The sequence below is a fragment of the Pseudomonas sp. 20-5 genome, from assembly GCF_056782835.1.
The window spans coordinates 6,072,365-6,128,258 of the sequence record NZ_CM165584.1 but is presented as its reverse complement, the minus strand read 5'-3'; the positions used below and the strand labels follow the sequence as shown (position 1 = coordinate 6,128,258).

47 protein-coding genes, 2 tRNA genes and 3 rRNA genes (1 of these 52 only partly in view) are annotated in these 55,894 nt (G+C 65.5%); 38 read left to right on the top strand and 14 right to left on the bottom strand.

The features are described from left to right. Window positions 1–18: 18 nt before the first annotated feature. Genes cdhC through AC1RB9_RS28235 form a run of 4 tightly spaced genes read left to right on the top strand, consistent with a single transcriptional unit; the run spans window position 19 to window position 3,420 of the window. Window positions 19–903 (top strand): 3-dehydrocarnitine:acetyl-CoA trimethylamine transferase CdhC, encoded by an 885-nt coding sequence (cdhC, locus tag AC1RB9_RS28250; RefSeq protein ID WP_003096716.1) that lies wholly within the window; start codon window positions 19–21, stop codon window positions 901–903. Between the two features lie 50 nt (window positions 904–953). Then, window positions 954–1,919, top strand: a complete 966-nt coding sequence (locus AC1RB9_RS28245; RefSeq protein WP_003096713.1) for an L-carnitine dehydrogenase — start codon at window positions 954–956, stop codon at window positions 1,917–1,919. Window positions 1,920–1,969: 50 nt separating this feature from the next. Beyond that, window positions 1,970–2,449 (top strand): thioesterase family protein, encoded by a 480-nt coding sequence (locus tag AC1RB9_RS28240; protein WP_003458005.1) that lies wholly within the window; start codon window positions 1,970–1,972, stop codon window positions 2,447–2,449. Between the two features lie 5 nt (window positions 2,450–2,454). Continuing rightward, entirely contained in the window at window positions 2,455–3,420 is a 966-nt protein-coding gene (locus AC1RB9_RS28235) for an acylcarnitine hydrolase (protein ID WP_004364692.1), read from the top strand. Here the strand turns inward: AC1RB9_RS28235 and AC1RB9_RS28230 are convergent. Then, window positions 3,394–4,461, bottom strand: a complete 1,068-nt coding sequence (locus AC1RB9_RS28230; protein WP_003457999.1) for a YeiH family protein — start codon at window positions 4,459–4,461, stop codon at window positions 3,394–3,396. The two genes, AC1RB9_RS28235 and AC1RB9_RS28230, sit on opposite strands and share 27 nt — an antisense overlap. Before the next feature lie 107 nt (window positions 4,462–4,568). On the opposite strand from AC1RB9_RS28230, the gene AC1RB9_RS28225 reads away from it, so the two are divergent. After that, on the top strand, window positions 4,569–5,462 hold the full coding sequence (locus AC1RB9_RS28225) for a LysR family transcriptional regulator (protein ID WP_003104838.1): 894 nt from the start codon (window positions 4,569–4,571) through the stop codon (window positions 5,460–5,462). A gap of 268 nt (window positions 5,463–5,730) precedes the next feature. Further along, window positions 5,731–5,979: a hypothetical protein gene (locus AC1RB9_RS28220; RefSeq protein ID WP_003096701.1), complete on the top strand. Its 249-nt coding sequence runs from the start codon at window positions 5,731–5,733 to the stop codon at window positions 5,977–5,979. A gap of 46 nt (window positions 5,980–6,025) precedes the next feature. On the opposite strand, the gene gbdR is transcribed toward AC1RB9_RS28220, so the two are convergent. Together gbdR and AC1RB9_RS28210 are read right to left on the bottom strand one after the other, a co-directional pair. Beyond that, window positions 6,026–7,129, bottom strand: a complete 1,104-nt coding sequence (gene gbdR / locus AC1RB9_RS28215; RefSeq protein ID WP_003096699.1) for a choline metabolism transcriptional regulator GbdR — start codon at window positions 7,127–7,129, stop codon at window positions 6,026–6,028. 419 nt (window positions 7,130–7,548) lie between these two features. Continuing rightward, window positions 7,549–8,925 carry an L-serine ammonia-lyase gene (locus AC1RB9_RS28210; RefSeq protein ID WP_003111339.1) on the bottom strand — a complete coding sequence of 459 codons (1,377 nt, stop codon included), beginning with the start codon at window positions 8,923–8,925 and terminating at the stop codon, window positions 7,549–7,551. Between the two features lie 463 nt (window positions 8,926–9,388). On the opposite strand from AC1RB9_RS28210, the gene AC1RB9_RS28205 reads away from it, so the two are divergent. The 3 genes from AC1RB9_RS28205 to choV are packed head-to-tail and all read left to right on the top strand — an operon-like array spanning window position 9,389 to window position 12,390. Beyond that, entirely contained in the window at window positions 9,389–10,327 is a 939-nt protein-coding gene (locus AC1RB9_RS28205; protein WP_003104841.1) for a choline ABC transporter substrate-binding protein, read from the top strand. A gap of 41 nt (window positions 10,328–10,368) precedes the next feature. Then, entirely contained in the window at window positions 10,369–11,208 is an 840-nt protein-coding gene (gene choW, locus AC1RB9_RS28200) for a choline ABC transporter permease subunit (RefSeq protein ID WP_003096692.1), read from the top strand. Window positions 11,209–11,211: 3 nt separating this feature from the next. Continuing rightward, a complete protein-coding gene (choV, locus tag AC1RB9_RS28195; protein ID WP_003096690.1) occupies window positions 11,212–12,390 on the top strand; it encodes a choline ABC transporter ATP-binding protein in 1,179 nt (392 codons plus the stop codon). Window positions 12,391–12,607: 217 nt separating this feature from the next. Here choV and AC1RB9_RS28190 read toward each other — a convergent pair whose 3' ends face one another. Further along, the gene (locus AC1RB9_RS28190) at window positions 12,608–14,158 is read right to left on the bottom strand and encodes a BCCT family transporter (RefSeq protein WP_003104844.1); all 1,551 of its coding nucleotides are present in this window, start codon (window positions 14,156–14,158) and stop codon (window positions 12,608–12,610) included. A gap of 332 nt (window positions 14,159–14,490) precedes the next feature. Between AC1RB9_RS28190 and betI the strand changes: the two genes are divergently transcribed. The 3 genes from betI to betA all read left to right on the top strand — a co-directional run bounded on the left by betI (window position 14,491) and on the right by betA (window position 18,438). Next, the gene (gene betI / locus AC1RB9_RS28185; RefSeq protein ID WP_003096684.1) at window positions 14,491–15,084 is read left to right on the top strand and encodes a transcriptional regulator BetI; all 594 of its coding nucleotides are present in this window, start codon (window positions 14,491–14,493) and stop codon (window positions 15,082–15,084) included. 60 nt (window positions 15,085–15,144) lie between these two features. Continuing rightward, window positions 15,145–16,617: a betaine-aldehyde dehydrogenase gene (gene betB, locus AC1RB9_RS28180; protein WP_003111336.1), complete on the top strand. Its 1,473-nt coding sequence runs from the start codon at window positions 15,145–15,147 to the stop codon at window positions 16,615–16,617. A 135-nt stretch (window positions 16,618–16,752) separates the two neighbouring features. Further along, window positions 16,753–18,438, top strand: a complete 1,686-nt coding sequence (betA, locus tag AC1RB9_RS28175; RefSeq protein WP_003104848.1) for a choline dehydrogenase — start codon at window positions 16,753–16,755, stop codon at window positions 18,436–18,438. A 45-nt stretch (window positions 18,439–18,483) separates the two neighbouring features. Here the strand turns inward: betA and AC1RB9_RS28170 are convergent, their stop codons facing one another. Then, entirely contained in the window at window positions 18,484–18,888 is a 405-nt protein-coding gene (locus AC1RB9_RS28170) for an acyl-CoA thioesterase (RefSeq protein ID WP_003096677.1), read from the bottom strand. Between the two features lie 287 nt (window positions 18,889–19,175). On the opposite strand from AC1RB9_RS28170, the gene AC1RB9_RS28165 reads away from it, so the two are divergent. The 13 genes from AC1RB9_RS28165 (at window position 19,176) to AC1RB9_RS28105 (ending at window position 35,450) form a co-directional block, all read left to right on the top strand. Next, entirely contained in the window at window positions 19,176–20,492 is a 1,317-nt protein-coding gene (locus tag AC1RB9_RS28165) for an MFS transporter (RefSeq protein WP_003104851.1), read from the top strand. 564 nt (window positions 20,493–21,056) lie between these two features. Then, window positions 21,057–22,592, top strand: a 16S ribosomal RNA gene (locus tag AC1RB9_RS28160). Between the two features lie 64 nt (window positions 22,593–22,656). Further along, window positions 22,657–22,733, top strand: a tRNA-Ile gene (locus tag AC1RB9_RS28155). A gap of 28 nt (window positions 22,734–22,761) precedes the next feature. After that, window positions 22,762–22,837: transfer RNA gene (locus tag AC1RB9_RS28150), tRNA-Ala, on the top strand. Window positions 22,838–23,063: 226 nt separating this feature from the next. Then, window positions 23,064–25,954: ribosomal RNA gene (locus tag AC1RB9_RS28145) — 23S ribosomal RNA — on the top strand. Window positions 25,955–26,098: 144 nt separating this feature from the next. Further along, a 5S ribosomal RNA gene (rrf, locus tag AC1RB9_RS28140) occupies window positions 26,099–26,214 on the top strand. Together the 16S, 23S and 5S rRNA genes with 2 tRNA genes alongside form the textbook arrangement of a ribosomal RNA operon. 403 nt (window positions 26,215–26,617) lie before the next feature. Next, the gene (gene pstS / locus AC1RB9_RS28135; protein WP_003096673.1) at window positions 26,618–27,589 is read left to right on the top strand and encodes a phosphate ABC transporter substrate-binding protein PstS; all 972 of its coding nucleotides are present in this window, start codon (window positions 26,618–26,620) and stop codon (window positions 27,587–27,589) included. 422 nt (window positions 27,590–28,011) lie between these two features. Next, window positions 28,012–30,045 (top strand): ABC transporter permease subunit, encoded by a 2,034-nt coding sequence (locus tag AC1RB9_RS28130; RefSeq protein ID WP_003121319.1) that lies wholly within the window; start codon window positions 28,012–28,014, stop codon window positions 30,043–30,045. A gap of 19 nt (window positions 30,046–30,064) precedes the next feature. Further along, window positions 30,065–31,741, top strand: coding sequence for a phosphate ABC transporter permease PstA (pstA, locus tag AC1RB9_RS28125; RefSeq protein ID WP_003096667.1), 1,677 nt, complete (start codon window positions 30,065–30,067; stop codon window positions 31,739–31,741). Between the two features lie 15 nt (window positions 31,742–31,756). Beyond that, window positions 31,757–32,590: a phosphate ABC transporter ATP-binding protein PstB gene (gene pstB / locus AC1RB9_RS28120; protein ID WP_003096663.1), complete on the top strand. Its 834-nt coding sequence runs from the start codon at window positions 31,757–31,759 to the stop codon at window positions 32,588–32,590. Between the two features lie 95 nt (window positions 32,591–32,685). Next, window positions 32,686–33,414 carry a phosphate signaling complex protein PhoU gene (gene phoU / locus AC1RB9_RS28115; protein ID WP_003096661.1) on the top strand — a complete coding sequence of 243 codons (729 nt, stop codon included), beginning with the start codon at window positions 32,686–32,688 and terminating at the stop codon, window positions 33,412–33,414. 118 nt (window positions 33,415–33,532) lie between these two features. Next, a complete protein-coding gene (locus AC1RB9_RS28110; RefSeq protein ID WP_003096657.1) occupies window positions 33,533–34,435 on the top strand; it encodes a response regulator in 903 nt (300 codons plus the stop codon). A gap of 115 nt (window positions 34,436–34,550) precedes the next feature. Beyond that, window positions 34,551–35,450, top strand: coding sequence for a peptidoglycan DD-metalloendopeptidase family protein (locus AC1RB9_RS28105; protein WP_003096656.1), 900 nt, complete (start codon window positions 34,551–34,553; stop codon window positions 35,448–35,450). Window positions 35,451–35,484: 34 nt separating this feature from the next. Here AC1RB9_RS28105 and AC1RB9_RS28100 read toward each other — a convergent pair whose 3' ends face one another. The 3 genes from AC1RB9_RS28100 to phoB form a co-directional block, all read right to left on the bottom strand. Beyond that, entirely contained in the window at window positions 35,485–36,825 is a 1,341-nt protein-coding gene (locus AC1RB9_RS28100) for a hemolysin family protein (RefSeq protein ID WP_003096655.1), read from the bottom strand. 102 nt (window positions 36,826–36,927) lie between these two features. After that, window positions 36,928–38,259, bottom strand: coding sequence for a phosphate regulon sensor histidine kinase PhoR (phoR, locus tag AC1RB9_RS28095; protein ID WP_003121316.1), 1,332 nt, complete (start codon window positions 38,257–38,259; stop codon window positions 36,928–36,930). 72 nt (window positions 38,260–38,331) lie between these two features. Continuing rightward, window positions 38,332–39,021 carry a phosphate regulon transcriptional regulator PhoB gene (phoB, locus tag AC1RB9_RS28090; protein ID WP_003096653.1) on the bottom strand — a complete coding sequence of 230 codons (690 nt, stop codon included), beginning with the start codon at window positions 39,019–39,021 and terminating at the stop codon, window positions 38,332–38,334. 176 nt (window positions 39,022–39,197) lie between these two features. Between phoB and AC1RB9_RS28085 the strand changes: the two genes are divergently transcribed. After that, complete coding sequence (locus AC1RB9_RS28085) at window positions 39,198–39,581, top strand: COG4315 family predicted lipoprotein (protein WP_003096652.1); 384 nt, start codon at window positions 39,198–39,200, stop codon at window positions 39,579–39,581. Between the two features lie 23 nt (window positions 39,582–39,604). On the opposite strand, the gene ubiA is transcribed toward AC1RB9_RS28085, so the two are convergent. The 3 genes from ubiA to glcC all read right to left on the bottom strand — a co-directional run bounded on the left by ubiA (window position 39,605) and on the right by glcC (window position 41,893). Further along, window positions 39,605–40,495 (bottom strand): 4-hydroxybenzoate octaprenyltransferase, encoded by an 891-nt coding sequence (gene ubiA / locus AC1RB9_RS28080; protein WP_003096650.1) that lies wholly within the window; start codon window positions 40,493–40,495, stop codon window positions 39,605–39,607. 26 nt (window positions 40,496–40,521) lie between these two features. After that, window positions 40,522–41,058, bottom strand: a complete 537-nt coding sequence (locus AC1RB9_RS28075) for a chorismate lyase (RefSeq protein ID WP_003114374.1) — start codon at window positions 41,056–41,058, stop codon at window positions 40,522–40,524. Window positions 41,059–41,137: 79 nt separating this feature from the next. Beyond that, window positions 41,138–41,893 (bottom strand): transcriptional regulator GlcC, encoded by a 756-nt coding sequence (glcC, locus tag AC1RB9_RS28070; protein ID WP_003457902.1) that lies wholly within the window; start codon window positions 41,891–41,893, stop codon window positions 41,138–41,140. 205 nt (window positions 41,894–42,098) lie between these two features. On the opposite strand from glcC, the gene glcD reads away from it, so the two are divergent. The 9 genes from glcD (at window position 42,099) to AC1RB9_RS28025 (ending at window position 49,179) form a co-directional block, all read left to right on the top strand. After that, entirely contained in the window at window positions 42,099–43,598 is a 1,500-nt protein-coding gene (glcD, locus tag AC1RB9_RS28065) for a glycolate oxidase subunit GlcD (protein WP_003104603.1), read from the top strand. Further along, window positions 43,598–44,677: a glycolate oxidase subunit GlcE gene (gene glcE / locus AC1RB9_RS28060; protein WP_003136272.1), complete on the top strand. Its 1,080-nt coding sequence runs from the start codon at window positions 43,598–43,600 to the stop codon at window positions 44,675–44,677. The genes glcD and glcE overlap by 1 nt, the downstream gene beginning before the upstream one ends. Before the next feature lie 9 nt (window positions 44,678–44,686). After that, window positions 44,687–45,913, top strand: coding sequence for a glycolate oxidase subunit GlcF (gene glcF, locus AC1RB9_RS28055; RefSeq protein WP_003457898.1), 1,227 nt, complete (start codon window positions 44,687–44,689; stop codon window positions 45,911–45,913). 4 nt (window positions 45,914–45,917) lie between these two features. Further along, window positions 45,918–46,319, top strand: a complete 402-nt coding sequence (locus tag AC1RB9_RS28050) for a heme-binding protein (protein WP_003098332.1) — start codon at window positions 45,918–45,920, stop codon at window positions 46,317–46,319. Window positions 46,320–46,452: 133 nt separating this feature from the next. Then, on the top strand, window positions 46,453–46,620 hold the full coding sequence (locus AC1RB9_RS28045; RefSeq protein ID WP_003098330.1) for a rubredoxin: 168 nt from the start codon (window positions 46,453–46,455) through the stop codon (window positions 46,618–46,620). A 183-nt stretch (window positions 46,621–46,803) separates the two neighbouring features. Then, window positions 46,804–46,971, top strand: a complete 168-nt coding sequence (locus AC1RB9_RS28040; RefSeq protein ID WP_003098329.1) for a rubredoxin — start codon at window positions 46,804–46,806, stop codon at window positions 46,969–46,971. A gap of 51 nt (window positions 46,972–47,022) precedes the next feature. Further along, a complete protein-coding gene (gene alkT, locus AC1RB9_RS28035) occupies window positions 47,023–48,177 on the top strand; it encodes a rubredoxin-NAD(+) reductase AlkT (RefSeq protein WP_003098326.1) in 1,155 nt (384 codons plus the stop codon). A gap of 201 nt (window positions 48,178–48,378) precedes the next feature. Continuing rightward, a complete protein-coding gene (locus AC1RB9_RS28030; RefSeq protein ID WP_003096630.1) occupies window positions 48,379–48,651 on the top strand; it encodes an HU family DNA-binding protein in 273 nt (90 codons plus the stop codon). Window positions 48,652–48,786: 135 nt separating this feature from the next. Next, the gene (locus AC1RB9_RS28025; protein ID WP_003096629.1) at window positions 48,787–49,179 is read left to right on the top strand and encodes a hypothetical protein; all 393 of its coding nucleotides are present in this window, start codon (window positions 48,787–48,789) and stop codon (window positions 49,177–49,179) included. A gap of 71 nt (window positions 49,180–49,250) precedes the next feature. On the opposite strand, the gene AC1RB9_RS28020 is transcribed toward AC1RB9_RS28025, so the two are convergent. The 3 genes from AC1RB9_RS28020 to oxyR all read right to left on the bottom strand — a co-directional run bounded on the left by AC1RB9_RS28020 (window position 49,251) and on the right by oxyR (window position 53,754). Next, entirely contained in the window at window positions 49,251–50,660 is a 1,410-nt protein-coding gene (locus AC1RB9_RS28020) for an HDOD domain-containing protein (protein ID WP_003098324.1), read from the bottom strand. Between the two features lie 89 nt (window positions 50,661–50,749). Further along, the gene (recG, locus tag AC1RB9_RS28015; protein WP_003096624.1) at window positions 50,750–52,825 is read right to left on the bottom strand and encodes an ATP-dependent DNA helicase RecG; all 2,076 of its coding nucleotides are present in this window, start codon (window positions 52,823–52,825) and stop codon (window positions 50,750–50,752) included. Next, entirely contained in the window at window positions 52,822–53,754 is a 933-nt protein-coding gene (gene oxyR / locus AC1RB9_RS28010; RefSeq protein ID WP_003096622.1) for an oxidative stress transcriptional regulator OxyR, read from the bottom strand. The genes recG and oxyR overlap by 4 nt, the downstream gene beginning before the upstream one ends. A gap of 137 nt (window positions 53,755–53,891) precedes the next feature. On the opposite strand from oxyR, the gene AC1RB9_RS28005 reads away from it, so the two are divergent. The 3 genes from AC1RB9_RS28005 to AC1RB9_RS27995 form a co-directional block, all read left to right on the top strand. After that, window positions 53,892–54,743, top strand: a complete 852-nt coding sequence (locus tag AC1RB9_RS28005; protein WP_003457896.1) for an SDR family oxidoreductase — start codon at window positions 53,892–53,894, stop codon at window positions 54,741–54,743. Beyond that, window positions 54,743–55,543: an AraC family transcriptional regulator gene (locus AC1RB9_RS28000; RefSeq protein WP_003457893.1), complete on the top strand. Its 801-nt coding sequence runs from the start codon at window positions 54,743–54,745 to the stop codon at window positions 55,541–55,543. Before AC1RB9_RS28005 ends, AC1RB9_RS28000 begins: the two co-directional genes overlap by 1 nt. A gap of 66 nt (window positions 55,544–55,609) precedes the next feature. Beyond that, window positions 55,610–55,894 carry the 5' end (the start) of a LysE family translocator gene (locus AC1RB9_RS27995; protein ID WP_003457889.1) on the top strand. Its footprint extends 336 nt past the window's final position, so 285 of the gene's 621 nt are visible here — the first part of the coding sequence; it begins with the start codon at window positions 55,610–55,612; the stop codon falls past the right edge of the window.

Below are 55,894 nucleotides of genomic sequence, written 5' to 3'. Positions count from 1 at the left end.
ATACAGGAAGCTACCACCGTGAACCATGAAGTCATCGTCACCTGCGCGGTGACCGGCGCCGGCGATACCGTCGGCCGGCATCCGGCGATCCCGGTCACTCCGAAACAGATTGCCGAGGCCGCCATCGAGGCGGCCAGGGCCGGCGCCACCGTCGCCCACTGCCATGTCCGCGACCCCGCCACCGGCAAGCCCAGCCGCGACGTGGCGCTGTACCGCGAAGTGGTCGAGCGTATCCGCGAAAGCGACACCGATGTGATCATCAACCTCACCGCCGGCATGGGCGGCGACCTGGAGATCGGCAAGGGCGAGCAGCCCCTGGAGTTCGGTGCCGGCACCGACCTGGTCGGCCCGCTGGAGCGGCTCAGGCATGTCGAGGAGCTGCTGCCGGAAATCTGCACCCTGGACTGCGGCACCCTCAATTTCGGCGACGGCGACTACATCTACGTCTCCACCCCTGCGCAACTGCGCGCCGGCGCCCGGCGCATCACCGAGCTGGGGGTCAAGGCCGAGCTGGAAATCTTCGATACCGGCCACCTCTGGTTCGCCAAGCAGATGCTCAAGGAAGGGCTGCTGGAGGATCCGCTGTTCCAGATCTGCCTGGGCATTCCCTGGGGCGCGCCGGCCGATACCACGACCATGAAGGCGATGGCCGACAACCTGCCGCCGGGGGCGACCTGGGCCGGCTTCGGCATCGGCCGCACGCAGATGCCGATGGTCGCCCAGGCCATGTTGCTGGGCGGCAACGTGCGGGTCGGCCTGGAGGACAACATCTGGCTGGACAAGGGCGTGCCGGCGAGCAACGGCAGCCTGGTGGAGCGCGCCATCGAGATCATCGAGCGCCTCGGCGGGCGCGCCCTGAGCCCGGCGGAAGGGCGCCGCAGGATGAACCTGAAGCCGCGCTGATTTCTTCCTCCCCGCCCCGTCGGGGGCGGGAACAACTTCTGGAGATGTCCATGTCCTTCGTCACCGAGATCAAGACCTTCGCCGCCCTCGGTAGCGGCGTCATCGGCAGCGGCTGGATCGCCCGCGCCCTGGCCCACGGCCTCGACGTCGTCGCCTGGGATCCGGCGCCGGGCGCCGAAGCGGCGTTGCGCGCGCGCGTCGCCAATGCCTGGCCGGCCTTGCGGAAACAGGGCCTGGCGCCCGGCGCGGCGCAGGAGCGCCTGCGCTTCGTCGCGAGCATCGAGGAATGCGTGGGCGACGCCGATTTCATCCAGGAGAGCGCCCCCGAGCGGCTCGACCTGAAGCTCGACCTGCACGCCAGGATCAGCGCCGCGGCGCGGCCCGACGTGCTGATCGGTTCGTCCACCTCGGGCCTGCTGCCCAGCGAGTTCTACGCCGAGGCGAGCCACCCCGAGCGCTGCCTGGTCGGCCACCCCTTCAATCCGGTCTACCTGCTGCCGCTGGTGGAGGTGGTCGGCGGCGAACGCACCGCTGCCGAGGCCGTGCGGGCGGCGATGCGGGTCTACGAGTCGCTGGGCATGCGTCCGCTGCACGTACGCAAGGAAGTGCCCGGCTTCATCGCCGACCGCTTGCTCGAGGCGCTCTGGCGCGAGGCGCTGCACCTGGTCAACGACGGCGTGGCCACGACCGGCGAGATCGACGATGCGATCCGCTTCGGCGCCGGCCTGCGCTGGTCGTTCATGGGCACCTTCCTGACCTACACCCTGGCCGGTGGCAACGCCGGCATGCGCCACTTCATGGCGCAGTTCGGCCCGGCGCTGCAATTGCCCTGGACCTACCTGCCGGCGCCGGAACTCACCGAAGCCCTGATCGACCGGGTGGTGGAGGGCACCGCCGAGCAGCAGGGCGCGCGCAGCATCGCCGAGCTCGAGCGCTACCGCGACGACTGCCTGCTGGCGGTGCTCGGGGCGATCAGGGAAACCAAGGCCCGGCACGGCTTCGCCTTCGCCGAGTGACATGACGCGCCTTCCGCCCCGCCGGGCGGAGCGCAACCACGGAGCCTGCCATGAGCCAAGCCCTGACGACCTACGAGACGCCGGTCCTGCCCGAGTGGGTGGACTACAACGGCCACTTGCGCGATGCCTTCTACCTACTGGTGTTCAGCTACGCCACCGATGCGCTGATGGCGCATATCGGCCTGGACAGCCAGAACCGCGACGCCAGCGGACACTCGCTGTTCACCCTGGAATGCCACCTGAACTTCCTCCACGAGGTGAAGGAGGGCGCCAGGGTCGAGGTGCGCACGCAACTGCTCGGTCACGATCGCAAGCGTCTGCATATCCACCATGCCCTGTACCTGCCTGGCAGCGGGCAGGCGCTGGCGCTGAGCGAGCAGATGCTGCTCCACGTCAGCCTCGACGGCCCGCGCTCGGTACCGTTCGCAGGCGAGGTGCTGGCGCGGGTCGAGGCGCTCGCCGAGGCACATCGCGCGCTCCCCGTGCCGGAAGGTGTCGGTCGGGTGATCGGCCTGCCGCCGGTGCGCTGAGCGCGATGGCTGCGAAGTATCCGCTGTCTCCGGCGATGTGGCGCTTCGTCGAGCACAGCCGGGCGTTCGCCAGCGACAGTCCGCGCCTGGATGCGCAACGTGCGGCCTACGCGCGGATGTGCCAGGCGTTCGCGCCGCCGCGCCCGGCCGGTTTGCGGGTGCTCGACTCCTGCTTGCCGGCCGCGCCGCCGGTGCGCGTGCGCCGCTATCGCCCCGACCGCCCGGCACCGCCCGGCGGTTGGCCGGCGCTGCTCTACCTGCACGGTGGTGGCTGGATGCTCGGCGGCCTCGATTCACACGATTTCATCTGCGCCGACCTGGCGGCGCGCCTGGGCCTGCTGGTGCTGGCGGTGGATTACCGACTGGCGCCGGAGCATCCGTTCCCGGCGGCATTGCAGGATTGCCTGCGTGCCTGGCAGGCGCTGAGCCTGGGCGAGCTGGACGAAGCGCTGGATGGGCGACGCCTGCTGGTGGCCGGCGACAGCGCCGGCGGCAACCTGGCGGCGGCGCTGTGCCTGGCCCTGCGCGATGGCGGCGCGCCGTCGCCGGCTGCGCAGATATTGCTCTATCCCTTGCTGTCCGCCGCGCCATCGCCCTCGCGGATCGACTGCGTCGACGCGCCGTTGCTCGGCCTCGGCGATGTGCAGGCGTGCCTGGACGCCTACCTGCCGCTGGCGGCGCTGCACCGACAGCCGCTGGCGCTGCCCCTGGAGGCCGCTGATTTCACTGGCCTGCCGCCGGCCTTCGTGGCGGTCGCCGAATTCGATCCGCTGCGCGACGACGGCGAGCGCTATGGCGCAGCGCTACGCGCGGCGGGTGGCGAGGCAGGGTTCTATCCGGGAAACGGGCTGGTCCATGGCTGCCTGCGCGGCCACGGCATCGACGAGGTGGAAGCCCTGCACGAGGCCTTGCGGCGGGCCGTGCAGGGCTTCCTGGCGGAGGACTCAGGCGAGCGCCAGGCGGGTGAGTAATCCACCGCCGAGCACCAGCCAGGCGAATAGCAGGGCGGCCAGCAGCAGCGGTTTGAGGCCGGCGCGGCGGATCGCCGAGAGGTGCGTGCCGAGGCCGAGGCCGGCCATCGCCATGGCCAGGAGGAAGGTGTCGAGGTCGTTGACGTGGCTGACCAGCGCCGGCGGCAGGCTGACCAGCGAGTTGAGCCCGGCGACCAGTACGAAGCCGACGGCGAACCAGGGAATGGTGATCTTGGTCGCGCCGCTGTGCTGCCGGCGGTGCGCCTTGTCGCGTGCCAGCCAGGCCGAGAGCAGGATCAGGAAGGGCGCCAACATCATTACCCGGACCATCTTGGCGATCACCGCGGTATCCGCTGCCTCGATGCCGATCGAACGACCCGCGGCGACCACCTGGGCCACCTCATGCACCGTGGCACCGATGTACACGCCCCAGGGGCCAGGGTCGCGCGGTAGCAGCCCCCAGTCCTGGTCGAGCTGGAACAGCGCCGGATAGAGGAAGATGCCCAGGGTGCCGAACACCACCACGGTGGAAACCGCCACCGCGACCTGTTCGGCGCGGCCACGCACCACCGGCTCGGTGGCCATCACCGCGGCGGCGCCGCAGATCGAACTGCCGGCGCCGATCAGCAGGGTGGTGGTGCGGTCCAGGCCGAACAGCCGGGTGCCGAGCAGGCACGCCAGGCCGAAGGTGCTGGCGAGCATCAGGGCGTCCAGCAGCACGCCGTGCAATCCGACGCCGGCGATGTCCTGGAAGGTCAGGCGCAGGCCGTAGAGGATGATCCCGGCGCGCAGCAGGATCTGCTTGGAGAAGCCGACGCCGGCGGCGCTGCCGGCGGCGATCCGAGGGTACAGGGTGTTGCCGACGACGATGCCGAGCACGATGGCCAGGGTCAGCGCGCTGATGCCGTTGTGCTGCAACCATTGCGAACGACCCAGGAGGATCGCCGCGCCGGCCAGGGCGGCGCTGAGCAGCAGGCCGGGGATGAGTTTCTGGACCTGGGCCAGGGGTCTGGTACCGGTCTTGACGGGGAGGGTGTGCATCCTTCGCTCCTCAGGTGAGGTCACGGGACGCAGGTTAGGTAGCGGGAATGAATTTGTGAAACGAATAGTTTCTGTATTAAATACCTGAAAAACAGGTAGGTGAGTCCATGGCCCTCAGTTTCCGTCAGCTCCAGATCTTCTGTGCGGTGGCTCGCTGCGGCAGTACCACGGCGGCGGCGGAATCCATCTCGCTGTCGCAGTCGGCCACCAGCGCCGCGCTCAACGAGCTGGAGTCGCAGCTTTCCACGCGCCTGTTCGACCGGGTCGGCAAGCGCCTGCAACTGAACGAGGTCGGCCGCCGCTTCCTGCCCCAGGCATTGCGCCTGCTCGACGGGGTGGCGCAACTGGAGCAGCAGTTCGCGGTTTCCGCCGCGCCCCAGGCGAGCCTGACGGTGGCGGCCAGCAGCACCATCGGCAACTACGTGCTGCCACGCCTGCTGGCCTCCTTCGAGCGGGAGCAGCCGGGCGTGAGGGTCAACGCCAGCATCGGCAACACCGGTTCGGCGGTGCAGGACGTGGTGACCTTCGCGGCGGACATCGGCCTCATCGAAGGCCCCTGCCACGAGCCGGGCCTGCGGGTGGAGCCCTGGCTCGAGGACAGCCTGATCGTGGTGGCGGCGCCCGGCCACCCGCTGGCCTCGCGCACCCAGGTCTCCCGCGAGGCCCTGCGCCGCGCGCGCTGGCTGCTGCGCGAGCCCGGCTCGGGCACGCGCGAGGAGGTCAGCCACGCCCTGCTGGGCCACCTGCATTACCTGGAAGACAGCCTGGACCTGGGCAGCTCCGAGGCGATCAAGCACAGCGTCGCCGCCGGGCTGGGCATCAGTTGCCTGTCGCGCTGGGTGGTCGAGGAACAGTTGGCCTCCGGCGCGCTGGTCGAACTGCGCAGCAGCCTGCCGCCGTTGCGCCGGCGCTTCTACATGCTGCGCCAGCGCGACAAGTTCCTCTCGCCGGGCTTCGAGCGTTTCTGGGAACACTGTCGGGCGGGACTCGGCGCCGGCTAGCTGGCTTCCGGCAAAAAAATCCCCCTGCCGCGCCCGACGCGCGGAGGGGGATGAAAAAGGAGCCAGGAACGGCCCTCAGTGTGAGTCTGGCGTTTTCCGGAAGCCGTCCGCTGCATTCCGCAAGCCGCTGGAGGCGATTGTGGCGGTGTCGCTGGCGGTCGAATTAGCCGAAAACGACCTGCCCATGTCCAGGCGGGACAGCCCCCTTGCCGGGAGCGACGTGGGCTCAGCAGAATCGATGGCAATCCCCATCGAAGGAGCTGCCGCGATGATGCACGCCGATCTGATCGACCAGGACGATTTCCGCGAACGCCTGCAGGCGCTGGGCTTCAGCGTGCCGCCGGACTCGACTCCGGAGCAGGCCTGCGAATACGCCGTGCGCGGCCTCAGCCCGGAGCGCGCCCAGGCGCTGCGGCGGCTGGTGGAGGACATGCTCGGCGGGCACGCCACGCTGCTCCCGGCGGTGCGCGAGGCGATTTCCCGGCAATTGCTGCCGGCGCTGGTGCCGCGGGGCTGACAAGGCCCTGCCCGCTCCCGTGGACGGGGCGGGCAGGGACGCGCCGTCAGATCCGCACGCTGGCGAAGGTCGACTCGCCCTGCGCCTGGCTCAGGGCCGACAGCGCCGAGGAGTTGGGCATCAACGCCAGGTCCTGCGGGATCGGCATCAGCACCACCGGCTGGCCCAGCGGCTGGCCCTGGCGCTCGTCGCGCGGCGGGATGCCGAAGTACTCGCGGTAGCACTTGGAGAAGTGCGGGGTGGAGACGAAGCCGCAGACCGAGGCCACCTCGATGATCGACATGGACGTCTGCTTGAGCAACTGGCGGGCGCGGATCAGGCGCAGCTTCAGGTAGTAGCGCGACGGCGAGCAGTGCAGGTACTTCTGGAACAGCCGCTCGAGCTGGCGACGCGAGACGTTGACGTAGACCGCCAGTTCGTCGAGGTCGATCGGTTCCTCCAGGTTGGCCTCCATCAGCGCGACGATCTCCTGCAACTTCGGCTGGTTGGTGCCGAGCATGTGCTTGAGCGGCACGCGCTGGTGGTCCTGCTCGTTGCGGATGCGCTCGTAGATGAACATCTCGGAGATCGCCGCCGACAGCTCGCGGCCATGCTCGCGGCCGATCAGGTGCAGCATCATGTCCATCGGCGCGGTGCCGCCGGAAGAGGTGAAGCGGTTGCGGTCGATGGAGAACAGGCGGGTGCTCATGGCCACCCGGGGGAAGGCTTCCTGCATCGCCGCCAGGCATTCCCAGTGCACGCTGCAATCGTAGCCGTCGAGCAGGCCGGCGCGGGCCAGCGCCCAACTGCCGGTGCACACCGCGCCGAGGCGCCGACCCTGGCGGGCCTGGGCCTGGAGGAAAGTGACGTGCTCGCGGGTGACGCTGCGCTGGATGCCGACGCCGCCGCAGACGATCACGCAATCCACCGCCGGGGCGTTGTCGGTACCGGCGTCGGGGGTGATCTGCAGGCCGTCGCTGGCCCAGACCTGGCGGCCGTCCAGGCTCAGCGTATGCCAGCGGTAGAGTTCGCGTCCCGAGAGCTGGTTGGCCATGCGCAACGGTTCCACCGCCGAGGCCAGGGAGATCAGGGTGAAGTTGTCCAGCAGCAGGAAGCCGATGGACTGCGGATTTCGGTTCTGTGGTGGGACTCCGGGCGCGTACGTGGTCATGGGTGTATCTCCTCACGCTGAGCAAGCAGGCCTCTCACGAGGCTTTTTTTATGATTGTTGGAATTTCCGGGTGGCTGCTTGGGCCACGCCGTCGGCGTTGCTTGTAACCAGAGCAAGGCAAATGCCATGCCTATATTGATTGGGCGTTCAATCAAAAAAGCCGGAAGGCTTTAGCCCGGTATTTCCCCTCGGACCTGGCACAACGACAGCATGGGCGACGGCTGGCGGCGCGCCGCGCGCCTGGGCATTTCGGTAGCACCAGGGCGGCCCCCGGCGAGAAGGCGGGGCAGCGGCCGTGGCGACAAAGGTAACGACGGGCGGCGAGCCGTTACTCCGCAGTGTGACGGATGACGACCGCCCGGTCACGCGTCATATGCGCCAAAAAGTGGCGTCTCGATCGTTTCGTGAGCAATTCCGGTTCAGCACTCGATGGCGTTCACCGCCAGGCCCCCGCGCGAGGTTTCCTTGTACTTGTCGTGCATGTCGGCACCGGTGTCGCGCATGGTGCGGATCACCTTGTCCAGCGAGATGAAATGCTGGCCGTCGCCGCGCAAGGCCATTTGCGCCGCGTTGATGGCCTTCACCGCGGCGATCGCGTTGCGCTCGATACAGGGCACCTGGACCAGCCCGCCGACCGGGTCGCAGGTCAGCCCGAGGTTGTGCTCCAGGCCGATCTCGGCGGCGTTCTCGACCTGCGCCGGGGTGGCGCCGAGGACTTCCGCCAGTCCGGCGGCGGCCATCGCGCAGGCCGAGCCGACCTCGCCCTGGCAGCCGACCTCGGCGCCGGAGATCGAGGCGTTCTTCTTGCACAGGATGCCCACCGCGGCGGCGGCCAGCAGGTAGTCGACGACGTCGCGGTCCTGGGCGTCGGGATTGAACTTCATATAGTAGTGCAGCACCGCCGGGATGATCCCCGCCGCGCCGTTGGTGGGCGCGGTGACCATGCGCCCGCCGGCGGCGTTCTCCTCGTTCACCGCCAGGGCGAACAGGTTGACCCATTCCATGGCGCTGAGGGTCGAGCCGATCACGTTGGGCTTGCCGATCTCCTGCAGGTTGCGGTGCAGGCGCGCGGCGCGGCGTTGCACGTTGAGCCCGCCGGGAAGGATGCCTTCGTTGCGCAACCCGTTGTCGACGCAATCGCGCATCGCCTGCCAGATGCGCCGCAGGCCTTCGCGGATGTCGGTCTCGCTGCGCCAGATGCGTTCGTTGGCCAGCATCAGCTCGGATACCCGCAGGTTGTGGCGCTTGCACAGCAGCAACAGTTCCTCGGCGCTGGAGAAGTCGTAGGGCAGCACCGTGTGGTCCTGGTCGAGCTGTCCCGAGGCGGCCTGTGCCGCATCGACCACGAAGCCGCCACCCACCGAGTAGTAGGTCTCCTGGTGCAGTTCGCCTTGCTCGCCGTAGGCGACCAGGGTCATGGCGTTGGGGTGGTAGGGCAGGTTCTCGTCGAGCAGGCGCATGTCGCGCACCCAGTCGAACGGTACCGCCACGCGGCCGTCCAGTTGCAGCAGGCCGCTATCGAGCAGCGCGGCCATGCGTGGGGCGATCTGGGTCGGGTCGATACGATCCGGCCATTCGCCCATCAGGCCCATGATCACCGCGCGATCGGTGCCGTGGCCGACGCCGGTGGCGGACAGCGAGCCATACAGGCGCACTTCGAGACGCCGCACCGCCGACAGCGCCTGGCGTTGGCGCAGGGCAGCGGTGAACAGCGCGGCGGCGCGCATGGGGCCGACGGTATGCGAACTGGACGGGCCGATACCGATCTTGAAAAGGTCGAACACACTGATAGCCATGCCGGCCTCCGGGATTGCCGCGGCATCCGTGCCTGCGTAGTGGGGGTGGCGGCTCCTCCGCCCGCGATTCCTGCGCATCATCGGGCTTTCCCCGGGGCGGGCCGCATCCGCCACCGACCCGGCCATGTCCAAAAGCGCCGCGTCCGCGCCCGGATCGGGGAACCTCTGCGGCCGAGGGGCGTCTGCACCTGCACGGCGTCGGAATGAGAACGGGCTCGCGCCGCTCCGAAAACGGCATCCGCTGGTCGCCGGCAAAGACCACTATGATTGAATGCGACACAGCGGGTACTGAATGCGACCCCGCCTGCACTGGTTGCGACCCACCCTGTAGGCGACGGATGCGTCCTGTTTCATGATCGTTCACGAATTGCCCGCTGAGGGCCGCTACCGGTCGGCCCGATACAGACAGACCGCCGCGCCCTTCGGGGTAGCGCCGGCGCCTTACCCTGCAGAGGAGTTCGCTATGAAAGGTTGCAAGTCTTGGCTGCTGGCCGTGTCTCTGTGCGCACCGCTGGCAGCCCAGGCCGCGGAGCCCGAATCCTGTGCGTCGGTGCGTTTCGCCGACGTCGGCTGGACCGACATCACAGTGACCACTGCGGTCACCCGCCAGGTCCTCGAGTCCCTCGGCTACAAGACCAAGGTCAATCTGCTCTCGGTGCCGGTGACCTACCGCTCCCTGGCCAACAACGACCTCGACGTATTCCTGGGCAACTGGATGCCCACCATGACCAACGACATCAAGCAGTACGCCGAGAAAGGTACGGTCGAGACACTGCGCGCCAACCTGGAGGGCGCCAAGTACACCCTGGCGGTTCCCCAGTACGTCTACGACGGCGGCCTGCGCAGCTTCGCCGATATCGCGAAGTTCTCCGACAAGCTGGGCAACAAGATCTACGGCATCGAGCCGGGCAACGACGGCAACCGCGTCGCCCAGAGCATGATCGACAAGAACGCCTTCGAACTGGGCAAGTTCAAGTTGGTGGAATCCAGCGAGGCGGGCATGCTCTCGCAGGTGCAGCGGGCCATCCGGCGCAACCAGTGGGTGGTGTTCCTCGGCTGGGAGCCGCACCCCATGAATACCCGCTTCCAGATGAAGTACCTGGAAGGCGGCGACGACTTCTTCGGCCCCAACTATGGCGGCGCGACCATCTACACCAACGTGCGCAAGGGCTACGCCCAGGAGTGCGCCAACGTCGGCCAACTGCTGAAGAACCTCAGCTTCACCCTCGAGATGGAGAACAAGCTGATGGACGCGGTACTCAACGAAAACAAGAAACCCGAGGAAGCCGCTAAGGCCTGGTTGAAGGATCACCCGGAACAGCTGGATGCCTGGCTGGCCGGTGTCACCACCCGCGACGGGCAGCCTGCCGCAGCCGCGGCCAAGCTGGCGTTCGCCAAGTAGGCGACCGGTCGTTCATTTCCCGCTCTTGATGGACCCTGATTATGTTCCTGACTGATCACAAGCTCCCGCTGGGAGAGCAGATCGCCGGTTTCGTCGACTGGCTGACCCTGCATGGCGCATCGTTCTTCGACAAGATCTCCGACACCCTTGAGTTCCTCATCCATGGCGTCACCAACGGCTTGCTCTGGTTCAACCCGCTGGTGCTGATCGCCTTGCTGGTAGGGCTGGTGCATTTCATCCAGCGCAGCTGGGGGCTGACCGTGTTCGCCCTGGCCTCGTTGCTGCTGATCCTCAACCTGGGCTACTGGCAGGAGACCATGGAAACCCTCGCCCAGGTGATATTCGCCACCCTGGTGTGCATCGCCGTAGGCGTGCCGCTGGGCATCGTCGCCGCGCACAAGCCGTGGTTCTACACCGCGCTGCGGCCGCTGCTGGACCTGATGCAGACGGTGCCGACCTTCGTCTACCTGATCCCGACCCTGACCCTGTTCGGTCTCGGCGTGGTGCCGGGCCTGATCTCCACGGTGATCTTCGCCGTCGCCGCGCCAATCCGCCTGACCTGCCTGGGTATCCAGGACGTTCCGGCGGAGCTGCTCGACGCCGGCAAGGCCTTCGGCTGCTCGCGCTGGCAACTGCTGACGCGCATCGAGCTGCCGCACGCGATGCCGAGCATCGCCGCCGGCATCACCCAATGCATCATGCTCTCCCTGTCGATGGTGGTGATCGCCGCGCTGGTCGGCGCCGATGGCCTCGGCAAGCCGGTGGTGAACGCGCTGAACACCGCCGACATCTCCCTCGGCTTCGAAGCCGGCCTGGCCATCGTCCTGCTCGCCATCCTGCTCGACCGGGTGTGCAAGCAGCGCGCCGTGAAGGGGAAATAAGCCATGACCGCGATCCGATTCGACCATGTGGACGTCATCTTCGGCACCCACACCAAGGAAGCCCTGAAGCTCCTCGACCAGGGCCTCGGCCGCGCCGAGATCCTCAAGCGCACCGGCCAGGTGCTCGGCGTCGAGGACGCCTGCCTGGACGTCAACCGCGGCGAGATCTGCGTGCTGATGGGACTTTCCGGCTCCGGCAAGTCGAGCCTGCTGCGCTGCATCAACGGCCTGAACAAGGTCAGCCGCGGCAAGCTGCTGATCGAGCACGAAGGTTCGCAGGTGGACATCGCCAACTGCTCGCCGGCGACCCTCAAGGCCATGCGTACCAAGCGCATCGCCATGGTGTTCCAGAAGTTCGCCCTGATGCCCTGGCTGACGGTGGCCGAGAACGTCGGCTTCGGCCTGGAGATGCAGGGCCGCCCGGCCGCCGAGCGGAAGAAGCTGATCGACGAGAAGCTCGAGCTGGTCGGTCTCTCGCAGTGGCGCGACAAGCGTCCCGACTCGCTCTCCGGCGGCATGCAGCAGCGCGTCGGCCTGGCTCGCGCGCTGGCGATGGATGGCGACATCCTGCTGATGGACGAACCGTTCTCGGCCCTCGACCCGCTGATCCGCCAGCAATTGCAGGACGAACTGCTGGTGCTGCAACGGCAACTGCACAAGACCATCGTGTTCGTCAGCCACGACCTCGACGAGGCGCTGAAGATCGGCACCCGCATCGCGATCATGAAGGACGGCCGGATCATCCAGCACGGCAAGCCGGAAGAGATCGTGCTGAGCCCCGCGGACGACTACGTGCGTACCTTCGTCGCCCATACCAACCCGCTCAACGTGCTGTGCGGCCAGAGCCTGATGCGTGGCCTCGACCAGTGCATCCGGCAGAACGACGAGATCTGCTTCGACCAGGGCCGCGACTGCTGGATCGGTCTCAGCGAAGGCGACGTGCTCAAGGGCGCGCGCCAGGGCAGCAACGTCATCGACCTGCAACGCTGGCGCCAGGGCGACCCGGTGGAGAAGCTGCGCCGCGAACCGACCCTGGTGGATGTCAGCATCCGTATGCGCGATGCCCTGCAGATTCGCTACCAGACCGGCCACAAGCTGGTCCTGCAGGAGCAGGACAGGGTGGTCGGGGTGCTCGGCGACAGCGAGCTGTACCACGCGTTGCTGGGCAAGAACCTCGGCTGATCCCCCTCGGCCCGCTCGGGGCCGCTGCGAATGCCCGGCGCTGCCGGGCATTCGCGTTTATCCTCCGCGCTTTTTCCGTCTGTTCTTCCTTTCGCACGCTCCTGCGCGCCGGTTCCTGCGGCATGCGCCGGGCGCCGGGTGGCAGAAAAGAAAGGCCCGGCGAAACGCCGGGCCAAGTACGCACCTGATTGGCGAGGGCGCCCTAGCGGCGCCGGGTTCAGGTCTGGGGCTGGGTTGGCGCCGGCACCGGCTGGTAGGTGCGGCGGTCGCCGACCTGGGCCTCGTAGTCGGCGCGCATGGCCTTGTGCAGGCCGAACATGAACAGGATCAGCACCGCCGAGAACGGCAGCCCGGCGAGCACCACGACGGTTTGCATTGCCGTGAAGTTGCCGGCGAACAGCAGGCCGATGGTGACTAGCGTGACGACGGCCGACCAGAGGATACGCAGCCAGTTCGGCGCGTCCTCGTCCAGCTCGCCGCCGCTGCGCGAGAGATTGGCCAGCATCACCGAGCCGGAATCCGCCGGGGTGAGGAACAGCACGAAGCCGACGAAGATCGACAGGCCGATGACGATCTTCGACAGCGGATAGTGTTCCAGCAGCAGGTAGATCGACATCGACGGCTGTTCCAGCGCGGCCTTGCCCAGGTCGGTCGCGCCGTGGTTCATCACCAGGTCCAGGGCGCTGTTGCCGAATACCGACAGCCAGGCCAGGGTGAAGCCCAGCGGGATCAGCAGCACCCCGCAGACCAGTTCGCGCACGCTGCGACCGCGGGAGATGCGGGCGATGAACATACCGACGAAGGGCGCCCAGGAAATCCACCAGGCCCAGTAGAACAGGGTCCACAGGCCCAGCCATTCCTCGCTCTTGCCGGCGCCGGCACCGGTGTAGACGTAGAGGTCGAAGGTCTTCAGCACCAGGCCGTCGAGATAGTCGCCGAGGTTCTGTACGAAGCCGTTGAGCAGTTCCAGGGTCGAACCGCAGACCAGCACGAACAGCAGCAGCGAGCTGAACAGCACGATATTCAGGTTGGACAGCCGGCGGATGCCTTTCTCGACACCGGAGACCGCCGCCAGGGTGGCGACCAGGCTCATCGCCAGGATCACCGCCAGCAGGGTGCCTTTGCTGTGCGGCATGCCGGTCAGGTACTCGAGACCGGACGACACCTGCAAGGCGCCGATGCCCAGGTTGGTCACCAGCCCGAGAAGGGTGACGAAGATGCCGAAGCAATCCACCGCGTGGCCCGCGGCGCCTTTCACCCAGCGCTCGCCGAGGATCGGATAGAGCGCCGAGCGCAACGCCAGCGGCTGGCGATGGCGGTAGGCGAAATAACCGACGGCGAGGCCGACCAGGGCATAGATCGCCCAACCGTGCAGGCCCCAGTGGAGGAAGGTCAGTTGCAGCGCCTGGCGCGCCGCCTGAGGACTGCCGGGAACGCCTTCGGGTGGATGGTAGAGGTGGTCGATCGGCTCGGATGCGGCGAAGTAGAGCAGCGAGATGCCGATCCCGGAGGAGAACAGCATGCCGGCCCAGGCGCCGTAGCTGAAGTCCGGCTTTTCATGCTCCTCGCCGAGCTTGAGGGTGCCGAAGCGCGAGAAGGCCACCCAGGCGACGAAGAACAGGTAGGCGCCGATGGCCAGCATGTAGTACCAGCCGAAGCTGTGCGACAGCCACGCCTGGATGCGGCCGAGCAAGGCTCCGGCGCTGTCGGGATAGAGGATGAGGGCGGCGGTCAGAACCAGGATCAGTGCGGTCGAGCCGAAGAACACGATCGGATTCAGACGTACCTGCTCGTTTGTTTTTATTGGCGAAGCAGTACTCATTGGAGGATGACCCCATGGCAGTGAAAGCATGGCGGCTTATGGCCGCGGACTACAGACACAGCATTGCCACCCCACTTGAAGCCCGGATTCTGCGATCCTTGGCGGACTTCGGCGACGAGGTGATGAACGGCGCGGGCCAGGTTGCACGCAGGCTGGGAGCCGCTCATGGACGCCGAGCTTATTCTTAGTTGATTGAACGTTCAATAAAAACAAAATAGACTGGCCACCAATGACGTCGGTCGGTGCCCGCACGCACCCATCGACGAGAGGAGATAGCAATGCCCAAGGTCGGTATGCAGCCCATCCGCCGCTCGCAACTGATTCACGCCACCCTGGAGGCGGTCGATCAGGTCGGCATGGGAGACGCCAGCATCGCCCTGATAGCCCGCCTGGCGGGTGTTTCCAACGGCATCATCAGCCACTACTTCCAGGACAAGAACGGCTTGCTGGAAGCGACCATGCGGCACCTGCTCAGCGCCTTGAGCAAGGCCGTACGCGAACGCCGCGCGGCGCTCTACGACGACAGTCCGAGGGCGCACCTGCGAGCGATCGTCGAAGGCAACTTCGACGACAGCCAGGTCAATGGTCCGGCGATGAAGACCTGGCTGGCGTTCTGGGCGACCAGCATGCACCAGCCGGCACTGCGTCGATTGCAGCGGGTCAACGACCATCGCCTGTATTCGAACCTGTGCTACCAGTTCCGCCGCCAGCTCTCGGCGGACGACGCCCGCGCCGCGGCACGCGGCCTGGCGGCCCTGATCGACGGCCTGTGGTTGCGTGGCGCGCTGACCGGCGACGCCTTCGATACCGACGAGGCCCTGAACATCGCTTACGACTACCTCGACCAGCAGTTGGCAAAACAGTCGGGGTAGGGACGAAAACCCCCGCGGCGCCGCCTTGCGCCTGCGATACCGATAAGAGAGGACTGCAACATGGCCCGATTCGAAGAACAGAAGCTCTACATTGGCGGTCGCTACGTGGAGGCCAGCAGTGGCGCCACCTTCGAGACCATCAACCCGGCCAACGGCGAAGTGCTCGCCAAGGTCCAGCGGGCTTCCAGGGAGGACGTCGAGCGGGCCGTGCAGAGCGCCGTCGAGGGGCAGAAGGTGTGGGCGGCGATGACCGCCATGCAGCGCTCGCGCATCCTCCGTCGCGCCGTCGACATCCTCCGCGAGCGCAACGACGAACTGGCCGCCCTGGAAACCCTGGATACCGGCAAGCCGCTGGCGGAAACCCGCTCGGTGGACATCGTCACCGGCGCCGACGTGCTCGAGTACTACGCCGGCCTGGTCCCGGCCATCGAAGGCGAGCAGATTCCCCTGCGCGAAACCAGTTTCGTCTACACCCGCCGCGAGCCGCTGGGCGTGGTCGCCGGCATTGGCGCCTGGAACTACCCGGTGCAGATCGCCCTGTGGAAATCCGCCCCGGCCCTCGCTGCCGGCAACGCGATGATCTTCAAGCCCAGCGAAGTCACCCCGCTGACCGCCCTCAAGCTGGCCGAGATCTACACCGAGGCCGGCGTGCCGGACGGCGTGTTCAACGTGCTCACCGGCAGCGGACGCGAAGTCGGCCAGTGGCTGACCGAGCACCCGCTGATCGAGAAGATCTCCTTCACCGGCGGCACCTCCACCGGCAAGAAAGTCATGGCCAGCGCTTCCAGCTCGTCGCTGAAGGAAGTGACCATGGAGCTGGGCGGCAAGTCCCCGCTGATCATCTTCCCCGACGCAGACCTCGACCGCGCCGCCGACATCGCCGTCATGGCCAACTTCTTCAGCTCCGGCCAGGTCTGCACCAACGGCACCCGGGTGTTCATCCACCGTTCCCAGCAGGCCCGCTTCGAAGCCAAGGTACTGGAGCGCGTGCAGCGCATCCGTCTCGGCGACCCGCAGGACGAGAACACCAACTTCGGCCCGCTGGTCAGCTTCCCGCACATGGAAAGCGTGCTCGGCTACATCGAGTCCGGCAAGGCGCAGAAGGCTCGCCTGCTGTGCGGCGGCGAGCGTGTGACCGATGGAGCGTTCGGCAATGGCGCCTACGTCGCGCCGACCGTGTTCACCGATTGCCGCGACGACATGACCATCGTCCGCGAGGAAATCTTCGGCCCGGTGATGAGCATCCTGGTCTATGACGACGAAGACGAGGCGATCCGCCGCGCCAACGATACCGAGTACGGCCTCGCCGCCGGCGTCGTGACCCAGGACCTGGCCCGCGCCCACCGCGCCATCCATCGCCTGGAAGCCGGCATCTGCTGGATCAATACCTGGGGCGAGTCGCCGGCGGAAATGCCGGTCGGCGGTTACAAGCAATCCGGTGTCGGTCGCGAGAACGGTCTCACCACCCTGGCTCATTACACTCGCATCAAGTCCGTGCAAGTGGAGCTGGGCGACTACGCCTCGGTGTTCTGAGCCTCGACGCAGCGCTCGAACCCCTAACCAGGCCGGTCCCAGGCAACGCTCCCTGACACCGGCCATTCCGAACTTCCAGACACCGGCGCGCCAGCGTCGCGGCCGGTGTCATGCCGATAAAAGAGGAAGGCCTGCATGTCCCAGGAATTCGACTACATCATCATCGGAGCCGGCTCTGCCGGTAACGTACTCGCTACCCGCCTCACCGAAGATGCCGACGTCAGCGTCCTGCTGCTCGAAGCCGGCGGTCCCGACTACCGCTTCGACTTCCGCACCCAGATGCCGGCGGCCCTTGCCTTCCCGCTGCAGGGGCGGCGCTACAACTGGGCCTACGAGACCGACCCCGAGCCCTACATGAACAACCGCCGCATGGAGTGCGGTCGCGGCAAGGGCCTGGGCGGCTCCTCGCTGATCAACGGCATGTGCTACATCCGCGGCAACGCCCTGGACTTCGACGGCTGGGCCAAGGAGCCGGGCCTCGAGGACTGGAGCTACCTCGACTGCCTGCCGTACTTCCGCAAGGCGGAAACCCGGGACATCGGCCCCAACGACTACCATGGCGGCGACGGCCCGGTCAGCGTGACCACGCCGAAGGCCGGCAACAACCCACTGTTCCATGCGATGGTCGAGGCCGGCGTGCAGGCCGGCTACCCGCGAACCGATGACCTCAACGGTTACCAGCAGGAAGGCTTCGGCCCCATGGACCGGACCGTCACCCCGGAGGGCCGTCGCGCCGCCACCGGGCGCGGCTACCTGGACCAGGCCCGCGGCCGGCCCAACCTGACCATCGTCACCCACGCCCTGAGCGACCGCATCCTGTTCAGCGGCAAGCGCGCCATCGGCGTCTCCTACCTGGTGGGCAACGGCGACAACCCGGTCACCGCCCACGCCCGCCGCGAAGTATTGGTGTGCAGCGGCGCGATCGCCTCGCCGCAATTGCTGCAACGCTCCGGCGTCGGCCCGGCGGCCCTGCTGCGCGACCTGGACATCCCGGTGGTGCATGACCTGCCGGGCGTTGGCGCCAACCTGCAGGATCACCTGGAACTCTACCTGCAGTACGCCTGCAAGCAGCCGGTGTCGATCTACCCGGCGACCAAATGGTGGAACCAGCCTGCCATCGGTGCCCAGTGGCTGTTCCTCGGCAAGGGCCTCGGCGCCAGCAACCAGTTCGAGGCCGGCGGCTTCATCCGAACCCGCGAAGCGTTCGAATGGCCGAACATCCAGTTCCATTTCCTCCCGGTGGCGATCAACTACAACGGCAGCAAGGGCGTGCAGGAGCACGGCTTCCAGGCGCACATGGGCTCGATGCGCTCGCCGAGCCGCGGGCGCATCCACCTGAAGTCCAGGGACCCGCGCCAGCATCCGAGCATCCTGTTCAACTACATGTCCCACGAGCAGGACTGGCAGGAGTTCCGCGACGGCATCCGGCTGACCCGCGAGATCATGAACCAGCCGGCGCTGGACCCCTATCGGGGCCGCGAGTTGAGCCCTGGGGTGAGCGTGCAGTCGGACGCCGAACTCGACGAGTTCATCCGCAACCATGCTGAGACCGCTTTCCACCCATCCTGCTCGTGCAAGATGGGCAGCGACGACATGGCGGTGGTCGATGGCCAGGGACGGGTCCATGGCATGGAAGGACTGCGAGTGGTGGATGCGTCGATCATGCCGCTGATCATCACCGGCAACCTCAATGCCACCACCATCATGATGGCCGAGAAGATCGCCGACAGGATCCGCGGTCGCCAGCCGCTGCCGCGCAGCACGGCGAAGTACTACGTGGCCGGGGATGCGCCGGTACGCGGCAACCCCGTGCGGGCCTGAGGAACGCGCAAACAAGAACGCCGGCGATAGCCGGCGTTCCTGCGTCTAGCCCCGGCGTGGCGGGACCGGGCGGGTGCGCCCGCTGCCATCGATGGCGACGAACACGAACACCGCCTCGGTGACTTTGCGCCATTCGCTGGACAGCGGGTCGTCGCTCCACACCTCGACCAGCATGCGGATCGAGCTGCGGCCGACTTCCAGGGTCTGGGTATAGAAGGAAAGCTGGGCACCTACCGCGACCGGCACCATGAAGGCCATGCGGTCGATGGCGACGGTGGCGATACGGCCGCCGGCGATCTTGCTGGCCATGGCGGTTCCCGCCAGGTCCATCTGGGATACCAGCCAACCGCCGTAGATATCGCCGAAACCGTTGGTTTCGCGCGGCAGCGCGGTAATCTGCAAGGCCAGGTCTCCCTGGGGAATGGGGTCTTCTTGTTCAAGCTCGATCATAGGTAAGGGCCTCGTGCCCCCCGGATTTCTTGTTCAAGCGCGGTTTAGGGGAAAACTCTCCCAAAACGCCTGCCGGTGCAAGGTCTTGGGACAGCTTTCAGAGGCGCCCGGGCATTATATAGAGGAGTAGGGCAGCCGACGACCGCCCGGTTCTCTCTTCGACCGACTGTGTGGACATTCGTCGATTTGCTATGGTTTCGCTCCTGCGTCCCCGGGTCGCAGGTCGACACGCCTGCCGGTCGAACCCCGCTCATGCTTGCTGAACGAATAAAGAGAACAATCCCGACATGCCATCCGCGAATGCTCCCGAGGCGCCGGCCCAGCGTCCATTGACCCGCAGCGACTACAAGACCCTGTCCCTCTCCGCCCTGGGTGGAGCGCTGGAGTTCTACGACTTCATCATCTTCGTGTTCTTCGCCACCGTGGTCGGCAAGCTGTTCTTCCCGGCGGACATGCCGGAATGGCTGCGTCAGCTGCAAACCTTCGGCCTGTTCGCCGCCGGCTACCTGGCGCGGCCGCTGGGCGGCGTGATCATGGCCCACTTCGGCGACCTGCTCGGGCGCAAGCGCATGTTCACCCTGAGCATCTTCATGATGGCGGTGCCGACCCTGATCATGGGCCTGCTTCCGACCTACGCGCAGATCGGCATCTGGGCGCCCCTGGCGCTGCTCCTGCTGAGGGTGATCCAGGGCGCCGCGATTGGCGGGGAGGTGCCGGGGGCTTGGGTCTTCGTCGCCGAGCATGTACCGGCACGGCATGTCGGTTATGCCTGCGGGACGCTGACTTCCGGCCTGACGGCGGGCATCCTGCTGGGCTCGCTGGTGGCTACTGCGATCAATAGCTTCTATAGCGCGACAGAGGTGCAGGACTACGCCTGGCGGATTCCCTTCCTGCTCGGCGGGGTGTTCGGCCTGTTCTCGGTCTACCTGCGCCGCTGGCTGCACGAGACGCCGGTATTCGCCGAGCTGCAGCAGCGCAAGGCGCTGGCAGAGGAAGTGCCGTTGAAAGCGGTGGTCCGCGATCATCGTGGCGCCGTCCTGGTGTCGATGCTGCTGACCTGGGTGCTGTCGGCCGCGATCGTGGTGGTCATCCTGATGACCCCTACCGTGCTGCAGAGCGTATACGGCTTCGATGCCGCCACGGCGCTCAAGGCCAACAGCCTGGCGATCGTCTGCCTGACCCTTGGCTGCATCGTCGCCGGGCGCATGGCGGATCGTTACGGCGCGGGGCTGACTTTCGTTGCCGGTAGCGTGCTGCTGGCGCTGGTGTCCTGGAGCTTCTACGGCAACCTCAAGGCCCACCCGGACTGGCTCTTTCCTTTATATGCACTGACCGGCTTCTTCGTCGGCATCGTCGGCGCCGTTCCCTACGTGATGGTCAATGCGTTCCCACCGGTTGTGCGTTTCTCCGGCCTGTCCTTTTCCTACAACCTGGCCTACGCCATCTTCGGTGGGCTGACGCCGATGGCGGTGGCCCTGCTGCTCAAGCAGAGCCCGATGGGGCCGGCTTACTACGTGGTCACTCTGTGCCTGGTCGGCTTCCTCGTCGGGCTCTACCTGCTGGCGCAGAAAAAGCCGGCTGGCGAGGCGGTTTCGGTGGGCTGAAAGCGCTTCCGGCGGTTATTTGAATTATTTTTGAAATAATCGTTGACGCCAGTTTCTATCTCCCTATAATGCGCACCACTCCCGGCGACGAAGAAGAGTAAATGCTTGAGAATCAAGGATTTACGGATTCTCTCCCAGGGTGGTGAAGCGCTCCGGCAGGCTGTTCGCCGCAGCGGTTCGGTCCCGAAAGGGGCTCGAAACGAAGCTTCATCGAGGTGCTTGACAGCGAATTTGAACGCTGTAGAATGCGCCTCCCGCTGATCGGAAGATGGTTTGAAGGTCGGCGCAAGCGGTTGAGTAGAAAAGAAAATTTTCGAAAATAACGCTTGACGGAACGAGAGGTTGCTGTAGAATGCGCGGCCTCGGTTGAGACGAAAGCCTTGACCAACTGCTCTTTAACAAGTCGAATCAAGCAATTCGTGTGGGTGCTTGTGATGTAAGACTGGTGATCGCAAGATTATCAGCAACGCAAGTAACACTCGTGAATTCGAGAGTTTTATCTCTTTTTAAGGGAATGCGATTGCTGAGCCAAGTTTAGGGTTTTCTCAAAACCCAAGCAGTATTGAACTGAAGAGTTTGATCATGGCTCAGATTGAACGCTGGCGGCAGGCCTAACACATGCAAGTCGAGCGGATGAAGGGAGCTTGCTCCTGGATTCAGCGGCGGACGGGTGAGTAATGCCTAGGAATCTGCCTGGTAGTGGGGGATAACGTCCGGAAACGGGCGCTAATACCGCATACGTCCTGAGGGAGAAAGTGGGGGATCTTCGGACCTCACGCTATCAGATGAGCCTAGGTCGGATTAGCTAGTTGGTGGGGTAAAGGCCTACCAAGGCGACGATCCGTAACTGGTCTGAGAGGATGATCAGTCACACTGGAACTGAGACACGGTCCAGACTCCTACGGGAGGCAGCAGTGGGGAATATTGGACAATGGGCGAAAGCCTGATCCAGCCATGCCGCGTGTGTGAAGAAGGTCTTCGGATTGTAAAGCACTTTAAGTTGGGAGGAAGGGCAGTAAGTTAATACCTTGCTGTTTTGACGTTACCAACAGAATAAGCACCGGCTAACTTCGTGCCAGCAGCCGCGGTAATACGAAGGGTGCAAGCGTTAATCGGAATTACTGGGCGTAAAGCGCGCGTAGGTGGTTCAGCAAGTTGGATGTGAAATCCCCGGGCTCAACCTGGGAACTGCATCCAAAACTACTGAGCTAGAGTACGGTAGAGGGTGGTGGAATTTCCTGTGTAGCGGTGAAATGCGTAGATATAGGAAGGAACACCAGTGGCGAAGGCGACCACCTGGACTGATACTGACACTGAGGTGCGAAAGCGTGGGGAGCAAACAGGATTAGATACCCTGGTAGTCCACGCCGTAAACGATGTCGACTAGCCGTTGGGATCCTTGAGATCTTAGTGGCGCAGCTAACGCGATAAGTCGACCGCCTGGGGAGTACGGCCGCAAGGTTAAAACTCAAATGAATTGACGGGGGCCCGCACAAGCGGTGGAGCATGTGGTTTAATTCGAAGCAACGCGAAGAACCTTACCTGGCCTTGACATGCTGAGAACTTTCCAGAGATGGATTGGTGCCTTCGGGAACTCAGACACAGGTGCTGCATGGCTGTCGTCAGCTCGTGTCGTGAGATGTTGGGTTAAGTCCCGTAACGAGCGCAACCCTTGTCCTTAGTTACCAGCACCTCGGGTGGGCACTCTAAGGAGACTGCCGGTGACAAACCGGAGGAAGGTGGGGATGACGTCAAGTCATCATGGCCCTTACGGCCAGGGCTACACACGTGCTACAATGGTCGGTACAAAGGGTTGCCAAGCCGCGAGGTGGAGCTAATCCCATAAAACCGATCGTAGTCCGGATCGCAGTCTGCAACTCGACTGCGTGAAGTCGGAATCGCTAGTAATCGTGAATCAGAATGTCACGGTGAATACGTTCCCGGGCCTTGTACACACCGCCCGTCACACCATGGGAGTGGGTTGCTCCAGAAGTAGCTAGTCTAACCGCAAGGGGGACGGTTACCACGGAGTGATTCATGACTGGGGTGAAGTCGTAACAAGGTAGCCGTAGGGGAACCTGCGGCTGGATCACCTCCTTAATCGAAGATCTCAGCTTCTTCATAAGCTCCCACACGAATTGCTTGATTCACTGGTTAGACGATTGGGTCTGTAGCTCAGTTGGTTAGAGCGCACCCCTGATAAGGGTGAGGTCGGCAGTTCGAATCTGCCCAGACCCACCAATTGTTGGTGTGCTGCGTGATCCGATACGGGGCCATAGCTCAGCTGGGAGAGCGCCTGCTTTGCACGCAGGAGGTCAGGAGTTCGATCCTCCTTGGCTCCACCATCTAAAACAATCGTCGAAAGCTCAGAAATGAATGTTCGTGAATGAACATTGATTTCTGGTCTTTGCACCAGAGCTGTTCTTTAAAAATTCGGGTATGTGATAGAAGTAAGACTGAATGATCTCTTTCACTGGTGATCATTCAAGTCAAGGTAAAATTTGCGAGTTCAAGCGCGAATTTTCGGCGAATGTCGTCTTCACAGTATAACCAGATTGCTTGGGGTTATATGGTCAAGTGAAGAAGCGCATACGGTGGATGCCTTGGCAGTCAGAGGCGATGAAAGACGTGGTAGCCTGCGAAAAGCTTCGGGGAGTCGGCAAACAGACTTTGATCCGGAGATCTCTGAATGGGGGAACCCACCTAGGATAACCTAGGTATCTTGTACTGAATCCATAGGTGCAAGAGGCGAACCAGGGGAACTGAAACATCTAAGTACCCTGAGGAAAAGAAATCAACCGAGATTCCCTTAGTAGTGGCGAGCGAACGGGGATTAGCCCTTAAGCTTCATTGATTTTAGCGGAACGCTCTGGAAAGTGCGGCCATAGTGGGTGATAGCCCCGTACGCGAAAGGATCTTTGAAGTGAAATCGAGTAGGACGGAGCACGAGAAACTTTGTCTGAACATGGGGGGACCATCCTCCAAGGCTAAATACTACTGACTGACCGATAGTGAACCAGTACCGTGAGGGAAAGGCGAAAAGAACCCCGGAGAGGGGAGTGAAATAGAACCTGAAACCGTATGCGTACAAGCAGTGGGAGCCTACTTGTTAGGTGACTGCGTACCTTTTGTATAATGGGTCAGCGACTTATATTCAGTGGCAAGCTTAACCGTATAGGGTAGGCGTAGCGAAAGCGAGTCTTAATAGGGCGTTTAGTCGCTGGGTATAGACCCGAAACCGGGCGATCTATCCATGAGCAGGTTGAAGGTTAGGTAACACTGACTGGAGGACCGAACCCACTCCCGTTGAAAAGGTAGGGGATGACTTGTGGATCGGAGTGAAAGGCTAATCAAGCTCGGAGATAGCTGGTTCTCCTCGAAAGCTATTTAGGTAGCGCCTCATGTATCACTCTGGGGGGTAGAGCACTGTTTCGGCTAGGGGGTCATCCCGACTTACCAAACCGATGCAAACTCCGAATACCCAGAAGTGCCGAGTATGGGAGACACACGGCGGGTGCTAACGTCCGTCGTGAAAAGGGAAACAACCCAGACCGCCAGCTAAGGTCCCAAAGTTGTGGTTAAGTGGTAAACGATGTGGGAAGGCTTAGACAGCTAGGAGGTTGGCTTAGAAGCAGCCATCCTTTAAAGAAAGCGTAATAGCTCACTAGTCGAGTCGGCCTGCGCGGAAGATGTAACGGGGCTCAAACCACACACCGAAGCTGCGGGTGTCACGTAAGTGACGCGGTAGAGGAGCGTTCTGTAAGCCTGTGAAGGTGAGTTGAGAAGCTTGCTGGAGGTATCAGAAGTGCGAATGCTGACATGAGTAACGACAATGGGTGTGAAAAACACCCACGCCGAAAGACCAAGGGTTCCTGCGCAACGTTAATCGACGCAGGGTTAGTCGGTTCCTAAGGCGAGGCTGAAAAGCGTAGTCGATGGGAAACAGGTTAATATTCCTGTACTTCTGGTTACTGCGATGGAGGGACGGAGAAGGCTAGGCCAGCTTGGCGTTGGTTGTCCAAGTTTAAGGTGGTAGGCTGAAATCTTAGGTAAATCCGGGGTTTCAAGGCCGAGAGCTGATGACGAGTCGTCTTTTAGATGACGAAGTGGTTGATGCCATGCTTCCAAGAAAAGCTTCTAAGCTTCAGGTAACCAGGAACCGTACCCCAAACCGACACAGGTGGTCGGGTAGAGAATACCAAGGCGCTTGAGAGAACTCGGGTGAAGGAACTAGGCAAAATGGCACCGTAACTTCGGGAGAAGGTGCGCCGGCTAGGGTGAAGGATTTACTCCGTAAGCTCTGGCTGGTCGAAGATACCAGGCCGCTGCGACTGTTTATTAAAAACACAGCACTCTGCAAACACGAAAGTGGACGTATAGGGTGTGACGCCTGCCCGGTGCCGGAAGGTTAATTGATGGGGTTAGCGCAAGCGAAGCTCTTGATCGAAGCCCCGGTAAACGGCGGCCGTAACTATAACGGTCCTAAGGTAGCGAAATTCCTTGTCGGGTAAGTTCCGACCTGCACGAATGGCGTAACGATGGCGGCGCTGTCTCCACCCGAGACTCAGTGAAATTGAAATCGCTGTGAAGATGCAGTGTATCCGCGGCTAGACGGAAAGACCCCGTGAACCTTTACTGTAGCTTTGCACTGGACTTTGAGCCTGCTTGTGTAGGATAGGTGGGAGGCTTTGAAGCGTGGACGCCAGTTCGCGTGGAGCCATCCTTGAAATACCACCCTGGCATGCTTGAGGTTCTAACTCTGGTCCGTGATCCGGATCGAGGACAGTGTATGGTGGGCAGTTTGACTGGGGCGGTCTCCTCCTAAAGAGTAACGGAGGAGTACGAAGGTGCGCTCAGACCGGTCGGAAATCGGTCGTAGAGTATAAAGGCAAAAGCGCGCTTGACTGCGAGACAGACACGTCGAGCAGGTACGAAAGTAGGTCTTAGTGATCCGGTGGTTCTGTATGGAAGGGCCATCGCTCAACGGATAAAAGGTACTCCGGGGATAACAGGCTGATACCGCCCAAGAGTTCATATCGACGGCGGTGTTTGGCACCTCGATGTCGGCTCATCACATCCTGGGGCTGAAGCCGGTCCCAAGGGTATGGCTGTTCGCCATTTAAAGTGGTACGCGAGCTGGGTTTAGAACGTCGTGAGACAGTTCGGTCCCTATCTGCCGTGGACGTTTGAGATTTGAGAGGGGCTGCTCCTAGTACGAGAGGACCGGAGTGGACGAACCTCTGGTGTTCCGGTTGTCACGCCAGTGGCATTGCCGGGTAGCTATGTTCGGAAAAGATAACCGCTGAAAGCATCTAAGCGGGAAACTTGCCTCAAGATGAGATCTCACTGGGAACTTGATTCCCCTGAAGGGCCGTCGAAGACTACGACGTTGATAGGCTGGGTGTGTAAGCGTTGTGAGGCGTTGAGCTAACCAGTACTAATTGCCCGTGAGGCTTGACCATATAACACCCAAACAATCTGATGATTGTGTGTTGTAAGGTGAAGTCGACGAACCGAAAGTTCGCATGAACCGCAAAACACCTTGAAATCACATACCTGAATCCGGATAGACGTAAGCCCAAGCGAACGGATATCCAACCGAATTGCTTGACGATCATAGAGCGTTGGAACCACCTGATCCCTTCCCGAACTCAGAAGTGAAACGACGCATCGCCGATGGTAGTGTGGGGTCTCCCCATGTGAGAGTAGGTCATCGTCAAGCTCCTATCCCAAAACCCCTGGTCAGCGATGACCGGGGGTTTTGCTTTTGCGCGCGGAAAAAGGCGTGCTTCCTCGCTTCTTTTCTCGACTGCGAATGCCGGCGGCGACTGTCACAATTGCCCTGGAAACTACCCATCCTGCATGAAACGGATGGACGGCTACCTCCCCCAGGCGGATCGAAAACGCGCTCCAGAGGGCCTCCCGGGCCCCTCCGTGAAAGGCTGGAGCCCTTGTGTTTCCAGGCTTTTAGGGGTGTGGCAGGGCTTCTCCCAAGGCTTGCGGAAAAATGTCGGAAGGCTGATGGCATTTCATCCAACTGTCACATTCCTTTCATAGAGTCTTCATGCGGCCTGACGATACTGGCCCCCGTTCCATCCAACCCCATCCTGTCCAAGGAGCAAGGCATGAAACTCAAGCGTTTGATGGCGGCCCTGACGTTCGTCGCCGCAGGCGTAGGCGCCGCTTCCGCGGTAGCCGCGATCGACCCGGCGCTGCCGGAATATCAGAAAGCCAGCGGTGTGTCGGGCAACCTGTCGAGCGTCGGCTCCGACACTCTGGCCAACCTGATGACCATGTGGGCCGAGGAGTACAAGCGCCTCTATCCGAACGTGAACATCCAGATCCAGGCTGCCGGTTCTTCCACCGCGCCGCCGGCCCTGACCGAAGGCACCGCCAACCTGGGCCCGATGAGCCGCAAGATGAAGGACGTCGAGCTGCAGGCTTTCGAGCAGAAGTACGGCTATAAGCCGACCGCCGTCCCGGTCGCTGTCGACGCCCTGGCGATCTTCGTGCACAAGGACAACCCGATCAAAGGCCTGACCATGCAGCAGGTCGATGCGATCTTCTCCGCTACCCGCCTGTGTGGCAGCAAGCAGGACGTGAAGACCTGGGGCGACCTGGGCCTGACCGGTGACTGGGCGAAGAAGCCGGTGCAACTGTTCGGCCGCAACTCGGTTTCCGGCACCTACGGCTACTTCAAGGAAGAAGCCCTGTGCAAAGGCGACTTCCGTCCGAACGTCAACGAGCAGCCGGGTTCGGCTTCCGTGGTGCAGTCGGTCAGCCAGTCGCTGAACGGCATCGGCTACTCCGGTATCGGCTACAAGACCGCCAGCGTGAAGACCGTGGCCCTGGCCAAGAAGGAAGGCGCTGCCTTCGTCGAGGACAACGAGCAGAACGCCCTGAACGGCACCTATCCGCTGTCGCGCTTCCTCTACGTCTACGTGAACAAGGCGCCGAACAAGCCGCTGGACCCGCTGGAGGCTCAGTTCCTCAAGCTGGTTCTGTCCAAGACCGGCCAGCAGGTCGTGGTCAAGGACGGCTACATCCCGCTGCCGGCCAAGGTGGCCGAGAAGGCGATCAAGGAACTGGGCCTGTAATCCAGTGACTTGAGCGGATGGCCCAGCGATGGGCCGTCCAGGCATGAAGGCTCTGCCGGCGGGCGCTAGGATCCGCCGGCCTTTCCCGCCAGCGAGGCTCTGCTGGCGGGCTTTGTTGCGTCATGTTGCTGTCATCTGTCTGTCATACAGAGCCTTTAGGGTGTCACCCCATGAACGACATGGCCAACTCCCCGATGAACTCCTCCCTTGCTCCCGAGCGGATTGACTTCAATACGCCAGCCCTGCAACGCAAGCGCCGCATCCGTGCCCTCAAGGACCGCCTGACCCGCTGGTACGTGCTGGTCGGCGGCCTGGCCGTGCTGGCGGCAATCACCCTGATTTTCTTCTACCTGGCCTACGTCGTGCTCCCCCTGTTCCGCGGCGCCGACCTGGAGACCCGCGAAGCGCTGACTCCGGCCTGGATGCAGCAGGCGCAGGTGCCCCTGCTGCTCAGCATCGAGGAGCAGAACCAGGTGGCCATGCGCGTCGGCGGCCAGGGCGAGATTCTCTTCTTCAACGCCAAGACCGGTGTCGAACTGAAGCGTGTCGCTCTGCCGCTTCCGGCGGGCAGCGAGATCCGCTCGATCGCCCAGGACCAGCCGGGCAGCCCGACGGTCGCCCTGGGCCTGTCCAACGGACAGGTGCTGGTGTTCCAGCACACCTACAAGGTCACCTACCCGGACAACAAGAAGACCATCACCCCGGAGATCGCCTTCCCCTACGGCGAGACCCCGATCGGTCTCGATCCGCAGGGCCGCCCGCTGGAGCATGTGAGCATCAATGCCGGCGACGACAGCCTGCTGCTGGCTGGCTCCGTCGACAAGCAACTGCTGCTGTTGAGCATGACTCGCGAAGAGAACATGCTGACCGGCGAAAGCACGCTGGACGAGGAGCGCATCGAACTCCCGCAGATCGCCGAACCGGTGAAAGCCATCTACCTCGACCCGCGCAAGCAGTGGCTGTACGTAATCAACGGACGTGCCACCGCCGATGTGTTCGACCTGCACAGCCGCCAGTTGAACGGTCGCTACAAGCTGCTGGAAGACCCCAACGCCGAGGTCACCGCGAGCACCCAGCTGCTGGGCGGCATCTCGCTGCTGGTGGGCGACTCCAAGGGTGGCATCGCCCAGTGGTTCATGGCTCGCGATACCGACGGCGAACCGCGCCTGTCGCACGTTCGCGACTTCAACCTGGATGGCGCGCCGATCAGCGCCATCGCTCCGGAACAACGGCGCAAGGGCTTCATCGCCTTGGACGAGAAGGGCAACCTCGGCGTCTTCCACAGCACCGCGCACCGTACCCTGCTGGTCCAGCCGGTCGCCGACTCTTCCGGGGTCATCACCCTGTCGCCGCGGGCCAACCGCCTGCTGCTGGAGCAGGGTGGCAAGATCCACCGCTTCGCCCTGAGCAACCCGCACCCGGAAATCTCCTGGAGCGCGCTCTGGGGCAAGGTCTGGTACGAGAGCTACGACAAGCCGGCCTACGTCTGGCAGTCCACCGCCGCGACCACCGACTTCGAACCGAAGCTGAGCCTCTCGCCGCTGACCTTCGGCACGCTCAAGGCCGCCTTCTACGCGATGATCCTGGCAGCTCCGCTGGCCATCGCGGCCGCCGTCTACACCGCCTATTTCATGGCTCCGGCGATGCGCCGCAAGGTCAAGCCGGTGATCGAGCTGATGGAAGCGCTGCCGACGGTGATCCTCGGCTTCTTCGCCGGCCTGTTCCTGGCGCCCTACGTCGAAGGCCACCTGCCGGGTGTGTTCAGCCTGCTGTTGCTGACGCCGCTGGGCATCCTTCTTGCCGGCCTGCTCTGGAGCCGCCTGCCCGAGCGTATCCGTCTGAGCCTGCCGGCCGGCTGGGAAGCCGCGCTGCTGATCCCGGTGGTGCTTGCCGTCGGCGCCTTCGCCCTGTGGCTGAGCCCGCACCTGGAGACCACCTTCTTCGGCGGCGACATGCGCCTCTGGCTGAGCCACGACCTGGGCATCACCTACGACCAGCGCAATGCCCTGATCGTCGGGCTGGCAATGGGCTTCGCGGTGATCCCGAATATCTTCTCGATCGCCGAGGACGCCATCTTCAGCGTGCCGCGCAGCCTCACCTACGGCTCCCTGGCCCTGGGCGCCACGCCCTGGCAGACGCTGACCCGCGTGGTGATCCTGACCGCCAGTCCAGGCATCTTCTCGGCGCTGATGATCGGCATGGGCCGCGCCGTCGGCGAGACCATGATCGTGCTGATGGCGACCGGCAATACCCCGGTGATGGAAGTGAATATCTTCGAGGGGATGCGCACCCTGGCGGCCAACGTCGCGGTGGAGATGCCCGAGTCGGAGGTGGGCGGCAGCCACTACCGCGTGCTGTTCCTCTCGGCGCTGGTACTGCTGACGTTCACCTTCGTGATGAACACCCTGGCAGAGCTGATCCGTCAGCGTCTGCGCAAGAAATACGCGTCGTTGTAAGCGGCGGAGGTATAGCTCTGTGAAACAGAAACAGGAAACCGTCAAAGCCTGGTTCGGCAGCGGCTCGCCCTGGGTGTGGATGAACGCCGGCGCGGTGTCGATCGCGGTGATCATGACCATCGGCCTGCTGGCGGTGATCGCGGTACGCGGCCTCGGCCACTTCTGGCCGGCGAACGTCATCGAGGCGACTTACCAGATCCCTGGCGAAGCCGCCAAGACCGTGATCGGCGAGGTGGTCCAGGCCGAGGAAGTGCCGCGCGCGCGCCTGCGCAGCGCCGGCATGCCGGTCCCGGAGGCCGGCCCCGAATTCATGACCCGCGAGCTGCTCAAGCTGGGCAACCGCGAGCTTTACGGCAGCGATTTCTCCTGGGTCGTCGGCGAGTGGCTGCAGGACATCAAGCGTCCCGAAGCGCTGATGGTTCTCGAACGCCGCGAGTGGGGCAACTTCTACGGCTACCTGCTGAGCGTCAAGGAGAACGGCCAGGTGGTCGCCGAAGGCGACGCCGCGGTAGGCGAACTGCAGAAGCGCATGCAGCGGGTGGATGACCTCTACGCCAAGCTCTACAAGCTGGAGAAGGGCGACATCGGCGGGATCAACCACGGTCTCGAGCGCCTGCGCCTGAAAGAGCGCAAGTTGCAGTTGGACGGCAAGCTGGACGCCGCCGCCCAGGCCGACCTGGCCGCCGAGCGCAGCGAGTTGCAGGCGCGCTACAAGGTCCTGGAAGAGCAGCTCAACGGCCTGCACCAGGAGTTCAACCGCGACAGCGTGGTAATGCGCGACGCCAGCGGCCGCGAGAGCGAAATCACCCTTGGCAAGCTGGTGCATGCCTACCAGCCCAACGCCATGGGCCTGGGCACCAAGATGACGGTGTACTTCAAGAAGCTCTGGGAGTTCCTCAGCGACGATCCGCGCGAGGCCAATACCGAGGGCGGTATCTTCCCGGCGATCTTCGGCACCGTGATGATGACCCTGGTGATGGCGCTGATCGTCACCCCGTTCGGCGTGATCGCTGCGGTCTACCTGCGCGAGTACGCCAAGCAGGGGCCGCTGACCCGGGTGATCCGCATCGCCGTGAACAACCTCGCCGGCGTACCGGCGATCGTCTACGGCGTGTTCGGCCTGGGTTTCTTCGTCTACGTGCTGGGCGGTTCCATCGACCGGCTGTTCTTCCCCGAGGCCCTGCCGGCGCCGACCTTCGGTACCCCCGGGCTGTTCTGGGCCTCGCTGACCCTGGCGATCCTCGCCGTGCCGGTGGTGATCGTCGCCACCGAGGAAGGCCTGGCGCGGATTCCGCGCGCGGTCCGCGAAGGCTCCCTGGCGCTCGGCGCGACCAAGGCGGAAACGCTGTGGAAGATCGTCCTGCCGATGGCCAGCCCGGCGATGATGACCGGCCTGATCCTCGCCGTGGCTCGTGCCGCCGGCGAAGTGGCGCCGCTGATGCTGGTCGGCGTGGTGAAACTGGCACCGTCGCTGCCGGTCGACGGTAACTATCCGTACGTGCATCTCGACCAGAAGATCATGCACCTCGGTTTCCATATCTACGACGTCGGTTTCCAGAGCCCCAACGTCGAGGCCGCACGGCCGCTGGTATACGCTACGGCGTTGCTGCTGGTCGTGGTGATCGCCCTGCTGAACTTCTCCGCCATCGCGATCCGCAATCGCCTGCGCGAGAAGTACAAGGCCCTGGAAAACTGATTGAGGGAGCTTCCCATGCAAAACGAGACCGCCAGCCACGGCATCAACTTCGATGCGCTCGGCCGCGACCGCCAGAGCCTCGACCTGGCTTCCGAAAGTGTCGAACTGGAAGTGCCCGGGCTGAACCTGTTCTACGGCGCCAAGCAGGCCCTGTTCGACGTCCGGATGAACATTCCGAAGCAGCGCGTGACCGCCTTCATCGGCCCGTCCGGCTGCGGCAAGTCGACCCTGCTGCGCTGCTTCAACCGGATGAACGACCTGGTGGATGGCTGCCGCGTCGAAGGCGAGATTCGCCTCGATGGCCACAACATCTTCGCCAAGGGCGTCGACGTCGCCGAGCTGCGCCGTCGCGTCGGCATGGTGTTCCAGAAGCCCAACCCGTTCCCCAAGAGCATCTACGAGAACGTGGTCTACGGCCTGCGTATCCAGGGCATCAACAAGAAGCGCGTACTTGACGAGGCCGTCGAGTGGGCGCTGAAGGGGGCTGCGCTGTGGGAGGAGGTGAAGGATCGCCTGCACGAGTCCGCCCTCGGCCTGTCCGGTGGCCAGCAGCAGCGCCTGGTGATCGCCCGGACCATCGCGGTGGAACCGGAAGTGCTGCTGCTCGACGAGCCGTGCTCGGCGCTGGACCCGATCTCCACGCTGAAGATCGAAGAGCTGATCTACGAGTTGAAGTCGAAGTTCACCATCGTCATCGTTACCCACAACATGCAGCAGGCCGCGCGGGTTTCCGACTATACGGCGTTCATGTACATGGGCAAGCTGATCGAGTTCGGCGACACCGATACGCTGTTCACCAACCCGGCGAAGAAGCAGACCGAAGACTACATCACCGGCCGCTACGGCTAGCGGCGCGTCCGGAGGCGCGGCGATACCGCTGCCTCCGGCGCTCTCCGTAGCTCGTTGATGTCACCGGTCGCAGCGGCTCCAGAAGGATTCCCCACATGATCAACAAAGACAGTCTCACCCATCACATCTCCCAGCAGTTCAACGCCGAGCTGGAGGATGTGCGCAGCCACCTCCTGGCCATGGGCGGGCTGGTGGAAAAGCAGGTCAACGACGCGGTCAACGCGCTGATCGACGCCGACTCCGGCCTCGCCCAGCAGGTCCGCGAGATCGACGACCAGATCAACCAGATGGAGCGCAACATCGACGAGGAGTGCGTGCGTATCCTCGCCCGGCGTCAGCCGGCGGCCTCCGACCTGCGCCTGATCATCAGCATCTCGAAGTCGGTGATCGACCTCGAGCGGATCGGCGACGAGGCCTCCAAGGTCGCCCGCCGCGCCATCCAGCTGTGCGAAGAAGGCGAGTCGCCGCGCGGCTACGTCGAGGTTCGGCACATCGGCAGCCAGGTACAGAAGATGGTGCAGGAGGCACTGGACGCCTTCGCCCGCTTCGATGCCGACCTGGCGCTGTCCGTGGCGCAGTACGACAAGACCGTCGATCGCGAGTACAAGACCGCCCTGCGCGAGCTGGTCACCTACATGATGGAAGACCCGCGGGCGATATCCCGCGTGCTCAACATCATCTGGGCCCTGCGCTCGCTGGAGCGCATCGGCGACCATGCGCGCAACATCGCCGAGCTGGTGATCTACCTGGTTCGCGGCACCGACGTTCGCCACATCGGCCTGACCCGCATGAAGGAAGAGGTCGAGAACAACCGCGGCGAGTGATCTTCCGCAGGCAAGGCTCCCTTGACCTGGAGCCTTGTTTCTTCGCGCGACTGCAGCAAGGCTTGGCATCCTGCCAGCAGGGGAGGCTATCCTAGGCGGACCTGTCCAGGAGAAGTCGATGAGCAAAGTCAGCGCGCTAGTGGTGGATGACGCCCCCTTCATCCGAGATCTGATGAAGAAAGGGTTGCGCGACAACTTCCCCGGCCTTCATATCGAGGAGGCCGTGAACGGCCGCAAGGCCCAGCAACTGCTCAGTCGGCAGAACGTCGACCTGATCCTCTGCGATTGGGAGATGCCGGAGATGTCCGGCCTCGAACTGCTGACCTGGTGCCGTGCCCAGGAAAACCTCAAGACTACCCCGTTCATCATGGTCACCAGTCGCGGCGACAAGGAGAACGTGGTCCAGGCGATCCAGGCCGGGGTGTCGGACTACATCGGCAAGCCATTCTCCAATGACCAACTGGTGGCCAAGATCAAGAAGGCCCTGAGCCGCAGCGGCAAGCTGGAAGCCCTGGCGGCCCACGCGCCGCGCCGGGAGATCGCCAGCGGCATGGCCAACGATTCGCTGGCCGCCCTGACCGGTGGTCGCGCCGAGGTGATCAAGCCCGCCGCCAGTCCGGCAAAACCGGCCCCCGCGCCGAAGCCGGCTTCGGCTCCCCAGGCCAGCGCGCGTCCCGCCGGCAGCGGCAACCCGCTGGGGCAGGCGCAATTGCGCCTGCCGCAGAGCAGCATGCCCTGCGTGATCAAGGCGGTCAGTCTGAAGGAAGCGCAACTGGTGGTGAAGCGCGCCGACCCGTTGCCGCAGGTGCTGGAAAGCGCGGTGCTGGACCTCGAGGAAAACAGCGACGTGGCGCGCCTGAACGGCTACCTGCACGCCATCGCCGCGCTGGAGCCGAAGCCGGATAGCGATTGGCTGCTGTTGACCCTGCGTTTCGTCGACCGCGACCCGCAGAAGCTCGACTACCTGTCGCGCCTGATCGCCCGCGGAAGTACCCAGAAGCACTACGTTCCCGGCGCCTGAGCGGTTTTTTCCCGACGATCCGTTCACAGCCCGCTCGCTGTCGTCTCGCCCTGGCAATAAAGCGCTGCTAGTCTTGCCGATTCGGGATAACCAGAACGACACGATCCGTGCAGTCATGCTAGGGCGCCTTCTCCTTCTCTGTGGCCTGTTCGCCGCGGCAGCTCCGGCTGCGGCCCTGACCATCTACAAGTACACCGACGCCAATGGCGTGGTGACCTACTCCGACCGCGCCGTGGCCGGGGCGCAGGTGTTCGTCTTCCGCGACCGGATGGTCGAGCACCTGGAACGGGAAGTGAAGCTGGAGACGAAGAAGCACGCGGGTGGCGAGACCCTGCAGGTGCGCAACGACCTCTACGCGCCGGTCGAGGTCGAGTTGCGGATCCGCAACCCGCGCAATGCCGTCGGGGTGCCCGACGGGCCGATTCGCTGGGTGGTCCCGGCGCGCAGCCAGGTGCGCCTGGCGACCCTGGCGCCGCGCAAGGCCGGCAAGCCGATGAGCTACACGCCGAAGCTGCGCTATGCGCTCGGCGACCCGCGCCAGCAGCCGCTGCTCTATCGCTATCCGTTGCCCTGGCGCGGCGGGCCGTTCCGCCTGTCCCAGGGCGCCAATGGCAAGTACAGCCACTTCACCCCCAAGGGCCGCTACGCGATGGACATCGCCATGCCCGAGGGCACGCCGATCATCGCCGCCCGCGGCGGCACCGTGGTGAAGATCGAGAACAACCAGAGCGGGCGCGGCAACAATCCCTCGGGCAACTTCGTCCGCATCCTGCACGACGACGGCACCATGGGCGTCTACCTGCACCTGATGCGCCATTCGGTACTGGTCGCCGAGGGCCAGCGGGTCCAGGTCGGCACGCCGCTGGCGCGCTCCGGCAACACCGGCAACAGCAGCGGGCCGCACCTGCACTTCGTGATCCAGCGCAACGTCGGCCTGGCGCTGGAGTCGATTCCCTACGACTTCGCCCAGCCGGTCGACAGCCTGCCGAACTTCGCCATCGTCCGCGAGCCTTGAAAAGTCGCCGGCGCCGTGGCGGCGCCGGCTCGTCTCAATCGAGCTTGACCACCTTGGCCAGGACGATCTTCGGACCGCGCATCTTCTTCACGATGATCCGCAGGCCCTCGGTGTCGAGGACTTCCTCTTCCTCCGGCACCCGCTTCAGGGTGTCGTAGACCAGCCCGGCGAGAGTGTCCGCCTCGACATGATCGAGGTCGATGCCGAGCAGGCGCTCGAGCTTGAACAGCGGTGTGTCGCCGCGCACCAGCAGCTTGCCCGGCTGGTAGGCGAGGATGCCGCGCTCGGTCTTGCGGTGTTCGTCCTGGATGTCGCCGACCAGCACTTCCAGCACGTCCTCCATGGTCAGGAAGCCGACCACCTTGTGATCGGCCTCTTCCACCACGGCGAAGTGCGCGCCGCCCTTGCGGAACTGCTCCAGCAGGCGCGACAGCGGGGTGTGCTTGGTGACGATCTCCAGCGGGCGCACCAGTTCGTCGAGGTCGAAGGTCTCCGGCAGGCTGTCCAGGGCGGACAGCGCCAGCAGCAGGTCCTTGATGTGCAGCAGGCCGATGAACTCGCCCTTGTGGCTGTCCCAGACCGGGTAGCGGCTGTACTTATGGCGGCGGATCACCGCGAGGATGTCCGCCAGCGGCGCGTCGTGCTCGAGGTAGACCAGGTCTTCGCGGGAGTTGGCCCAGTCGACCACCTCCAGCTCGCCCAGCTCCACCGCCGAGGCCAGCACGCGCATGCCCTGGTCGCTGGGGTCCTGGGCGCGGCTGGAGTGGAGGATCAGCTTCAGTTCGTCGCGGCTGTAGTGATGCTCGTGGTGCGGGCCGGGCTCGCCCTGGCCGGCGATCTTGAGGATGGCGTTGGCGCTGGCGTTGAGCAGCCAGATCGCCGGGTACATCAGCCAGTAGAAGAGGTACAGCGGCACCGCCGTCCACAGCGACAGCAGTTCCGGTTTGCGGATCGCCCAGGACTTGGGCGCCAGCTCGCCGACCACGATGTGCAGGTAGGAAATGATGAAGAACGCGGTGAAGAAGGAGATCCCGCGGATCAGTTCGTCGGAATGCACGCCGATCATCGCCAGCAGCGGTTCCAGGAGTTCGGCGAAGGCCGGCTCGCCGACCCAGCCCAGGCCCAGGGAGGCCAGGGTGATGCCCAGCTGGCAGGCGGACAGGTAGGCGTCCAGCTGGTTGTGAACCTTGCGCAGGATGGCGCCGCGCCAGCCGTGCTGCTTGGCGATGGTTTCCACGCGGGTGGCGCGGAGCTTGACCATGGCGAACTCGGCGGCGACGAAGAAGCCATTGAGTAGGACGAGGAAAAGCGCGAAGAGGATCAGGCCGGCATCGGCGAAATAGGTGGCGATGCTGGTACTAGGAGAAGGGTCCATGGGGGTGTGCGGTAGCCAAAAGGCCCTTAAGAATGAGGGGCTGTGTCGTCGCTTGCAAGCCTTGGCCGTGCCGACGCCGGCGGCGCGGCACCGCGACGAGGCTCACTTCGGCGCCTTGCGCTCGGCCTCGGCGACCTGCGCCGGGGCGAAATGGCAGGTGAAGGTGCTGCCCTTGCCGGGCACGCTGCTGATTTCCAGGCGCGCGCGGTGGCGGATCAGCACGTGCTTGACGATGGCCAGGCCGAGGCCGGTGCCGCCGGTGTTGGAGGCGCGGCTGGAGTCCACCCGGTAGAAGCGCTCGGTCAGGCGCGGCAGGTGCTTGGGGTCGACGCCGATACCGGTGTCCTGCACCGACAGGTGCGCGCCCTGTTCGTCGGCCCACCAGCGGATGCGGATCTCGCCTTCGTCGGGGGTGTACTTCACCGCGTTGAATACCAGGTTGGAGAAGGCGCTGCGCAGTTCCGCCTCGCTGCCCTTGAGCTGCACAGCGGGTGCGGCGTCCAGGCTGATGCGGTGGTTGCGCCCGGCGGACAGGGCCTGGGCGTCGTTACGGATGCTGGCGAGGAGAGCGTCCACCGCCACCGGCTTGTTGTCGCCGGGGTAGTCGGTGGCCTCCAGCTTGGCCAGCAGGAGCAGGTCGTTGAGCAGGTTCTGCATGCGTCCGGCCTGCTGCTGCATCTGCTGCAGGGCGCGCAGCCAGCGCGGGTTCACATCCTCGACGTTGTCGAGGAGGGTCTCCAGGTAGCCGGCGATCACCGTCAGCGGCGTACGCAGCTCGTGGGAGACGTTGGCCACGAAGTCCTTGCGCATCTGCTCCAGCTGGTGGACGCGGGTGACGTCGCGGACCAGCATCAGGTGCTCGCGGTTGCCGTAGAGGGTGATGTGGAATTGCAGGCGCAGGCGCTCGTTGATCGGCGAGGGGATTTCCAGCGGCTCGCGGTAATCCTCCTGGTCGAAGTATTCCTTGAAGCGCGGATGGCGGATCAGGTTGCTCACCGGCTGGCCACCGTCCTGCGGGGTCTTCAGGCCGAGCAGGTTTTCCGCGGCGAGGTTCCACCATTCCAGGTTGCCGTCGCTGTCGAGCATGATCACCGCGTCACGCAGGGCCGCGGTGGACTCCTGGATCCGGTCGATCACCGCCTGCAGGCGGCCACGGGCGCGCTGGTTGCGGCGTTGCAGGTGGTAGATATTGTCGAAGACTTCGCCCCAGAGGCCGTAGCTGTCCGGCGGTGGCTCGTCTGGCTGGTGGTTGCGCAGCCACTGGTGCAGGCGCAGTAGCTGCCAGAGGGTCCAGCCGAGGTAGAGAGCCAGGCCGAGGGCCAGGGCCCAGCCGTAATGGCCGCTGACCACGCCGAGCACGAGGCTGGCGGCCAGCACGAGAAGCAGGTGGCGGATCAGCGCTCCACGCCAGTCTTGGTTCACGACGGATTGCATCCTGTCCAGTGGCGGTCCGTCACGGACCGTCCAGGGGAAACGACTCCGGCCGCTGGGCGGCCGGGAGCGGGGTCAGCTCTTGGTGGAGAAACGATAGCCGGTCCCGCGGACAGTCTGAACCAGATTTTCGTAGACCTCGCCGAGCGCCTTGCGCAGGCGGCGGATATGCACGTCGACGGTGCGCTCCTCGACATAGACGTTGCCGCCCCAGACCTGGTCCAGCAGTTGGCCGCGGGTATAGGCGCGTTCCTGGTGAGTCATGAAGAACTGCAGCAGGCGGTACTCGGTGGGGCCCATCTCGGCCGGCTTGCCGTCGATGGTCACGCGGTGGCTGATCGGGTCCAGCAGCAGGCCGCCGACCTCGATCGGCGCCTCGCTGTCGCCAGGCCCGGTGCGGCGCAGCACGGCCTTCAGGCGGGCGACCAGCTCGCGGGGCGAGAACGGCTTGGTGATGTAGTCGTCGGCGCCGACCTCCAGGCCCTGGATCTTGTTGTCCTCCTCGCCCTTGGCGGTGAGCATGATGATCGGGATGTCGACGGTCAGTTCGTCACGCTTCAGGCGTCGCGCCAGTTCGATGCCGGAAGTGCCGGGGAGCATCCAGTCGAGCAGGATCAGGTCCGGCTTGCGGTCGACGATCACCGCGTGCGCCTGCTGGGTATTTTCCGCCTCCAGGCACTCGTAGCCGGCCATCTCCAGGGCCACGGCGATCATCTCGCGAATCGGTGCTTCGTCATCAACGATGAGGATTGTCTTGCCAACCATGGTCTTGCCTCGGGTCGATCTGTCTTGCGCCGCATTAGATAACGAAATTGTGTCAGGTATGTGACACAACGGCGTAGTTTCCGCCGACTGCCCGCGGCGGGGCTATGCTCAACAGGTTCCGGTGCCGTCCCTGCGGGCGGCGAACGCTCCACCTGAAGACACAGGAGAGAGATGCGATGAACAGAATCCACCTGGCGCTGGGTCTGGCGCTGGCCCTGCCGGCGTTCGCCGCGCTGGCCCAGGAAACGGTGGCGCCGGCCACCGAAAAGGACGGCGTGCTGGTCGATGGCAAGGGCATGACGCTCTATACCTACGACAAGGACAGCGAAGGGCAATCCGCCTGTTCCGGGCAGTGCGCGAAGAACTGGCCGCCGCTGGCAGCGGCCCAGGGAGCGCAGGCCAGCGGCGACTGGAGCCTGGTCGCTCGCGAGGACGGCACCCAGCAGTGGGCCTACTACGGCAAGCCCCTTTATACCTTCATCCAGGACAAGAAGCCTGGCGACAAGAACGGTGACGGCAAGATGGGCGCCTGGCACGTCGCCCAGCCGGACATGGACTAGACGGTCGCCGGCCTGCGCGCCGCTCAACGCAGCGCGTAGTCGGCGACCGTGCCGAGGAAGATCGCCAGGCCAGCCCAGTGGTTGTGCAGGAAGGCGCGGAAGCAGGCCTGCGGGTCGCGGTCGCGGGTCGACCAGGCTTCCCAGACGAAGCAGGCCGCCGCCACCGCCAGGCCGAGGTAGAAGCACAGGCCCAGTTCGAAGCGGTTGCCGGCCAGCGCCAGCAGGAGCAGGGTCAGGCCCTGCAGGCTGCCGATGATCAGGCGGTCGGCATCGCCGAAGAGGATTGCGGTGGACTTGATGCCGATCTTCAGGTCGTCCTCGCGGTCGGTCATCGCGTAGTAGGAGTCATAGGCGACCGTCCACAGCACGTTGGCCAGGAACAGCAGCCAGGCGCTGGCCGGCAATTCGCCGCGCTCGGCGGTGAAGGCCATCAGGATGCCCCAGGAATAGGCGGCGCCCAGCACCACCTGCGGATAGTAGGTGTAGCGCTTCATGAAGGGGTAGAGCGAGGCCACGGCTACCGCGCCGAACGACAGCCAGACGGTCGTTGCGTTGGTCAGCAGGACCAGGCCGAAGCTCAGCGCGACCAGGACGGCGAAGGTGATCCAGGCCTCGCGCACGCTGATCTTGCCGGTGGCCAGCGGACGCGCCTTGGTGCGTGCGACATGGCCGTCGAAATTGCGGTCGGCGAAATCGTTGATCACGCAGCCGGCTGCGCGCATCAGGATGACGCCGAGGACGAAGATCAGCAGGTTCTTCAGTTCCGGCACGCCGTCCGCGGCGATCCACAGCGACCAGAGGGTCGGCCAGAGCAGCAGGTAGATGCCGATCGGCCGGTCCAGCCGCACCAGTTGGACGAAGTCCCAGGCGCGGGGGTGCAGGCGGGCCAGCGGCTTGATCAGGGTGACGAACATGGGGACCTCCGGAGTCGACCGGGGGATTATACGTCGGCGATTCCCGCCTGGTCCCACAGGCGCGGTAGGTACACCTCCGCCACCAGCACCCCGAGCGCGCCGCGGGAAAACCGTGAGCGACGGCCCCAGAGACCCTCGGCGCGGACCTCGGCGGGCAGACCGGCCGCCGGATAGCGGCAGACTTCGATGGGCCCGCGCTCGAAGGCGCTGTCGCTGAACAGCAACTCGCCCAGCGAGCGGGTGCCGAGCAGCGCCAGGTCGAAGCCCGAGCCTTCCAGGGCGCTGCGCGCCGCCACGCTGCGGGCGAACACCCAGGGACGGTCGTGGCCATGCAGGTAGACCTCGCGGACCCAGCCGCTACTGCCGGTAGGGACGTCGAGCCCCTGGCATTCGTCGTCGCGCAGGGTCTGCCAGCCTTCCAGCAGGGGTTCGACGCGGAACGCGCCGTCGGCCAGGGCGGTCAGGCGCCGGGTCAGCGACCCCTCGTCGAACAGCCAGTCGAGGACGGCGGGGGAGACGCTGGACAGTTGGTCGGCGCGAAGCCAGAGCGCATTGCTGGGCATGACGGGACTACGAGACGGCGGCAGAAGGCGGCGAGGGTAGCACGTTCGGTCGGCGGCCGGTCTGCGACGCGGTGGCGCGTCACCCCCAGCCGTTCAGGCGCAGGGTGGCGCGGACCAGGCGCTGTTCTTCCTGCTCGATCTCCCGCAGGTTGTCGCGGATGCTGTGGATATGTTCGCGCGCCGCCCGTTGCGCCTGGTCCGGCTGGCGCTCGCGGAGGGCCGCGTAGAGGCGCGCGTGCTGGCGGTCGATCTGGCGTTTCTGCGGCGGCCGGTGATAGAGGTTGTTCACTGAGGCGAACACCGTGCTCAGCAGCAGTTCGTTGAGCGATTGCAGGGTATGCACCAGCACCGGATTGTGCGATGCCTCGCTGATCGCCCGGTGGAACGCGTGGTCGCGGCGGGCGTGCTCGCGGGGATCGATCGGCTGGGTTTCCTCGTGGCTGGCGAGCATCTCTTCGTAGCGCCGGGCGAGCAGGACGAAGTCTGCCTCGGTGCCGCGTAGCGCTGCCAGGCGGGCCGCCTCGCCCTCCAGCAGGGCGCGGACTTCGAGCAGGTCGTAGAGGGTGCGCGGCTGGGAGCCGAACAGGTGCATCAGCGGGCTGGCGTCGGCGTTGCAGTTGAGATCGGCGATGAACGACCCACGGCCATGCTCGGTATCGATGATGCCGCGCCCGCGCAGCGCCCGCAGGCCCTCGCGCAGGGCCGAGCGCGAGCAGCCGAGCTTGGCCACCAGGCGCCGCTCGGACGGCAGTGCCTGGCCGACCTTGAGCACGCCGTCGACGATCAGCCGCTCGATACGCTCGGCGACCTGGTCGGCCACCCGCTGTTTCTGCATGGAAGCTCCCGTTGCACTGGTAGGACCAGTTGGCTGTCGTTATTCACTATAGAAGCTCACGGGCTTTCTAGCATGCGCCTCATGCCCATGGCTCCTGGCGATACTGGTAGGACCAGTTCGACGCCTGCTGGACCCCGGCCGTCCGCGCGGTACAGGCTGTGGACGCTTGCTGATCCCGCCGACAACCACAACAAGGACAGCCGCCATGAACATCCTCTACGACGAGCGTCTGGACGGTCCGCTGCCGCAGGTGGACAAGGATGGCCTGCTGGCCGAGTTGCGCCTCCGCCTGCCCGACCTCGAACTGCTGCACGCGGCGGAAGACCTGCGTCCCTACGAGTGCGACGGACTCTCGGCGTATCGCTGTACGCCGTTGCTGGTGGCATTGCCGGAACGCATCGAACAGGTTCAGGGCCTGCTCGCCCTCTGCCATCGGCTGAAGGTACCGGTCGTGGCGCGCGGTGCCGGCACCGGCCTGTCCGGCGGCGCGCTGCCGCTGGAGAACGGCGTGCTGCTGGTGATGGCGCGTTTCCGGCGGATCCTCGAGATCGATCCGCTGGGTCGTTTCGCCCGGGTCCAGCCTGGCGTGCGCAACCTGGCGATCTCCCAGGCCGCTGCCCCTCATGGTCTGTACTACGCACCGGACCCGTCCTCGCAGATCGCCTGCTCCATCGGCGGCAATGTCGCGGAGAACGCCGGCGGCGTGCATTGCCTGAAGTACGGCCTGACCGTGCACAACCTGTTGCAGGTGGACATCGTGACCCTGGAAGGCGAGCGCCTGAGCCTGGGGTCCAGCGCCCTGGACAGCGCCGGCTTCGACCTGCTGGCGCTGTTCACCGGCTCCGAAGGGCTGCTCGGCGTGGTGGTGGAGGTCACCGTCAGGCTGTTGCCGCGCCCGCCGGTGGCGAAGGTCCTGCTGGCCAGCTTCGACGATGTGGAAAGCGCCGGGCGGGCGGTGGCCGACCTGATCGGTGCCGGCATCGTCCCGGCCGGGCTGGAAATGATGGACAACCTGTCGATCCGCGCCGCCGAGGACTTCATCCATGCCGGCTATCCGGTCGATGCGGCGGCGATCCTGCTCTGCGAGCTGGACGGCGTGGAAGCCGACGTGCACGAGGATTGCGAGCGGGTCCGCGAGCTGTTCGAGGCGGCCGGCGCTACCTCGGTGCGACAGGCCCAAGACGAGGCCGAGCGCCAGCGCTTCTGGGCCGGGCGCAAGAATGCGTTTCCGGCGGTCGGGCGGATTTCCCCCGATTACTACTGCATGGACGGCAGCATCCCGCGCCGCGAGCTGCCGCGGGTGCTGCATGGCATCGCCGAGCTTTCGCGCGAATACGGCCTGCGGGTGGCCAACGTATTCCACGCCGGCGACGGCAACATGCACCCGCTGATCCTCTTCGACGCCAACCTGGCGGGCGAGCTGGAGCGCGCTGAAGCGCTGGGCGGCAGGATCCTCGAGTTGTGCGTAGCGGTAGGCGGCAGCATCACCGGCGAACATGGCGTCGGCCGCGAGAAGATCAACCAGATGTGCGCTCAGTTCAATGCCGACGAGCTGACCCTGTTCCACGCCGTGAAGGCGGCGTTCGACCCGGCCGGGCTGCTCAATCCCGGCAAGAACGTGCCCACCCTGCATCGCTGCGCCGAGTTCGGCGCCATGCACGTCCGCCACGGTCGACTGCCGTTCCCCGAACTGGAGCGTTTCTGATGAGCCAGCCGTATTTCGATCCGGACGCTGGCGCCGACCATGCCGGCGCGCTGCTCGAGCGGGTCCGCGACGCCCTGGCGCGGCGCGCGCCGCTGCGCATCGTCGGTGGCGATAGCAAGGCGTTCCTCGGCAGGCCGGTTGCGGGCGAACCGCTGGCGCTCGCCGAACACCGTGGGATCGTCGCCTACGATCCCTGCGAACTGGTGATCACCGCCCGTGCCGGTACGCCGCTGGACGAGCTACAGGCCGTGCTGGCGCGCGGCGGGCAGATGCTTGCCTGCGAGGCGCCGGGTTTCGGCGGCCGGGCGACGGTCGGCGGGGTGCTCGCCAGCGGCCTGTCCGGACCGCGCCGGCCCTGGGCGGGAGCGGTACGCGATTTCGTCCTCGGGACGCGGCTGATCAGTGGCCTGGGCACCCACCTGCGCTTCGGCGGCGAGGTGATGAAGAACGTCGCCGGCTACGACCTGTCGCGGTTGCTGGCGGGCAGCTTCGGTTGCCTCGGGGTGGTCACCGAAGTGTCCTTCAAGGTGCTGCCCATGCCGCGCTGCCAGGCCGGCCTGAGCCTGGACCTGCCGGTGGCGACGGCGTTGCGCAAGCTGGCCGAGTGGGGAGGCCAGCCATTGCCGATCAGTGCGGCCTGCCACGACGGCGAAGCCCTGCGCCTGCGCCTGGAGGGCGGCGAGGGCTCGGTACGCTCGGCGCGCGACCGCCTCGGTGGCGAAGCGCTCGAGGACGGCTTCTGGGCCGACCTGCGCGAGCAGCGCCTGCCGTTCTTCGACGACCCGCGACCGCTCTGGCGCCTGTCGCTGCCGGCGCTGGCGCCGGAGACGCCGTTGCCCGGTCGTCAGTTGCTGGACTGGGGCGGGGCGCTGCGCTGGCTGAAAAGCGACGCGCCGGCCGCGGACATCCGTGCGTGGGCCGCCGCCCATGGCGGTCACGCCACCTGCTACCGCGCCGGCCATCTCGATGCGCCGTTCCAGCCGCTACCGCCTGGACTGCTCGGCCTGCACCGGGCACTCAAACGCCAGCTCGACCCGCAGGGCATCTTCAATCCCGGGCGGATGTACGCCGAACTCTGAGGAGGCGCGATGCAAACCAACCTCTGCGATTCCGCCCGGCAACGCGCCGAGGCCGCCGAAGCCGAGCGCATCCTGCGCAGCTGCGTGCACTGCGGTTTCTGCAACGCCACCTGCCCGACCTACCAGGAGCTGGGCGACGAACTCGACGGCCCGCGCGGACGGATCTACCTGATCAAGCAGTTCCTCGAGCGCGACGAGGCCAGCGAGCGCACCCGCCTGCACCTCGATCGCTGCCTGAGCTGCCGCAACTGCGAAACCACCTGCCCGTCCGGAGTCGAGTACCACAAGCTGCTGGATATCGGCCGCGACCTCCTCGCCGAACGCCTGCCGCGCGGCTTCCGGCAACGCCTGCTGCGCGACGGGCTGCGCCTGCTGGCCCCGCGCCCGGGGTTGTTCGGCGCGCTGGCCGGCGCTGCCGGGCGGCTGAGGCCTCTGCTGCCTGAGGCGATGCAGGGCAAGCTGCCACGTCGGGTCGCGGCGCCGGGCAGGCGGCCGCAGCTCCGGCATGCGCGGCGCGTGCTGCTGCTCGAAGGTTGCGTGCAGCCGGCGCTGTCGCCGAACACCAACGCCGCCGCCGCGCGGGTTCTGGACCGCCTGGGAATCAGCGTGACGCCGGCGGCCGCGGCCGGCTGCTGCGGCGCGCTGGATTTCCACCTGGATGCGCAGGAGCGCGGCCGCCAGCGCGCGCGGCGCAATATCGACTCCTGGTGGCCGTTGCTGCGCGAGGGTGCCGAGGCCATCGTGCAGACCGCCAGCGGCTGCGGCGCCTTCGTCAAGGACTACGCCTACCTGCTGCGCGACGACCCACGGTACGCGGACAAGGCGCGCGAGGTCGCCGCCGCTGCCCGCGACCTGGTGGAAGTGCTTCGCGACGAGCCGCTGGAGTCCCTCGGCCTGCGCTGCGACCAGCGCCTGGCGTTCCACTGCCCATGCACACTGCAGCACGCGCAACGACTGGGCGGGGCCGTGGAGGCGGTGCTGCGGCGACTGGGCTTCCATCTCACCGAGGTGGCCGACGGTCATCTCTGCTGCGGGTCCGCCGGCACCTACTCGCTGACCCAGCCGGCGCTGTCCCGGCGTCTGCGCGACAACCGCCTGGACGCCCTGGAAAGCGGCGCGCCGGATGTCATCGCCACGGCCAACGTCGGTTGCCAGGCCCATCTCGACGGGGCCGGACGGACCCCGGTACGCCACTGGATCGAGCTGCTCGACCAGGCCTTGCCCGGAGGAGAGTGAAACCATGCACAGCAAGCCGGTACTCGGCCGCGAGGAGGTCGCCCGCGTCCTTGGCGCGGCCCGCGAGGAGGCACAGCGCCAAGGCTGGGCGGTGAGCATCGCGGTGGTCGACGACGGCGGCCACCCGCTGGCGCTGGAGCGCCTCGACGGCTGCGCGCCGATCGGTGCCTACATCGCGACGGAAAAGGCCCGCAGCGCCGCCCTGGGACGCCGGGAAACGAAGCGCTACGAGGACATGATCAACGGCGGACGCAGCGCCTTCCTCTCGGTGCCGCTGCTGCAGGCCACCCTGGAGGGCGGTGTGCCGATCCTGGTGGACGGACAGGTGGTCGGCGCGGTCGGGGTTTCCGGCGTACGCGCCGAAGAGGACGCCCGGGTGGCGCGGATCGGAGCCGAGGGGTTGTGAGGCGACCGGTGGGCACCACCCATCTTTGGTTGGCCCGTTCGGCACCACCTTGCCTTTCGGGCAGGTTGGCGGACAGGGTGGATTTGTTATAGGTTGCCGGCGCTGAACCGTGGTAACCCGCCCGAGGTAAACAATGAAGAAGTGGCAATGCGTGGTGTGTGGACTGATCTATGACGAGGCCAAAGGCTGGCCGGAAGAAGGCATCGAGGCGGGAACGCGCTGGGAAGACGTGCCTGAAGACTGGCTGTGCCCCGACTGCGGCGTCGGCAAGCTGGACTTCGAGATGATCGAAATCGGCTGAGCCCCGCTCGCCGGCGAAGAAGGCGGCCCTGGCCGCCTTTTTTCATGCCTGGCCAGCGGCCGTCCAGGAGTTATCCTTGGGACTTGGGTCCGGTCATTGACTGTCCTGCCGGGAACGCCCGGCAGCCTTGCCGTTGGCCGGCCACCGACGCTGAGCTAGGTTCGACGAACGAGGAGGGTGGCTATGCGCAAGTGGCAATGCGTGGTCTGCGGCTTCATCTACGACGAAGCCCTGGGCCTGCCCGAAGAAGGCATTCCGGCGGGAACCCGTTGGGAAGACATCCCGGCGGACTGGGTCTGCCCGGATTGCGGTGTCGGCAAGATCGATTTCGAGATGATCGAGATCGCCTGAGCGAAATCCACAGAAGCGGCGCCCGGCGCCGGCAATCACAGAGGAACGGAAATGAGCGAGCGTGCGCCCCTGGTAATCATCGGAACCGGCCTGGCGGGCTACAACCTGGCCCGCGAGTGGCGCAAGCTGGACAGCGAGACGCCGCTGCTGATGATCACCGCCGACGACGGCCGTTCCTATTCCAAGCCGATGCTCTCCACCGGCTTCTCGAAGAACAAGGACGCCGACGGCCTGGCCATGGCCGAACCGGGCGCCATGGCCGAGCAACTGAACGCACGCATCCTGACCCATACCCGGGTCACCGGTATCGATCCCGGCCATCAGCGGATCTGGATCGGCGAGGAAGAGGTGCGTTATCGCGACCTGGTCCTGGCCTGGGGCGCGGAGCCGATCCGGGTGCCGGTCGAGGGCGATGCCCAGGACGCGCTCTACCCGATCAACGACCTGGAAGACTACGCGCGCTTCCGCCAGGCGGCTGCCGGCAAGCGCCGGGTACTGCTGCTCGGTGCGGGGCTGATCGGTTGCGAATTCGCCAACGACCTCTCCAGCGGCGGCTACCAGCTCGACGTGGTGGCGCCTTGCGAGCAGGTCATGCCGGGCCTGCTCCACCCGGCCGCGGCGAAGGCCGTGCAGGCAGGCCTGGAAGGCCTCGGCGTGCGCTTCCACCTGGGGCCGGTGCTGGCCAGCCTGAAGAAGGCCGGCGAGGGGCTGGAAGCGCATCTTTCGGATGGCGAGGTGATTCCCTGCGACCTGGTGGTCTCCGCCGTCGGCCTGCGTCCGCGCACCGAACTGGCCTTCGCCGCCGGGCTGGCGGTCAACCGCGGGATCGTCGTCGACCGCTCGCTGCGCACCTCCCACGCCAACATCTACGCGCTGGGCGACTGCGCCGAAGTGGACGGCCTCAACCTGCTCTATGTGATGCCGCTGATGGCCTGCGCACGCGCGCTGGCGCAGACCCTCGCCGGCAACCCCAGCCAGGTGGCCTACGGTCCCATGCCGGTGACGGTGAAGACCCCGGCCTGCCCGCTGGTGGTGTCGCCGCCGCCCCGCGGAATGGATGGCCAATGGCTAGTGGAAGGCTCTGGAACGGACCTCAAGGTCCTGTGCCGGGATACCGCTGGTCGAGTGATCGGTTATGCCCTGACCGGAGCGGCGGTGAACGAAAAATTGGCCCTGAACAAAGAGTTACCCGGCCTCATGGCTTGAATGCCATTGGTTCCGGCCGTTATGCCGTCGAGACTTGCGGCAAAATTGTCGGACGATACTGGCGCAGTCCTCGGGAGCATGCCATCCTCCATCGCGTCTACCGCAGTCTAGAGCCTATGGTTCCGGTGGACTGCGGTGCCTTTGAGCGCTGCTGGGAAGACAGCACGGACACAAAAACAACAAACCGTCAAAGAGGCAACTATGCGTAAACCAGAACTAGCCGCCGCTATCGCCGAAAAGGCCGATCTCACCAAGGAACAGGCCAATCGCGTTCTCAACGCCCTGTTGGATGAAATCACCGGCGCGCTGAACCGCAAGGACAGCGTGACCCTGGTCGGTTTCGGCACCTTCCTGCAACGCCATCGCGGAGCCCGCACGGGGAAGAACCCGCAGACCGGCCAGCCGGTGAAGATCAAGGCCAGCAACACCGTCGCCTTCAAGCCGGGCAAGGCCCTGCGCGACGCGGTCAACTGACCGCCGAGAGCCCGGAGTCAGAGCGGCTCCGGGCTTCGTCGAAGACGCTTCCGCGCTCATCGAAAGGACAGCTGTAGTCCTCCTCGCGAACAGCTACAATGCGCCGCTCATCTCCCCGGATATCGAGGCGCGTGCATGAAATTTCGTCTTCTCCTGTGGATGCTTGGTCGCCTGATGGCCAAGGCCAGCCGCGACAATCCCGCTTTCCAGAAGCAGCTCGAGGGCAAGGACCTGGTGTTCCAGTTGCATACCCTCGACGGCAAGGTGGCGCGCCACTACCTGGTCAGGGACCTGCGCGTCAGCAGCAAGCGCGGTACCCATCCGCAACCGGCATTTTCCCTGGGGTTCAAGGACGGAGCCTACGGTTTCGCCGCGATGACTTCGAAGAACCCGCAGTTGGCCTTCATGCAGGGCATCCAGAACAAGGACATCCAGATACAGGGCAATCCGGCGCTGGTGATCTGGTTCCAGGGTCTGGTGAAGTACCTCAAGCCGAAGAAGAAGGCTCCGGAGAAGAAAGCCGCCTGAGGGCGGCTTTCGATCTCATCCGGGCTGCGGCCGCAGCCTTTCGGTAGTGCGTTTCGCGGCGGACTACCCGGTCACCCCGGCAAGCGATTGAACTGGGCCGCCAGTTCGCGCAGGGCCGCTTCCGCTTCCAACACCTTTTTCACGGCGTCCCCGGCCTTCTCCGGGGTGATCCCCAGGCGCTCGTACAATGCCGCCGGAATCGCTTGCTGCGGGCCATCGCCGATGCCGCTGTTGCGCAGCAACCGGTTGGTCAGGCAGATCAGGTTGGCGTAGACCGCGTTCGGCCCGGTGTAGCTGGGGTCCTGCTGGAAGCGCAGGGCGCAATAGAGGTCGTCAGGCATGTCCCAGACGCGCATCAGCCAGGCGCCGATCTGCTCGCGGGTGATCCCCAGCAGGTGCTGTTCGATATAGGCATGGCCGAGGTGCGGGTTGACCTCCAGGTGCCGGCAGATCAGCGAGAAATGCGGCGGGAAGACATGCGCCAGGACCAGGTAGCCGAAATTGTGCAGCAGGCCGCCCAGGTAGCTCAGGCCGGACTCCGGGCGCAGCTCGCGCGGCATGGCGCGGGTCAGGCCCTCGATCACCGCGGCGGTGTAGATCGCTTGCTGCCAGTAGGGCGTGGCCTGCTGTGGCTGGTCCTTGGGCAGGCTCAGGCTCTTGCCCAGGGCGAGGCCGAGGGCCAGGTTGATCACCAGGTCGAAACCGAGGACGCGGACGATCGCGTCTTCCACCGAGCGGATCTTGCCCGGAGCGGCGTAGTAGGGCGAGGCCGCCCAACTGACCACCTGGGCGGCGAGCGCCGGATCGGTTTCCACCAGACCGGTGATGTCGTCGACGCTGGCGTTGGGGTCGACCCGCAGCTTGATGATCTTCTGCGCCGTCTGCGGCAGCGGTGGAATCTCGATGGTCTGCTCCAGGCGCTGCTGGATGCGCCGGGCGGTGAAGGCCTGCACGGCCTGGCTGATTTCCGCGCGGTCGTCGTCCGGGCGGTCAAGGTTCAGGTTGATGTTTTCCAGCGGTTCGCCGAAGCGCGCGGCGCTGGCCTTGCCCAGCAGGCCGCGGAAGTCGTTGCTGGCGATCTCCAGGAGGATGCCGGGCTGGCCGGACTCGATCAGCAGGCGCGGTTCCTGCAACAGGCGCTCGTCGTACAGGCAGGGCGAACTGGTCAGGGGCGGCAACGCCGGCAGGCGGTGCAACTCGTGCTTGCCGAGCATTCGTTCCAGGCGCTCGGGCTTGATCGCCAGCAGCTTGCGGCCGGTCAGTTCGGTGAGCCGGGCGAGGTCCAGCAACTGGCTCTGCGGGAACAGCACCAGCAGGGTGCCGACGGCGTCGTCCAGCAGCACCGCCTGGACCCGGCGGGCGGCAGGCAGCTCCGCGCTGTCGCTGACCTCGCGGCAGGCGATGCCTAGCTTGGCGAGCAGCTGGAGGATGACCTGGGGGGCGTGAGGAGCATCGGCGGAGGCCAGGGCGGCTTCTGTCATGACGAGACCATGCGAGCTGGATTTTCCCTCAGTATAACCAGAGCTGCTTCAAGACTGAGACCTACGCCGGTCAGCGAGAGCGAAATAGATCACACTTGACCGTATTGCTGGCCGTGGCGCAACCACCGTTCGAGCAGCGGGCTGACATGCTGCGGCCAGTGCGCCAGGAGGGATTGGGCGGCATCGCGGACCGCCGGCAGCAGGTCTGCGTCGCGCATCAGGTCGGCGACCTTGAATTGCAGCAGGCCGGTCTGGCGGGTGCCGAGCATTTCGCCGGGGCCGCGCAATTCCAGGTCCTTCTCGGCGATGACGAAGCCGTCGCTGGTTTCGCGCATGATGCCCAGCCGCTCGCGGCCGATCTGCGACAGCGGTGGGTGGTAGAGCAGCACGCAGTGGCTGGCGGCGCTGCCCCGGCCAACCCGGCCGCGTAGCTGGTGCAGTTGGGCCAGGCCAAGGCGCTCGGGGTTCTCGATGATCATCAGGCTGGCGTTGGGCACGTCGACGCCGACCTCGATCACCGTGGTCGCCACCAGCAGTTGCAACATGCCTTCCTTGAAGGCCTCCATCACCACGGCCTTGTCCGCCGGCTTCATGCGCCCGTGGATCAGGCCGACACGCAGTTCGCCCAGCGCCGAGGAAAGCTCTTCGTAGGTGGTCTCGGCGGCCTGGCAGGTAAGCTCCTCGGACTCTTCGATCAGGGTACACACCCAGTAGGCCTGGCGCCCTTCGCGGCAAGCCGCGCGGACTCGCTCGATCACCTCGATACGGCGGCTGTCGGCCACCAGCACGGTATTCACCGGGGTACGCCCGGGCGGCAGCTCGTCGAGGATCGAGGTGTCGAGGTCGGCATAGGCGCTCATCGCCAGGGTCCGCGGGATCGGCGTGGCGGTCATGATCAACTGGTGCGGGCAGAGCCTGCCGTCCACGCCCTTCTGGCGCAGGGCCAGGCGCTGCTGCACGCCGAAGCGGTGCTGTTCGTCGATGATCGCCAGTGCAAGGCGCTTGAATTTCACTTCATCCTGGAACAGCGCGTGGGTGCCGACCACCATCGGCGCGCCGTCGCCGATGCGTTCCAGTGCCGCCGCGCGGGCCTTGCCCTTGAGCTTGCCGGCCAGCCAGGCGACTTCGATGTCCAGCGGCTGGAGCCACTTGCTGAAGTTGAGGAAATGCTGCTCGGCGAGGATCTCGGTCGGCGCCATCAGCGCCACCTGGTAGCCGGCCTCTATGGCTTGCAGGGCGGCGAGGGCGGCGACCACGGTCTTGCCGGCGCCGACGTCGCCTTGCACCAGGCGCAGCATCGGTTCGTCCTGGGCCAGGTCGTAGGCGATCTCCGCGCCGACCCGGCGTTGCGCGCCGGTCGGCTGGAAGCCGAGGTTGGCAAGGAAGCGTTTCGGCAAGCGGCTGGCCGCCGGCAAGCGCGGCGCTGCCTGCGAACGCACGGCTTCGCGCAGGCGCTGCAGGGATAACTGGTGGGTCAGCAGTTCTTCGAAGGCCAGGCGCAACTGCGCCCAGTGCCGGCCTTCGGCCAGTTCCTCGATGTCGGCATCCGGCGGCGGCCGGTGCAGGTAGCGGATCGCCTGGTCGAGCGGGCCAAGTTGGTAATCGCGGGCCAGTTCCGCCGGCAGCCAGTCGGGCAGGCTGCTGGGACCGAGCATGGCCAGGGCCTGTTGGCTCAACTGGCGCAGGCGCTGCTGGGTGAGGCCCTCGGTAGTCGGGTAGATCGGCGTCAGGGTCTGCTCCACCGGAATCGGCTCGTCGCCGTTCAGCGCGCGGTATTCCGGATGGTAGATCTCCAGGCCCGAGGCGCCCGGCCGGACTTCGCCGTAGCAGCGCAGGTGGGTGCCGCGCTTGAGACCGTCCTTCTGCGCCTGGCTGAAATGGTAGAAGCGCAGGCTCAGGGTGCCGCTGCCGTCCTGCAGGCGCACCAGCAGGCTGCGGCGGCGCCCCATCACCACGTCGGCGCCGGCCACCACGCCCTCGACCACCGCGTCGGCCCCTGGCCGCAGGGCGCCGATGGCGGTGACGCGGGTACGGTCCTGGTAGCGCAGGGGCAGGTGGAACAGGATGTCCTGCAGGGTTTCCAGGCCTACCCGAGCGAGCTTCTCCGCCAGCGCGGCGCCTACGCCCTTTAGCGCGGTGACCGGGACCCTGGACAGCTCGGTCATGCGATTTGCGGTTGTTCCTGGGTTTGCGGGCGGGCCACCGAGCACAGGCGGATCGAGTCGGCCAGCACTTCGATGGCGCGTGGACGCGGGAAGCTGGCGCGCCAGGCGATGGCAACGGTACGGAACGGCACCGGCGCGCTGAACGGGCGCACTTCGATGACGCCCGGGGCGTAGTGGTGGCTGTCCACCGCGGAGAACGGCAGCACCGAGACGCCCAGTCCGGAGGCGACCATGTGGCGGATGGTCTCCAGCGACGAGGACTCCACCGTGGTGTGCTTGTTCTCGTCGCCCTTGCGCACGGTCGGGCAGGCTTCCAGCACCTGGTCGCGGAAGCAGTGGCCTTCGCCGAGCAGGAGCAGGCTCTTGTCGTTGAGCAGCTCGGAATCGATGCTGGCCTTGGCGGTCCAGGGGTGGTCGGCCGGCATCAGCACATAGAAAGGCTCGTCGAACAGCGGCTTGGTCAGGACGTCGGCTTCCTGGAACGGCAGGGCGATGATGATCGCGTCGAGTTCGCCGGTGCGCAGCTTGTCGCGGAGGATATGGGTGAAGTTCTCCTCGATGTACAGCGGCATCTGCGGCGCGACCCGGTGCAGCTGGGGAATCAGGTGCGGGAACAGGTACGGTCCGATGGTGTAGATGGCGCCGACCTTCAGCGGCGCGGCCAGCTGGTTCTTGCCGGCCTGGGCCAGCTCGCGGATGCCCTGGGCCTGTTCGAGGACCTTCTGCGCCTGGGCGACGATGCCTTCGCCCACTGGCGTCAGGCGCACGGCGCTCTTGCTGCGCTCGAAGATCAGCACCCCCAGCTCGTCCTCGAGCTTCTTCACGCCGACCGAGAGGGTCGGTTGGCTGACGTGGCAACGCTCGGCGGCGCGGCCGAAGTGTTGTTCCTGGGCGAGGGTGACGATGTAGCGCAGTTCGGTGAGGGTCATGGCTGCTCATCCGTTAAGATCGGCCAAGCATAGCGGCTGCACCGCCGCGAACCAACCTCCGGGGGCATGATCGGGCGTGCATTGCAGACGATTCGACGCCTACACTGCCCGCCTTGTTGTAGGAAGGAGACGGCTTCATGTCGCAAACAGTGATGATCGCCGGCTGCGGCGATGTCGGCGGGCGCCTCGGCGAGGCTCTGCTGGCCGATGGCTGGCGGGTCCATGGCCTGCGTCGCTCGGTGGACGCCTTGCCGCAGGGGATCCTGCCGGTGGCTGGCGATCTGCAGGCTCCGGAGTGTCCCGCGCAGTGGCCGAGCGAGCCGCTCGACTACCTGGTGTACAGCGCCGCCGCCAGTCAGCACGACGAGGCTGGCTACCGTGCCGCCTACGTCGACGGCCTGCGCCATGTGCTGGGCTGGTTGCAGGCCCACGGCCAGCGGCCCAGGCGCCTGCTGTTCGTCTCCAGCACCGGGGTCTACGCGCAGACCGATGGCGGCTGGATCGACGAGGAGTCGCCGGCGCTTTCCCAGGCCTATTCCGGACGGATCATGCTCGACGCCGAGCAGGTCGCGCTGGACAGCGGGATACCGGCTACCCGCGTGCGCCTGGCCGGCATCTACGGTCCGGGGCGGGAATGGCTGCTCAACCAGGTGCGCCAGGGTTACCGGGTGGTCAGCGAGCCGCCGCTGTATGCCAACCGGATCCACGCCGACGATGCGGCCGGGCTGCTGGCCTTCCTGTTGCGCGCCGATTCCGGCGGCCAGGCGCTGGAGGACTGCTACATCGGTGTCGACGACGCGCCCGTGGCGATGCACGAGGTGGTCGACTACCTGCGCCAGCGCCTGGGCGTCAGCCAATGGGCCGACGAACATTCGGTACGCCGCGCCGGCAGCAAGCGTTGCAGCAACCGCCGCGCCCGGGCGCTCGGCTGGGTGCCGCGCTATCCCAGCTACCGCGAGGGCTATGCGGCGGTGCTCGGGGACGCCTGATGGCTGCCAACCGGTTGTTGGCGCGTCCCTGGCTGCCTGGCGTGGAGCTGTTCCATGCGGACTTCTCCGGCCAGGCATTCGGCCGCCACAGCCATTCGGCCTTCGCCATCGGCTCGATCCTCCACGGCGTCGGCGGCTACCAGTGCCGCGGGCGGCGCCATGCGCTGCCGGCCGGCACCCTGTCGCTGATGAACCCGGAAGAGCCGCATACCGGGCACGCCGAATCCGAGCGGCTGGTCTACCGGATGCTCTATGTCGAGGAAACGCGCCTGCTCGGCCTGCTCGGCCGCAAACAGTTGCCGCGCGGCTTCGGCGAACTGAACCCGGCCGACGACGGCAGCGTGGCGGTTGGCCTGGCGCGACTGGCCGAGGACTTCCAGCGCAGCGACGCATTGGGGTTGGAAAGCCGCCTGCTGGCCTTGCTCGAACAGGTCTTCGTGCGCCACGGCGGCTTGCGCCCGGCGGCCGCGGCGCCCCGCGACGGCGGAACCACCGCACGCCTGCGCGATTACCTGGAAGCGCATGCCACCGAGGCGCTCGGTCTGGACCAGCTGGCGCAGTTGCTGCAGCGCCACCCGCGCCACCTGATCGAGGCTTTCCGGCGTGCCTACGGCGTGCCGCCGCATACCTACCAACTGCAATGCCGGGTGCGCCAGGCCAAGCGCCTGTTGCTGGAAGAGCGGCCGCTGGCGGAACTCGCCCAGCACCTCGGCTTCTACGACCAGTCGCACTTCTCCACGACCTTCCGGCGTTTCACCGGGGTCACTCCGGGGCAGTTCCGGCGCAGCGCCAAGACCTGAGTTTTTTCCAATACGGCGCCCGCCGCGCTGCACAGACTGGAGACCTTCGCGTTTCGAGGGGCCTTCATGTTCGCCGCGTTCGTCCTTGTCGCCAGTACCCATTTCGCTGCCCTGCTGTCGCCGGGGCCGGACTTCTTCCTGTTGGTGCGCGCCGCCCTGCTGCGCGGCCGGCGCCAGGCCGACGGGGTGGCCGCCGGCATCGCCCTGGCCAACCTCCTGAGCATGCTGCTGGTGCTCGGCCTGCTGGCCAGCGTGCCGGACTCGGTGCACAGCGCCTTGCGCTGGCTGCAGGCGCTCGGCGGACTGTACTTCCTCTGGTTGGCGGGCCAGGCGCTGCTTGCGCAGAGGCGA

What these genes read in the sequence shown, in the direction of transcription:
- AC1RB9_RS28245 (WP_003096713.1), top strand. Translation starts at nt 954, where the DNA reads ATGTCCTTCGTCACCGAGATCAAGACCTTCGCCGCCCTCGGTAGCGGC.
- AC1RB9_RS28240 (WP_003458005.1), top strand. Translation starts at nt 1,970, where the DNA reads ATGAGCCAAGCCCTGACGACCTACGAGACGCCGGTCCTGCCCGAGTGG.
- AC1RB9_RS28235 (WP_004364692.1), top strand. Translation starts at nt 2,455, where the DNA reads ATGGCTGCGAAGTATCCGCTGTCTCCGGCGATGTGGCGCTTCGTCGAG.
- AC1RB9_RS28230 (WP_003457999.1), bottom strand. Translation starts at nt 4,461, where the DNA reads ATGCACACCCTCCCCGTCAAGACCGGTACCAGACCCCTGGCCCAGGTC.
- AC1RB9_RS28225 (WP_003104838.1), top strand. Translation starts at nt 4,569, where the DNA reads ATGGCCCTCAGTTTCCGTCAGCTCCAGATCTTCTGTGCGGTGGCTCGC.
- AC1RB9_RS28220 (WP_003096701.1), top strand. Translation starts at nt 5,731, where the DNA reads ATGATGCACGCCGATCTGATCGACCAGGACGATTTCCGCGAACGCCTG.
- gbdR (WP_003096699.1), bottom strand. Translation starts at nt 7,129, where the DNA reads ATGACCACGTACGCGCCCGGAGTCCCACCACAGAACCGAAATCCGCAG.
- AC1RB9_RS28210 (WP_003111339.1), bottom strand. Translation starts at nt 8,925, where the DNA reads ATGGCTATCAGTGTGTTCGACCTTTTCAAGATCGGTATCGGCCCGTCC.
- AC1RB9_RS28205 (WP_003104841.1), top strand. Translation starts at nt 9,389, where the DNA reads ATGAAAGGTTGCAAGTCTTGGCTGCTGGCCGTGTCTCTGTGCGCACCG.
- choW (WP_003096692.1), top strand. Translation starts at nt 10,369, where the DNA reads ATGTTCCTGACTGATCACAAGCTCCCGCTGGGAGAGCAGATCGCCGGT.
- choV (WP_003096690.1), top strand. Translation starts at nt 11,212, where the DNA reads ATGACCGCGATCCGATTCGACCATGTGGACGTCATCTTCGGCACCCAC.
- betI (WP_003096684.1), top strand. Translation starts at nt 14,491, where the DNA reads ATGCCCAAGGTCGGTATGCAGCCCATCCGCCGCTCGCAACTGATTCAC.
- betB (WP_003111336.1), top strand. Translation starts at nt 15,145, where the DNA reads ATGGCCCGATTCGAAGAACAGAAGCTCTACATTGGCGGTCGCTACGTG.
- betA (WP_003104848.1), top strand. Translation starts at nt 16,753, where the DNA reads ATGTCCCAGGAATTCGACTACATCATCATCGGAGCCGGCTCTGCCGGT.
- AC1RB9_RS28170 (WP_003096677.1), bottom strand. Translation starts at nt 18,888, where the DNA reads ATGATCGAGCTTGAACAAGAAGACCCCATTCCCCAGGGAGACCTGGCC.
- AC1RB9_RS28165 (WP_003104851.1), top strand. Translation starts at nt 19,176, where the DNA reads ATGCCATCCGCGAATGCTCCCGAGGCGCCGGCCCAGCGTCCATTGACC.
- pstS (WP_003096673.1), top strand. Translation starts at nt 26,618, where the DNA reads ATGAAACTCAAGCGTTTGATGGCGGCCCTGACGTTCGTCGCCGCAGGC.
- AC1RB9_RS28130 (WP_003121319.1), top strand. Translation starts at nt 28,012, where the DNA reads ATGCAGCAGGCGCAGGTGCCCCTGCTGCTCAGCATCGAGGAGCAGAAC.
- pstB (WP_003096663.1), top strand. Translation starts at nt 31,757, where the DNA reads ATGCAAAACGAGACCGCCAGCCACGGCATCAACTTCGATGCGCTCGGC.
- phoU (WP_003096661.1), top strand. Translation starts at nt 32,686, where the DNA reads ATGATCAACAAAGACAGTCTCACCCATCACATCTCCCAGCAGTTCAAC.
- AC1RB9_RS28110 (WP_003096657.1), top strand. Translation starts at nt 33,533, where the DNA reads ATGAGCAAAGTCAGCGCGCTAGTGGTGGATGACGCCCCCTTCATCCGA.
- AC1RB9_RS28105 (WP_003096656.1), top strand. Translation starts at nt 34,551, where the DNA reads ATGCTAGGGCGCCTTCTCCTTCTCTGTGGCCTGTTCGCCGCGGCAGCT.
- AC1RB9_RS28100 (WP_003096655.1), bottom strand. Translation starts at nt 36,825, where the DNA reads ATGGACCCTTCTCCTAGTACCAGCATCGCCACCTATTTCGCCGATGCC.
- phoR (WP_003121316.1), bottom strand. Translation starts at nt 38,259, where the DNA reads ATGCAATCCGTCGTGAACCAAGACTGGCGTGGAGCGCTGATCCGCCAC.
- phoB (WP_003096653.1), bottom strand. Translation starts at nt 39,021, where the DNA reads ATGGTTGGCAAGACAATCCTCATCGTTGATGACGAAGCACCGATTCGC.
- AC1RB9_RS28085 (WP_003096652.1), top strand. Translation starts at nt 39,198, where the DNA reads ATGAACAGAATCCACCTGGCGCTGGGTCTGGCGCTGGCCCTGCCGGCG.
- ubiA (WP_003096650.1), bottom strand. Translation starts at nt 40,495, where the DNA reads ATGTTCGTCACCCTGATCAAGCCGCTGGCCCGCCTGCACCCCCGCGCC.
- AC1RB9_RS28075 (WP_003114374.1), bottom strand. Translation starts at nt 41,058, where the DNA reads ATGCCCAGCAATGCGCTCTGGCTTCGCGCCGACCAACTGTCCAGCGTC.
- glcC (WP_003457902.1), bottom strand. Translation starts at nt 41,893, where the DNA reads ATGCAGAAACAGCGGGTGGCCGACCAGGTCGCCGAGCGTATCGAGCGG.
- glcD (WP_003104603.1), top strand. Translation starts at nt 42,099, where the DNA reads ATGAACATCCTCTACGACGAGCGTCTGGACGGTCCGCTGCCGCAGGTG.
- glcE (WP_003136272.1), top strand. Translation starts at nt 43,598, where the DNA reads ATGAGCCAGCCGTATTTCGATCCGGACGCTGGCGCCGACCATGCCGGC.
- glcF (WP_003457898.1), top strand. Translation starts at nt 44,687, where the DNA reads ATGCAAACCAACCTCTGCGATTCCGCCCGGCAACGCGCCGAGGCCGCC.
- AC1RB9_RS28050 (WP_003098332.1), top strand. Translation starts at nt 45,918, where the DNA reads ATGCACAGCAAGCCGGTACTCGGCCGCGAGGAGGTCGCCCGCGTCCTT.
- AC1RB9_RS28045 (WP_003098330.1), top strand. Translation starts at nt 46,453, where the DNA reads ATGAAGAAGTGGCAATGCGTGGTGTGTGGACTGATCTATGACGAGGCC.
- AC1RB9_RS28040 (WP_003098329.1), top strand. Translation starts at nt 46,804, where the DNA reads ATGCGCAAGTGGCAATGCGTGGTCTGCGGCTTCATCTACGACGAAGCC.
- alkT (WP_003098326.1), top strand. Translation starts at nt 47,023, where the DNA reads ATGAGCGAGCGTGCGCCCCTGGTAATCATCGGAACCGGCCTGGCGGGC.
- AC1RB9_RS28030 (WP_003096630.1), top strand. Translation starts at nt 48,379, where the DNA reads ATGCGTAAACCAGAACTAGCCGCCGCTATCGCCGAAAAGGCCGATCTC.
- AC1RB9_RS28025 (WP_003096629.1), top strand. Translation starts at nt 48,787, where the DNA reads ATGAAATTTCGTCTTCTCCTGTGGATGCTTGGTCGCCTGATGGCCAAG.
- AC1RB9_RS28020 (WP_003098324.1), bottom strand. Translation starts at nt 50,660, where the DNA reads ATGACAGAAGCCGCCCTGGCCTCCGCCGATGCTCCTCACGCCCCCCAG.
- recG (WP_003096624.1), bottom strand. Translation starts at nt 52,825, where the DNA reads ATGACCGAGCTGTCCAGGGTCCCGGTCACCGCGCTAAAGGGCGTAGGC.
- oxyR (WP_003096622.1), bottom strand. Translation starts at nt 53,754, where the DNA reads ATGACCCTCACCGAACTGCGCTACATCGTCACCCTCGCCCAGGAACAA.
- AC1RB9_RS28005 (WP_003457896.1), top strand. Translation starts at nt 53,892, where the DNA reads ATGTCGCAAACAGTGATGATCGCCGGCTGCGGCGATGTCGGCGGGCGC.
- AC1RB9_RS28000 (WP_003457893.1), top strand. Translation starts at nt 54,743, where the DNA reads ATGGCTGCCAACCGGTTGTTGGCGCGTCCCTGGCTGCCTGGCGTGGAG.